The sequence below is a fragment of the Amycolatopsis sp. cmx-4-83 genome (assembly GCF_046548815.1).
Lineage (GTDB): Bacteria > Actinomycetota > Actinomycetes > Mycobacteriales > Pseudonocardiaceae > Amycolatopsis > Amycolatopsis pretoriensis_A.
Genome location: NZ_JAEBEF010000003.1, coordinates 678,384 through 736,054 on the forward strand (window position 1 = coordinate 678,384; position 57,671 = coordinate 736,054).

49 protein-coding genes (2 of these 49 cut by a window edge) are annotated in these 57,671 nt (G+C 72.8%); 27 read left to right on the top strand and 22 right to left on the bottom strand.

Features of this window, described 5'->3' with window-relative positions:
- From ACLJQM_RS12560 to ACLJQM_RS12580, 5 genes are all read left to right on the top strand, one after another.
- Positions 1-1,084: the 3' portion of a CaiB/BaiF CoA transferase family protein gene (locus ACLJQM_RS12560; protein ID WP_410631318.1), read on the top strand. The gene continues 155 nt to the left of window position 1, outside the view; 1,084 of the gene's 1,239 nt are visible here — the last part of the coding sequence; its start codon lies beyond the left edge, outside the window; the stop codon is at positions 1,082-1,084.
- Positions 1,081-2,085 (top strand): 2-hydroxyacyl-CoA dehydratase family protein, encoded by a 1,005-nt coding sequence (locus ACLJQM_RS12565; RefSeq protein ID WP_360781570.1) that lies wholly within the window; start codon positions 1,081-1,083, stop codon positions 2,083-2,085. The genes ACLJQM_RS12560 and ACLJQM_RS12565 overlap by 4 nt, the downstream gene beginning before the upstream one ends.
- On the top strand, positions 2,082-3,305 hold the full coding sequence (locus tag ACLJQM_RS12570; protein WP_410631319.1) for a 2-hydroxyacyl-CoA dehydratase: 1,224 nt from the start codon (positions 2,082-2,084) through the stop codon (positions 3,303-3,305). Before ACLJQM_RS12565 ends, ACLJQM_RS12570 begins: the two co-directional genes overlap by 4 nt.
- A 27-nt stretch (positions 3,306-3,332) precedes the next feature.
- Positions 3,333-4,679 (top strand): DUF6351 family protein, encoded by a 1,347-nt coding sequence (locus ACLJQM_RS12575; RefSeq protein ID WP_410631320.1) that lies wholly within the window; start codon positions 3,333-3,335, stop codon positions 4,677-4,679.
- A gap of 138 nt (positions 4,680-4,817) precedes the next feature.
- Positions 4,818-5,339 carry a hypothetical protein gene (locus ACLJQM_RS12580; protein ID WP_410631321.1) on the top strand — a complete coding sequence of 174 codons (522 nt, stop codon included), beginning with the start codon at positions 4,818-4,820 and terminating at the stop codon, positions 5,337-5,339.
- 230 nt (positions 5,340-5,569) lie between these two features.
- On the opposite strand, the gene ACLJQM_RS12585 is transcribed toward ACLJQM_RS12580, so the two are convergent.
- The 3 genes from ACLJQM_RS12585 to ACLJQM_RS12595 form a co-directional block, all read right to left on the bottom strand.
- Entirely contained in the window at positions 5,570-7,012 is a 1,443-nt protein-coding gene (locus tag ACLJQM_RS12585; RefSeq protein WP_360781562.1) for a non-reducing end alpha-L-arabinofuranosidase family hydrolase, read from the bottom strand.
- Between the two features lie 330 nt (positions 7,013-7,342).
- Complete coding sequence (locus tag ACLJQM_RS12590) at positions 7,343-8,653, bottom strand: glycoside hydrolase family 6 protein (protein ID WP_410631377.1); 1,311 nt, start codon at positions 8,651-8,653, stop codon at positions 7,343-7,345.
- A gap of 136 nt (positions 8,654-8,789) precedes the next feature.
- Complete coding sequence (locus ACLJQM_RS12595) at positions 8,790-11,066, bottom strand: ATP-binding protein (protein ID WP_410631322.1); 2,277 nt, start codon at positions 11,064-11,066, stop codon at positions 8,790-8,792.
- Between the two features lie 127 nt (positions 11,067-11,193).
- Here ACLJQM_RS12595 and ACLJQM_RS12600 point away from each other — a divergent pair, with 127 nt between their 5' ends.
- The 6 genes from ACLJQM_RS12600 (at position 11,194) to ACLJQM_RS12625 (ending at position 16,544) form a co-directional block, all read left to right on the top strand.
- Positions 11,194-12,249 (top strand): helix-turn-helix domain-containing protein, encoded by a 1,056-nt coding sequence (locus ACLJQM_RS12600; protein WP_410631323.1) that lies wholly within the window; start codon positions 11,194-11,196, stop codon positions 12,247-12,249.
- A 246-nt stretch (positions 12,250-12,495) separates the two neighbouring features.
- Positions 12,496-13,860 carry a sensor histidine kinase gene (locus ACLJQM_RS12605; protein ID WP_410631324.1) on the top strand — a complete coding sequence of 455 codons (1,365 nt, stop codon included), beginning with the start codon at positions 12,496-12,498 and terminating at the stop codon, positions 13,858-13,860.
- A 63-nt stretch (positions 13,861-13,923) separates the two neighbouring features.
- Complete coding sequence (locus tag ACLJQM_RS12610; protein WP_247022552.1) at positions 13,924-14,343, top strand: roadblock/LC7 domain-containing protein; 420 nt, start codon at positions 13,924-13,926, stop codon at positions 14,341-14,343.
- Positions 14,340-14,699, top strand: a complete 360-nt coding sequence (locus ACLJQM_RS12615; RefSeq protein ID WP_247022554.1) for a DUF742 domain-containing protein — start codon at positions 14,340-14,342, stop codon at positions 14,697-14,699. Before ACLJQM_RS12610 ends, ACLJQM_RS12615 begins: the two co-directional genes overlap by 4 nt.
- The gene (locus ACLJQM_RS12620; RefSeq protein WP_247022555.1) at positions 14,680-15,288 is read left to right on the top strand and encodes a GTP-binding protein; all 609 of its coding nucleotides are present in this window, start codon (positions 14,680-14,682) and stop codon (positions 15,286-15,288) included. The genes ACLJQM_RS12615 and ACLJQM_RS12620 overlap by 20 nt, the downstream gene beginning before the upstream one ends.
- Complete coding sequence (locus ACLJQM_RS12625; protein ID WP_247022557.1) at positions 15,285-16,544, top strand: cytochrome P450; 1,260 nt, start codon at positions 15,285-15,287, stop codon at positions 16,542-16,544. The genes ACLJQM_RS12620 and ACLJQM_RS12625 overlap by 4 nt, the downstream gene beginning before the upstream one ends.
- A 13-nt stretch (positions 16,545-16,557) precedes the next feature.
- Here the strand turns inward: ACLJQM_RS12625 and ACLJQM_RS12630 are convergent, their stop codons facing one another.
- From ACLJQM_RS12630 to ACLJQM_RS12645, 4 genes are all read right to left on the bottom strand, one after another.
- Positions 16,558-17,772 (bottom strand): cytochrome P450, encoded by a 1,215-nt coding sequence (locus tag ACLJQM_RS12630; RefSeq protein ID WP_410631325.1) that lies wholly within the window; start codon positions 17,770-17,772, stop codon positions 16,558-16,560.
- Between the two features lie 67 nt (positions 17,773-17,839).
- Positions 17,840-19,219: a dipeptidase gene (locus ACLJQM_RS12635; RefSeq protein WP_410631378.1), complete on the bottom strand. Its 1,380-nt coding sequence runs from the start codon at positions 19,217-19,219 to the stop codon at positions 17,840-17,842.
- 5 nt (positions 19,220-19,224) lie between these two features.
- Positions 19,225-19,671, bottom strand: a complete 447-nt coding sequence (locus ACLJQM_RS12640; RefSeq protein ID WP_247022560.1) for a hypothetical protein — start codon at positions 19,669-19,671, stop codon at positions 19,225-19,227.
- A complete protein-coding gene (locus ACLJQM_RS12645) occupies positions 19,668-21,143 on the bottom strand; it encodes an APC family permease (protein ID WP_281506273.1) in 1,476 nt (491 codons plus the stop codon). Before ACLJQM_RS12645 ends, ACLJQM_RS12640 begins: the two co-directional genes overlap by 4 nt.
- A 371-nt stretch (positions 21,144-21,514) precedes the next feature.
- Here ACLJQM_RS12645 and ACLJQM_RS12650 point away from each other — a divergent pair, with 371 nt between their 5' ends.
- Entirely contained in the window at positions 21,515-23,044 is a 1,530-nt protein-coding gene (locus ACLJQM_RS12650) for a LuxR C-terminal-related transcriptional regulator (RefSeq protein WP_410631326.1), read from the top strand.
- A 9-nt stretch (positions 23,045-23,053) separates the two neighbouring features.
- Here ACLJQM_RS12650 and ACLJQM_RS12655 read toward each other — a convergent pair whose 3' ends face one another.
- Complete coding sequence (locus tag ACLJQM_RS12655) at positions 23,054-24,277, bottom strand: AI-2E family transporter (RefSeq protein WP_360781532.1); 1,224 nt, start codon at positions 24,275-24,277, stop codon at positions 23,054-23,056.
- A gap of 349 nt (positions 24,278-24,626) precedes the next feature.
- Here ACLJQM_RS12655 and ACLJQM_RS12660 point away from each other — a divergent pair, with 349 nt between their 5' ends.
- A complete protein-coding gene (locus tag ACLJQM_RS12660; protein WP_410631327.1) occupies positions 24,627-24,992 on the top strand; it encodes a hypothetical protein in 366 nt (121 codons plus the stop codon).
- Positions 24,993-25,354: 362 nt separating this feature from the next.
- Positions 25,355-27,517, top strand: coding sequence for a DUF6351 family protein (locus tag ACLJQM_RS12665; protein WP_410631328.1), 2,163 nt, complete (start codon positions 25,355-25,357; stop codon positions 27,515-27,517).
- Positions 27,518-27,524: 7 nt separating this feature from the next.
- Here the strand turns inward: ACLJQM_RS12665 and ACLJQM_RS12670 are convergent, their stop codons facing one another.
- From ACLJQM_RS12670 to ACLJQM_RS12695, 6 genes are all read right to left on the bottom strand, one after another.
- On the bottom strand, positions 27,525-27,893 hold the full coding sequence (locus ACLJQM_RS12670; RefSeq protein WP_247022581.1) for a VOC family protein: 369 nt from the start codon (positions 27,891-27,893) through the stop codon (positions 27,525-27,527).
- 93 nt (positions 27,894-27,986) lie between these two features.
- A complete protein-coding gene (locus ACLJQM_RS12675) occupies positions 27,987-28,757 on the bottom strand; it encodes an isocitrate lyase/phosphoenolpyruvate mutase family protein (protein WP_410631329.1) in 771 nt (256 codons plus the stop codon).
- Positions 28,758-28,799: 42 nt separating this feature from the next.
- Positions 28,800-29,729, bottom strand: a complete 930-nt coding sequence (locus tag ACLJQM_RS12680) for a 2,3-dihydroxyphenylpropionate 1,2-dioxygenase (RefSeq protein ID WP_410631330.1) — start codon at positions 29,727-29,729, stop codon at positions 28,800-28,802.
- Positions 29,729-30,640 (bottom strand): alpha/beta fold hydrolase, encoded by a 912-nt coding sequence (locus ACLJQM_RS12685; RefSeq protein WP_360781521.1) that lies wholly within the window; start codon positions 30,638-30,640, stop codon positions 29,729-29,731. Before ACLJQM_RS12685 ends, ACLJQM_RS12680 begins: the two co-directional genes overlap by 1 nt.
- Positions 30,637-31,137: a cupin domain-containing protein gene (locus ACLJQM_RS12690; RefSeq protein ID WP_360781519.1), complete on the bottom strand. Its 501-nt coding sequence runs from the start codon at positions 31,135-31,137 to the stop codon at positions 30,637-30,639. The genes ACLJQM_RS12685 and ACLJQM_RS12690 overlap by 4 nt, the downstream gene beginning before the upstream one ends.
- Positions 31,138-31,148: 11 nt before the next feature.
- Positions 31,149-31,940, bottom strand: a complete 792-nt coding sequence (locus ACLJQM_RS12695; protein WP_410631331.1) for an SDR family oxidoreductase — start codon at positions 31,938-31,940, stop codon at positions 31,149-31,151.
- 41 nt (positions 31,941-31,981) lie between these two features.
- Between ACLJQM_RS12695 and ACLJQM_RS12700 the strand changes: the two genes are divergently transcribed.
- The 4 genes from ACLJQM_RS12700 (at position 31,982) to ACLJQM_RS12715 (ending at position 35,173) form a co-directional block, all read left to right on the top strand.
- Positions 31,982-32,767 carry an IclR family transcriptional regulator gene (locus ACLJQM_RS12700; RefSeq protein ID WP_410631332.1) on the top strand — a complete coding sequence of 262 codons (786 nt, stop codon included), beginning with the start codon at positions 31,982-31,984 and terminating at the stop codon, positions 32,765-32,767.
- Positions 32,768-32,866: 99 nt separating this feature from the next.
- Complete coding sequence (locus ACLJQM_RS12705) at positions 32,867-34,357, top strand: flavin-containing monooxygenase (RefSeq protein ID WP_410631333.1); 1,491 nt, start codon at positions 32,867-32,869, stop codon at positions 34,355-34,357.
- Positions 34,358-34,370: 13 nt separating this feature from the next.
- Positions 34,371-34,817 (top strand): cupin domain-containing protein, encoded by a 447-nt coding sequence (locus ACLJQM_RS12710; RefSeq protein WP_360781512.1) that lies wholly within the window; start codon positions 34,371-34,373, stop codon positions 34,815-34,817.
- Positions 34,814-35,173 (top strand): SgcJ/EcaC family oxidoreductase, encoded by a 360-nt coding sequence (locus tag ACLJQM_RS12715; RefSeq protein ID WP_410631334.1) that lies wholly within the window; start codon positions 34,814-34,816, stop codon positions 35,171-35,173. The genes ACLJQM_RS12710 and ACLJQM_RS12715 overlap by 4 nt, the downstream gene beginning before the upstream one ends.
- Here the strand turns inward: ACLJQM_RS12715 and ACLJQM_RS12720 are convergent.
- On the bottom strand, positions 35,157-36,014 hold the full coding sequence (locus ACLJQM_RS12720; protein WP_410631335.1) for an EamA family transporter: 858 nt from the start codon (positions 36,012-36,014) through the stop codon (positions 35,157-35,159). The two genes, ACLJQM_RS12715 and ACLJQM_RS12720, sit on opposite strands and share 17 nt — an antisense overlap.
- Positions 36,015-36,097: 83 nt before the next feature.
- Here ACLJQM_RS12720 and ACLJQM_RS12725 point away from each other — a divergent pair, with 83 nt between their 5' ends.
- The gene (locus ACLJQM_RS12725) at positions 36,098-36,988 is read left to right on the top strand and encodes a LysR family transcriptional regulator (protein ID WP_410631336.1); all 891 of its coding nucleotides are present in this window, start codon (positions 36,098-36,100) and stop codon (positions 36,986-36,988) included.
- A 71-nt stretch (positions 36,989-37,059) separates the two neighbouring features.
- On the opposite strand, the gene ACLJQM_RS12730 is transcribed toward ACLJQM_RS12725, so the two are convergent.
- Together ACLJQM_RS12730 and ACLJQM_RS12735 are read right to left on the bottom strand one after the other, a co-directional pair.
- Entirely contained in the window at positions 37,060-40,197 is a 3,138-nt protein-coding gene (locus tag ACLJQM_RS12730; RefSeq protein ID WP_410631337.1) for an RHS repeat-associated core domain-containing protein, read from the bottom strand.
- Positions 40,198-40,327: 130 nt separating this feature from the next.
- On the bottom strand, positions 40,328-41,437 hold the full coding sequence (locus ACLJQM_RS12735; protein ID WP_247022590.1) for an ROK family transcriptional regulator: 1,110 nt from the start codon (positions 41,435-41,437) through the stop codon (positions 40,328-40,330).
- Positions 41,438-41,493: 56 nt separating this feature from the next.
- Between ACLJQM_RS12735 and ACLJQM_RS12740 the strand changes: the two genes are divergently transcribed.
- A complete protein-coding gene (locus ACLJQM_RS12740) occupies positions 41,494-42,708 on the top strand; it encodes an MFS transporter (protein ID WP_410631338.1) in 1,215 nt (404 codons plus the stop codon).
- Here ACLJQM_RS12740 and ACLJQM_RS12745 read toward each other — a convergent pair whose 3' ends face one another.
- Entirely contained in the window at positions 42,709-47,049 is a 4,341-nt protein-coding gene (locus ACLJQM_RS12745; protein ID WP_410631339.1) for an Hsp70 family protein, read from the bottom strand.
- 338 nt (positions 47,050-47,387) lie between these two features.
- Here ACLJQM_RS12745 and ACLJQM_RS12750 point away from each other — a divergent pair, with 338 nt between their 5' ends.
- The 5 genes from ACLJQM_RS12750 to ACLJQM_RS12770 all read left to right on the top strand — a co-directional run bounded on the left by ACLJQM_RS12750 (position 47,388) and on the right by ACLJQM_RS12770 (position 52,194).
- A complete protein-coding gene (locus ACLJQM_RS12750) occupies positions 47,388-48,113 on the top strand; it encodes an ArsR family transcriptional regulator (RefSeq protein ID WP_410631340.1) in 726 nt (241 codons plus the stop codon).
- Positions 48,110-48,496: a VOC family protein gene (locus ACLJQM_RS12755; RefSeq protein WP_410631341.1), complete on the top strand. Its 387-nt coding sequence runs from the start codon at positions 48,110-48,112 to the stop codon at positions 48,494-48,496. The genes ACLJQM_RS12750 and ACLJQM_RS12755 overlap by 4 nt, the downstream gene beginning before the upstream one ends.
- 71 nt (positions 48,497-48,567) lie before the next feature.
- Positions 48,568-49,770 (top strand): APC family permease, encoded by a 1,203-nt coding sequence (locus ACLJQM_RS12760; protein ID WP_410631379.1) that lies wholly within the window; start codon positions 48,568-48,570, stop codon positions 49,768-49,770.
- Positions 49,771-50,224: 454 nt separating this feature from the next.
- Entirely contained in the window at positions 50,225-51,211 is a 987-nt protein-coding gene (locus tag ACLJQM_RS12765; RefSeq protein WP_410631342.1) for a zinc-binding dehydrogenase, read from the top strand.
- A gap of 5 nt (positions 51,212-51,216) precedes the next feature.
- Positions 51,217-52,194 (top strand): RNA polymerase subunit sigma-70, encoded by a 978-nt coding sequence (locus ACLJQM_RS12770; protein WP_410631343.1) that lies wholly within the window; start codon positions 51,217-51,219, stop codon positions 52,192-52,194.
- On the opposite strand, the gene ACLJQM_RS12775 is transcribed toward ACLJQM_RS12770, so the two are convergent.
- Positions 52,191-52,334, bottom strand: a complete 144-nt coding sequence (locus tag ACLJQM_RS12775; protein ID WP_360781493.1) for a hypothetical protein — start codon at positions 52,332-52,334, stop codon at positions 52,191-52,193. The genes ACLJQM_RS12770 and ACLJQM_RS12775 overlap by 4 nt on opposite strands.
- Before the next feature lie 154 nt (positions 52,335-52,488).
- Between ACLJQM_RS12775 and ACLJQM_RS12780 the strand changes: the two genes are divergently transcribed.
- Both ACLJQM_RS12780 and ACLJQM_RS12785 read left to right on the top strand, forming a co-directional pair.
- Positions 52,489-53,640, top strand: a complete 1,152-nt coding sequence (locus ACLJQM_RS12780) for a N(5)-(carboxyethyl)ornithine synthase (RefSeq protein ID WP_360781492.1) — start codon at positions 52,489-52,491, stop codon at positions 53,638-53,640.
- 315 nt (positions 53,641-53,955) lie between these two features.
- Positions 53,956-54,906: a LuxR C-terminal-related transcriptional regulator gene (locus ACLJQM_RS12785; protein WP_360781490.1), complete on the top strand. Its 951-nt coding sequence runs from the start codon at positions 53,956-53,958 to the stop codon at positions 54,904-54,906.
- Positions 54,907-54,996: 90 nt separating this feature from the next.
- Here ACLJQM_RS12785 and ACLJQM_RS12790 read toward each other — a convergent pair whose 3' ends face one another.
- The 3 genes from ACLJQM_RS12790 to ACLJQM_RS12800 form a co-directional block, all read right to left on the bottom strand.
- Positions 54,997-55,152: a hypothetical protein gene (locus tag ACLJQM_RS12790; RefSeq protein WP_410631344.1), complete on the bottom strand. Its 156-nt coding sequence runs from the start codon at positions 55,150-55,152 to the stop codon at positions 54,997-54,999.
- A 277-nt stretch (positions 55,153-55,429) separates the two neighbouring features.
- Positions 55,430-56,755 carry a tachylectin-related carbohydrate-binding protein gene (locus ACLJQM_RS12795; protein ID WP_360776637.1) on the bottom strand — a complete coding sequence of 442 codons (1,326 nt, stop codon included), beginning with the start codon at positions 56,753-56,755 and terminating at the stop codon, positions 55,430-55,432.
- Between the two features lie 67 nt (positions 56,756-56,822).
- Positions 56,823-57,671, bottom strand: the 3' portion of a protein-coding gene (locus ACLJQM_RS12800; protein WP_410631345.1) for a tachylectin-related carbohydrate-binding protein. 465 nt of this gene lie beyond the right edge of the window; the window shows 849 of its 1,314 coding nt (coding positions 466-1,314); its start codon lies beyond the right edge, outside the window; the stop codon is at positions 56,823-56,825.

Sequence of the window (57,671 nt, forward strand, 5' to 3'; positions counted from 1 at the left end):
CTACGTCGGCCGGGACGGGCTCAACCTCGCCCGGCGGCACGACGACGACCTGTCGGTGTCGATGCTGCTGCGCGGCCGCAACAAACTCAGCGTCACCCTCGACCTGAAGAACCCGCGGTCGCACGCGGTGTTCACCGACCTCGTCCGCGACGCCGACGTCCTGGTCGAGAACTACAGCCCGGGCGTCACCGACCGGCTCGGCATCTCCTACGCCCACGTCCGGGAGGTCAACCCCCGGCTCGTCTACACCTCGATCAGCGGGTTCGGCGCCCAGGGCGGCCCGGGCTCCGGCAAGGCGATGGACTCGATCATCCAGGCGCTGAGCGGCGTGATGATGACCGCGGGCGAGCCCGACGAAGGCCCGGTCCGGTTCGGCCTGCCGATCGGCGACCTGCTGGCGCCGCTGTTCGCCGTCGTCGGCACGGTGTCGGCGCTGCTGCAGGCCGAACACACCGGCGAGGGTCAGCATGTCGACGTGTCGATGCTCGGCGCGCTGACCTCGCTGGTCGCGTGCGAGCCGTTCGACGCTTTCGAGGCGGTCGGCCTGCCCCAGCGCACCGGCTCGATGGTGCCGCGGCTGGCGCCGTTCGGGATCCTGCCGGCGCTGGACGGCCACCTCGCGCTGTGCGCGCCGACCGACGCGTTCGCCCACGGCGTCCTCCGCGCGATCGGCCGGCCCGAGCTGGCCGGGGACGACCGCTACCGCACGCGCGACCAGCGCGTCGGCGCCGCCGACGAGCTCCACGACCTCATCCGCGAGTGGTGCCGGGTGCGGCCGCTGGCCGAGATCCTCGCCGCGTTCACCGCCGAAGGCGTGCCGGCCGCCGAGGTCCGCGAGCCGCGCGACGCCGTCCGCGACCCGCTGGTGCTGGCGCGCGAGGAGGTCGTGCCGCTGCGGCACCCGCGCCACGGGGACGTCGCCGACCTGGCCGGGACCGGCGTGCCGATCCGGTTCTCCGCCGCCCGCGTTTCGCTGGACCGGCCGGCGCCGGGGCTGGGGGAGCACAACGAGCACGTCTACCGCGAGCTGCTCGGCTACACCGAACAGCAGCTGGCGGACCTGGCCGCGGAGGCCGTGATTTGAGCGCCGTCGGGTACGTCGGCGCCGACGTACCGGTCGAGCTGATCACCGCGGCCGGCCTGCGGCCGCTGCGGCTGACCGGGAAGCCGGGCGAAGACAGCGCGGTCGGCGACCGCTACCTCGGCCGCGGCGTGGACCCGGTCGCCCGGTCGATCCTGACGCGGATCCTCGGCGGGGACTACGGGCCGCTCGAAGCCATCGTCGTCTCCCGCGACTGCGAAGCGTCGTTGCGCCTGTTCTACGCCTTGCGGGAGCTGCACCGGATCGAGCCGGCGCTGGGGCTGCCGCCGGTGCGCCTGGTCGACGTGCTGCACCTGCCGCACCACACGACCACCCGGTACGTCCACGCGAAGATCGCGCAGCTGCGCGAGTGGCTGGGCCGCTGGCGGCCGATCGGCGACGACGACCTCGCCGCGGCCATCACCGCGCACGACACCCTGCGCCGGTCGCTCGGCCGGCTCGCCGCCCACCGCCGGGCGAACCGCCTGAGCGGCACCCGGTTCCTCGAGATCGTCGCGGCGACCACCGCGGTGCCGGTCGCCGAGGCCATCGCGCTCGTCGAACGCGAGCCGGCCGTCGAAGGGCCCGAGGCCGAGGGGGTGCGGGTGTTCCTCACCGGCAGCTCCCACGACAGCCCTGCCGTTTACGAAACGGTCGAGCGCAACGGATTTCTCGTCGTGGGGGAGGACCACGACTGGGGCGAGCTGCTCTTCGCCCGGACCTGCGCGGCGCCGACGGAACTCGCGCTGGCCGAGCGCTACCAGCACAACGGCCCCGCCGCCCCGCGCGCGTCCATCCGGCAGCGGGCGGCGCACACCGCCGCGGCCGCACGCGCTTGCGGTGCGGAGGTGCTGTTTTCCTACGCGCGCGTGCACGACGACGCACCGCCGTGGGACTTCCCGGAACAGCGGGCCGCGACGGGACTGCCCGCGGTCCTGGCCGAGCGTCAGCCCTACGGCGAACTGACCGGCGAAGCGCTGGCGGCGCTGGGTGCGGCGGCATGAGCGCCCGGCTGACGTCAGCGACCACCGCGACCGCCCACCAGCGCGAGTGGTTCGCCCGGGTGCGCGCCGCCGAGGGGCCCCTGGCCCTGGTCAACGCGGACGCGCCGCAGGAGATCTTCCGCGCGATGGGCATCCCGTACGTGGTCAACCAGTGGTGGGCCTCGATCGTCGCGGCGAAACGCCAGACCCAGCGCTACCTCGGCCTGCTGCGCGAGCGCGGCTACCCCGACTACATCGAGCAGTACAGCGCCACGTCGCTGGCGTCGGCGTTCGAGACCGATCCCGGCCAGGCGCCGTGGGGCGGGCTGCCGAAGCCGTCGATCGTGCTCGGCGAGACGACCGGGGACGCGTCCCGCAAGATCTTCGACGTCTGGGACGCGCAACCCGGGGTCACCTACTACGCCCTGGAAAGCGCGGCGGAGAACGAGGTCCCGCAGCGGTGGTGGGAGCTGATGCCGCACCGCTGGGAGGAGGCGATCGGCAGCGACCGCCTCGACCTGCTGACCGGCGAGCTGACCGGGCTGATCTGTTTCTTGGAACAGACCACCGGACGGGTGTTCTCCGAGACGCGGTTCCGCGAAGTCCTGGCGCTGGTGAACGAGCAGCAGGAGTGGAACCGCCGCACCCGTGACCTCATCGCGGCCGCCCGGCCGTGCCCGATCGCCGTCACCGACGGCATCCCGAGCGTCATGGTGCCCCAGTGGCACCGCGGCACGGAGTGGGCGCGCGACGCCGCACGGGCGTTCCACGACGAGGTGCGCGACCGGATCGACGCCGGGGTCGCGGCGTGCCCGGACGAGCGGCTGCGGCTGATGTGGGTCGGCCGCGGGCTGTGGTTCGACCTCGACTTCTACCGGCGGTTCCAGGAGTCGCACGGCGCGGTCTTCGTGTGGTCGATGTACCTGGCCATCGCCGCGGACGGCTACCTGCGCTACGGCGACGACCCGCTGCGCGCGCTGGCCGCCCGGTTCGCCGCCTTCGGCGACCAGCTCTACACCCCGCCGTGGTCGGCGGAGTGGTACGTCAAGGAAGCCCGCCACCACGGCGTCGACGGCGTGGTCCACCTGGTCTCCGACGACGCCCGTGGCAGCTACTTCACGACCCGGGCGCTGCGGGCGGCGGGCATCCCGGTGCTCGAACTGCCCGCGGACAACGTCGACGCCCGCACCGGAGCCGAGCTGACCGCGCGGATGACCGCGTGGCTCGACGGACTGACCTGACCGTCCGAAAAGGACAGGAGTGTTTTCATGGGCACCAGGATCACCCTGCTGGCCGCGGCCGTGGTCGCCGCCGCCGCACTTCCTGCCACCGCCCACGCGGCGGAACTCTGCGTGGGCTCGGCGACGTGCGTCGGCGGGCAGCTGAGCGACGGCACGCCGTACAGCTTCGCCAAACCCGCGCGGTGGAACGGCGCCGTGCTGGTCGACCTGGACTTCGCCGCGGGCGGGCTGTCGAGCGCGCTCACCGCGAGCCTCCTGGGACGCGGCTACGCCGTGGGCGGCACCACCCGCACGGTCACCGGCTGGAACATCGCGCGGGCCATCGACAACCAGGCGGCGGCGCTCGGCCGCTTCGAGACCGCGTTCGGCCCCGCCCGGTACGCGATCGCCGAAGGCCGCTCGATGGGCGGGATGGTCGCCGCCGGCGTCGCGCAGGTGTACCCCGGCCGGTTCGACGCGGCCGTGCCGATGTGCGGCGGCCTCGGCGGCGCGGTGGGGCAGTGGAACCAGAAGCTGGACACCGTCTTCACGCTCAAGACCCTGCTGTTCCGGAACACGGCCCTCCCGGTGACCGGCATCCCCGCCGACGTCCCCGGCACCCAGCAGCAGTGGATCTCGGCGGTGACCGCGGCGCAGGCGACCCCGGCGGGCAAGGCGCGCATCGCGCTCGCGGCGGCGATCGGCCAGCTGCCGGGCTGGGGCCTGGCGCCCGACGGCACGACGACCCCGGTGCCGACCACCGCCGACGGCGTCGAGGAGGGGATGTTCCTGGCGCTGGCGGGCGGGCCGCTGCCCTACGTCGGGCAGGCGGTGAGCAGCCGCCGGGCGATCGAGCAGCTGGCGGGCGGGAACCCGTCGTGGAACACGGGGGTCGACTACGCGCGTCAGCTCACGACGGCGGCCCCGGAGCAGCGGGACACCGTGCGGCGGCTGTACGAACGCGCGGGGCTCGACCTGCGCGCCGACCTCGGCCGGCTCGCCGCCGAACCCCGCGTGTCCGCCGACCCGGTGGCGGTCCGCTACCTCGAGCGGGGCATCGTGTTCACCGGCGACCTGCGGATCCCGGTCCTCACCGTGAACGGCACCGGCGACCAGATCTCGACGGTGGCCCAGCAGGAGTCCTACGGCGCCTTGGCCCGCCGGCCGTCCCTGCTCCGCCAGACGTACGTCCGGACGGCCGGCCACTGCACGTACACGACCGGCGAGCAGCAGGCGGCGATCGACCGGACGCTGACCCGGCTGCGCACGGGCCACTGGCCCGACACGGCACCCCGGACGATGAACGAGCTGGCGACCGCCGCGGACGGCGTGCCAGGGCGTTACCTGCCCTACACGCCGCCGCGGTTCAACCGGATGTACCCCGCGGCCGGCTAGCGCCGCTTGCCACAGGTCGTCCGACAGCCGGACCCGAACAACCCCAATGGGGTTGTTTCATCTTGGTTGTGGCTGGTGGCAGTGGTTTGGTGGGCGTGTCTGGGTTGTGTGGCATGAAGCCCTCGGCAAGATCGAGATGTGAGTCAATCACCCGCCGAGGGCTTCGGCCCGATTTCTTACCAGGTCACCCTGCCGTTGTCGCGGCAGACCCTGGGCATGGTCGCCGACTTGATCCGTGCCCGGCGGCGTCGGTTGCGTTCCCGTTGGCGCAAAGCCGGCCCGGGCGGGCAGGCGCTGGTGGTGCTGCAACACGACCCGCGCCTGGCCGATCTGGGCGGCGGCATGAGCGTGTCGGCCTCGACGGTGCGGCGCTGGGTGCTGGAAGCCATCGCCTTGCTCGCCGCCCGCGCATCCCGGCTGGAGCGGGTGCTGCGGCGATTGGCCGCCGGTAAGGCGGGGGTGGTGCTGGTGGACGGGACTGTGAACCGGACCCGCCGCCGCACCGGCCAGGCGAACCGGGCCAACTACAGCGGCAAAGCGGACAAGGAGTTCCAGGGCCGGCACAAAGACGTTCGTGCCACCGTGACTGCACAGTCTGCGGCGGGGTATGCGAGCAGATCGTGCTGGCTCCCCACAAGGCCGAGGCCAACCGGCCGTTGACCAAGGCTCAGCAGCAGGCGTTCGCGGCGATGCGCTGGGCGGTTGAGGGCGGCTTCGCCGTCCTCAAACCTGGCGCATCCTCGACAAAGCGTCCGGCCCGCCCACACCTGAGCCATTACCAAACCCGATCAACCCACCCTGACCGGCTCGAACCACGATGAAACAACCCCGATGTGGCGTTGGGTGCGTCAGACGCACCCAACGCCACATCGGGGCGCTTGCCCGGGACGCTAGCGCTGCAGCGTCAGGAGGCCCGGCCGCCACGGGAGCTGGTCGTACGGGCCGCTCGCGTTGGGGGACTTGCCCTGGTAGAGGAGCTGGAGGTTGCAGGGGTCGATGGTCTTGGTCTGGTCGGGGTTGGTGCGGACGAGGTCACCGTGGCTGATGTCGTTGGTCCAGGAGGCGCCGCTGTTGGCCTTGCCGGCGAACGGGTTGCTCTCGCTCGCGGCCTGCGGGGTCCACGAACCGCCGAGGCTGCTGGCGGTGAAGGAACGGAAGTAGCGGCCGTTCGCCCCGATCGCCTCGACGATCATCAGGTACTGGTTCTGGCCCTGGACCTTGTAGACCTCGACCGCTTCGAAGAGGTTGTTCGTCGAGTCGCTCATGACGGTCGTGTAGTTCGCGCCGAAGCTGCCGGGGAAGTTGCCGATCGGCATGCTGGCCCGGTAGATCTTGCCGTTGTCACCGGCGAAGAACAGGTACATGTTCGAGCCGTCGGCGATCAGGGTCTGGTCGATCGGGCCGGTGCCGGAGCCGGAGATGCTGCCGGTGAACAGCGGTTGCGGCGACGACCAGCCGTTGGGGTTGGTGGGGTCGCTCGACGTCCGGTAGATGAACGGCCAGGCACCCCACTGGTAGGCGAGCACCCAGATGTTCTTCGGCGCGAAGTAGAACAGCGTGGGTGCCACGGTGCTCTGGTTCATCCCGGTCTGGCCGGCCGAAGCCATGTCGGACCAGTTCGTGAACGGCGTGAAGGCCATCGAGCCGTAGGTCGAGCCCGAGACGTTCGACGCGTAGACGAGGTGCTTGCCGTTGTAGACGACGTTGGTGAAGTCCTTCAGCGAGACCCACCCGTTCTTGGGTGTCGCCAGCACGCCGGACGAGGACCAGCGGTAGGTCGACGGGAGCGAGCAGGTGCCGCCGGGCGTGGTCGAGGTCGTCGGGGTCGTCGGGGTGGTCGAGAGGCCCGTCCACTTCTGGTTGCTGCCGCCGTGGCACGTCCACACCGTGACCGCGGTGCCGTTGGCCGTGCCGGCCCCCGTGACGTCCAGGCAGAGCCCGGACTGCACGCCGACGATCGTGCCGTCGGAGTTCAGCCGCCACTGCTGGTTGGCGCCGCCGTGGCACGTCCAGATCTGCACGCGGGTGCCGGCGGTCGCGCCGCCGGGGACGTCGAGGCACTTGGAGCCGAACACCGTCAGCAGGCCGGCGGCCGTCGACGTCCACTGCTGGCCCGCGCCGCCCGAGCAGTCGTAGATCTGCAGGGTGGTGCCGTCGGTCTGGTTGGCGTTGGGGACGTCCAGGCACCGGCCGGAACCGACGCCGTGCAGGGCGCCGGTGGAGTCGGCCAAGGCCGGCCCCGCCCCCAGCGTCACCGCGGTCACCACCGCCGCCGTGACCGTCGCCGCGGCGGCGAGCGCAGCGATCCTGCGGCTCGTGCTTCGTCTGTTCATGTCGACCTTCTCCCGGTCAGCTGCCTGACTGTTATCGCTAACATCCGCGGGACAGCCTGAGCTTCCGCGTCGACGGTTGTCAATCGGTGCGGCCGGGGTTCCGGGAAGCCGGCCGCCGGTCCGGGTGGCGGCGCACCTCAGGGGCGCGATCTTGTGTCCACAAAGGACGAAACCGTCGTGAAAGTTACATGCGCGCGGGGCCCGGATGTCCTTTTGTCGAGCTAGATTCCGAAAGTTTCGCGAGAATACCGGAGACCGCGCCCGGGCGCTACGGCGCGCGAGAACCCCCTCCGGGACGATCGGCCCCGGAGGGGGTTCGAGCGGGGGAACTCAGGCGCAGGAGGCGCCGTTCAACGTCGGCGACCCGAAGGGCGGTGCGCTGCCGGTGTAGTTCGCGTTGTAGCCGATCGTGGCGGTGGCGCCCGTGCCCAGCGTTCCGTTCCACGCCGCGTTGGCGACCTGGACGACGTCGCCGGTGTCGGTCCAGGTTCCGTTCCAGCCTTGGCTGACGGTCACGCCCGGGGCGGAGAAGGTGAGCGTCCAGTGATCGACCGACGTCCCGCGGTTCTCGATGACGATCTCGCCGGTGTACCCCGTCGACCACGTGCTGACCACCCGGTGCGTGACCTTGCAGCCGCCCGAGGGCTGCGGGGTCGTGGTGGTGGGCGTCGTCGGAGTGGTGGGGGTGGTGGTCGGCACCGGGCCGGCCGCGACGGCGAGGTCGTAGGCCCGCTGCGGGACGAACTGGCCGGCCGTGGCGAGGCAGCCGTCCGCCTCACCCGGCGGCTTGACCCAGAGGAAGGCGGCGATCCGGCTGTCGCCGGTCTGGTCGGTGCTCGGGGTGCCGATCGCGCGGCCGGCGGGGTCGCACCACTCGCTGCCCTGCGGCCCGTTGCCGTTGCGGCTCGTGTCGACCACCGCCTTCAGCCGCGAGTCGCCGACCTGGTCGAGGACCGCCTTGTCGTAGGCGACCTCGTCGCCGGTCGCGCGGTAGTTGGACACGTTGGTCGAGATGCCGTCGGCGCTGTTGGACACGTCCGCGGCCCGCAGCCGCGCCGCGGCGTCGCCGGGGGAGAGCCAGGCGGAGTGGCCGATGTCGAAGTACACCTTCGCCTGGGACGAGCCGGCCTTGAGCCGCTTGCCCGCGTACGCGATCGACGCGGTCGTCTGGCTCTGCTGGTCGCCGCTCTGGCAGCTGGTCATGAGCGCGAGCACGTCGGGTTCGAGCACGATCGCCGCGGGGCGCCCGGCCAGGCCGGCCGCCACCTGGTCGATCCACGCCCGGTAGGCGTCGTGCGACGGCGCGCCGCCGCCGCTGGCGCCGCCGCAGTCGCGGTTGGGGATGTCGTAGACGACCAGGATCGGGATCTTCCCGGCGGCGGCCGCGGCCCCGGTGTAGGCGTCGACCTCGCCGCGCACCGCCGAGGTGTTCGTGGTGGTGAACCACCTCGCCTGCGGCACCGCGGCCACGCGGTCGCGGATGACCGCGGCGCGCGAGTCGCCGGGGTTGGCCGCGACCCACTTGGCCGCGTTGGTGCCGGGGTCGGTGTAGAACGCGGAGCCCGCCGCCTGCGCACCCGCCCACGTGGTCGTGGCGACGACCCCGGTCACGGCCAGCGCGGCGAGCGCGCCGGCTGTCACTGTCCTGCTTCGCATGCACTTTCTCCTTCGAACGGATCGCCGGAACGAAAGTGCTGGGAGCGCTCCCATCAGTCCAGCACTGTAGCCGGACGGGCTGAATCGGGAAAGAGGCAGCCGGGTGCCTGCGGTCGTCGTCCTACTGTCCACTTCGGAGGTCGTCGTCGTGGCGGAGCTGCTCGTTCACCCAGATCGCGACCTGGGTCCGGTTGCCCAGCCGCAGCTTGGTGAAGATGTGCTCGAGGTGGGTTTCCGCGGTCCGCCGCGAGATGACCAGGTGCACGGCGATCTCCCGGTTGGTCAGTCCGTTCGCGACGAGCCCGGCGATCTCGGACTCCCGCCGGGTCAACGGCGGCAGCACCACGACACCGCCGGTCGGCGGGCGCTCGGTGGCCAGCACGTCGTGCAGGTTCGCCCGGTGCCCTTCGCCGGACAGCTCCTCGAACCGCGCGTCACCGAGCGCACCGCGGGCGGCCTTCACCGCTTCCCGGTGCGGCAGGGCGACGGCCACGTCGGGCTCGGATCCGCACTGGTCCCACAACGCCGCCGCCGCGCCGAACAGCCGGGCCGCCCGCCGCCAGTCCTCGCGCCGGGCCGAGACCCACGCCAAGCCGTCCACCCGGTACGCCGCGGAGAGCAGGTCGGGACCGCGCAGATCGATGTCCAGCGCGTCGCGGATCGCGCGTTCCCCGGTGCCGAGGTCACCGCCGTAGCAGACTTCCACCACGCCGAGGCCGAACAACGCCATCGAGCGGTAGGAATCGTCCTGCGCCGCTTCGCACAATCGCCGCATGCCTTCGAGCAGCAGTCGCGCACCCGCGAGGTCGCCGCGGTAGGCCATCGACACGCCTTGGATGAACATCGGGTGCAGCTGCTGCCGGACCTGGCCGCGCGCCTCGAACAGCCGGACGGCTTCGGCCGCGTGCTCGATGGCGTGCGGCTCGACCGCGAGCATCGCGACGAACGCCCGTGCGTGGCAGAGGTAGGGCGCCGCGTCTTCGTCACGGACGGCCTCGGCCCGCGCCAGCCGCTGTCGCGCTCCGGGCAGGTCCGCGTGCAACGCCGAGCACAGCGCGGCTACGGCTTGCCCCCGGGAGCGGCCCGCGGCCTCGGCGGGCATGGCCGCGAGCGCCCGGTCCGTCCACTCCCGGACCTCCCACACGGCACCGCGGGCCAGCCAGTATTCGAGCACGCTCGTCGCCATCCGCAACGCGATCACGGCTTCCCCGCCGGTACGCAGTGACCACGACAGCGCCGCGCGGATGTCGGCGTGGCCGGCGGACAGCCGCGCGAACCAGTCGTCGCGCCGGGGACCCAGCCACTCGGCGCCCGCTTGCTCCAGGAGCCGGGCGTGGTAGTCGCGGTGCCGCCGGGCCGCGACGTCCGCGGCGCCGGTCTCGGCCAGCCGTTCCTGACCGAACTCACGCAGGGCGTTCAGCATCTTGTAGCGGACGCCGGCCGCGCCCTCGACGCGCAGCAGCACCGACTTGTCGACCAGACCGTCCACCGCGTCCAGGACGTCGGCGGGCCCGTCGACGGCCGGCAGCTCGAACGGACCGGCGAACACCGAACAACGCTCCCAGACCTCCCGCTCGAGGTCGGTGCACAGGGCGTAGCTGCCCTCGACGGTCGCCCGCAAGGTGCGGTGCCGCTCGGGCAGCGACCTCGCCCCGGTGGTCAGCAACGTCAAGCTCGCGCTCACCCGGTCGGCGATCTGCCGCGGCGACAAGGCCCGGATGCGGGCGGCGGCCAGCTCGACGGCGAGCGGCAGCCCGTCCAGCTGCCGGCACACCTCCGTCACCGGGCCGACGTTGTCCCCGGTGAGCCGGAACGACGGCAGCACCGCCGCCGCCCGGTCGGCGAAGAGCCGGACGCTGCCGTAGGCCATCGCCAGCTCCGGGGTCCCGGCGGTCTCCGGCGGCACCGCCAGCGGCGCGACCGGCAGGACGTGCTCCCCGGCGACGCCGAGCGAGCTGCGGCTGGTCGCCAGGACGCGGACGCCGGGGCAGCGCCGGAGCAGGGACAGGACGAGGCCGGCGCAGCTGTCGACGAGGTGCTCGCAGTTGTCCAGCAGCAGCAGGACGTGCCGGTCCCGCAGGTGCGCGACCACGGCGTCGCGGACCGGCCGGCCGGCGGTGTCGTGCAGGCCGAGGCAGTCGGCCAGCGTGCGGGTGAGCAGGCTCGCTTCGCTCAGTTCGGCGAGGCTGACCACGACCACGCCGTCCGGGAAGGCGTGGGTCATCGAGCTGGCGACACGGCCGGCGAGCCGGGTCTTGCCCACTCCGCCGGGGCCGGTGAGGGTGACCAGGCGGGCCGTTTCGAGCAGGCCGCGCACGTCGTTCTCGTCGCCGGTGCGGCCGACGTAGCTCGTCAGCTGCCCCAGCTCCACCGCGCCGTGGTCGTCCACCGCACACATCGTGATCGAATCCGATGCGGGTGTCCACTTGGGTTGACGAATACGTAGTTCTCCCGACGCGTCGGGCGGGGTCCGCCGAGCAGACTCGGCGCGCCCGGCGATGCCCGCTCCGCTCCGGAGGTCGACGATGACCACGTCCCAGCCGATTCCCGGCCCCGCCGCGGCGGCGATCGCCCGGGCGATCGTGGCCGGCGTCCGGCACGCGGTGCCCGAGCACGCGCCGCTGTTCGACGCGGACGCCACGGCGTTCGCCGGCACCCTGGTGGCGAATCCCCGCGCGGGCACGTCGTCCGGGGCGGGCGCCTTCCGCCGGGCCGGCGTCGCCGAGCACGCGGCGGGCGGCGAACTCGACCGGCTCGTCCGCGCCTACCAGGCCGGTGGCCGGTGCGCCCTGCCGGTCGTGGCCGCGTTGAGCCACCGCGCCGGTGCCGGCGTCGTCGGGTCCGGTGTGGAGGCGGTGCTGCGCTGCGTCGACGTCCTGATCGGACTCTCGACCGAGGCCTACCGGGCGGCGCAGCGCGCGGCGGTCACCGACGTGCGCGCGGACCTGCTGCACGCGCTCCTCGCCGGTCAGGGGTGGGCCGACCTGGCCGGGCGCGCGAACTGGCCGGTGCCGGAGCGCGTCGTCGCCGTCGTCGTGGCGCCCGGTGCGTGCGTCGGCCCGTTCGGCGCCGAGGTGCTGGCCGACCTGAGCGCCGCGAGCCCGTACCTGGTGCTGCCCGCGGACACCGACCCCGGCCGGGTCGTGGGCGGCACGCCCGCGGCGACCGGCCCGGCCGTGCCACCGGCCCAGGCGGCGACGTCGCTGCACTGGGCCCGGCGGACGTGGAACCTGCGCCGCCGCGGCCTGGCGGCCCGCGACCCGGTCGTCCACTGGACGGACCACGTGGTGACCCATTGCCTGCTCGCCGACGAATCGCTCACCGGCGCCCTCGCCGCGCGCAGCCTCGCGCCACTGTCCGGGCTGCCACCGAAAACGCGCGACAAGCTCGTCGTGACGCTCCACGCCATGCTCGACGCCCGGGGCGGCGCACCGGAGATCGCCGCGCGGCTGGGGGTGCACCCGCAGACGGCCCGCAACCGCACGCGCCGGCTGCAGGCCCTGTTCGGCAGTCGCCTGGAGGACCCCGAGGAGCGGTTGAGCCTGCGCATTGCGGTGCGCGCGGACCGCGTCGGTATATAGCACTGCCTTTGCGGAAAGCACAAGGACATCCCCGGACGTGAATCGTGTCCGGGCACGAAATCGCCTCTTGATCTTCGTGCCCGGAGACCGGAACGAGTATTTCCCCGCGAAGCGAAACCGGCCCGTGATCTTCCCCGGCGTACGGAGTACTGTTCGGGCACCAATCGGACTCGGGGAAGTGGAGCGATGTCGGAACGATCGCCTGCACAGCATCGGGAAGAACGTGAGTCGGTCGGCCGGGCCGTGATGGGAGTGCTGGTCACCGCCGTTGTCGCCGGGGCGATCTGGACCACCGTGTCCTTGCTGGTTTCGGGCGGGCAGGCGATCTTCGTCGCCGTGGCGGGTGCGGTCACCGGGATCGCCACCTGCGTCGCCGTGTTCTTCGCCCTGCGCCGGGGTGACCAGGTCGCGCGGGCGGCAGCGCAGGCCGAGGCTGCGCGCGACGAAGCCGGGCAGGTGCGCGAATCCGCGCAGTCGGGCAGCCGTGAACTGGCCTGGCTGCTCGATCGGACGGTGCCCGAGGCGGTCCGGCGGCTGCGCAGCGGCTCGGCCGCGGACAGCGTGCTCGCCGAAATCCCGCGTCCCGCCGACGAATTGCACGAGCGCACCCTCCGGCTGCTGATCGACGAGATCGCCACCGGTGAACGCCGCCGCGCCGCCGCGACCGCCGCCTGCGCGAACGCCGCGGGCCGGCTGCAGGCGCTGGCGACCAGCACCCTCGCGGACCTGCGCGAAATGGAGAACCGGTCCTCCGACGCGATGCTCGGGGATCTGCTGAAGGTGGACCACACCACCGCGCAGGCCGGCCGGCTCGCCGACAGCATCGCCGTGCTCACCGGCGCGCGCTCGGGCCGCCGCTGGACGAAACCGATCCGGATGGAGAGCATCCTGCGCGGTGCGCTCGGCCGCATCGGCGCATATCAGCGGGTTCGCGTGCATTCCGCGAGCGGGGTCGCCGTCGTCGGTTACGCCGCGGAAGACGTCATGCACGCGCTCGCCGAACTGATGGACAATGCCACGAAGTTCTCGGCGCCGTCCGAAGAAGTGCACGTTTATGTCGAAGATCTGCACAACGGGGCAGTCATCACCATCGAAGACGGTGGCCTCGGGATGAAGGCGCAGGCCCTCGTCCGCGCCGAGCGCGCGGTGTCCCTCGACGAGCCGCTCGACCTGACCGCGATGTCGGGGACGCGGCTCGGGCTCGCCGTTGTCGGCTGCCTGGCGCGCAAGCACCAGCTGCACGTCTTCTTCCGCCCGTCCTCGCGCGGCGGGATCGGGGTCGTCATGCGGATCCCGACCCAGCTGATCACGCAGCCGCGCCCGGATGTCCTGCCGGAGAAGGAAGAGCAGCCCGCCGCCGTCGCGTGGCCGGGGCCCGACACGAGCCACGAAATCACCGGTGACCTCATCGAGCCGTCGGAACTGCCGAAGCGCTCGCGCGGGCAGACGCTGACCGCCGCGTCGCGCCGGCCGCCGTCGCCCACGCCGAGCACGGCCCGGGCCGAGCGGGACACCGGTTCCCGGTTCGGTGCCTTCCAGCAGCGGCGCAGCGGCGGTCCCACGCCGTCGCACCGCGCCGCCACCTCGGCGGAGACCGGCGAAGACGCGTGACCTCCCACACCCGACCCCGCCAGATTGGAGCGAGGGGACCCGCCTGCCCGGTCCCCGGATTCGATGACTGATTCGGACAAGAGCCTCGAATGGCTCCTCGAGAACCTCGTCGGCAACACCGCCGGCGCGTGTCACGCCCTCGTGCTGTCGCGTGACGGCCTGAAGCTCTGCCACACGCAGGGACTCACCGTCGACCGCGCCGACCAGCTGGCCGCGATCGCGGCCGGGGTCCAGGCGCTGGCGCACGGCGCGTCGGTCGAGTTCGGCGACGGCACCGGCGGCGTGCGCAACTCGATGACCGAGTTCCACGGCGGGATCCTCTTCATCGTCGAGGCCGGGGTCGGCTCGCACCTGGCCGTGATCGCCACCGAGGACGCCGACGTCGGCCTGATCGGGCACAACATGGACGAGCTGGTGGAGCAGATCGGCTCGGTGTTCACCGCTCCGCCGCGGTTCGCGGCGGCCGACCAACCGGCTTCGTGACGCGTTCGGCGCTCGACGGAGAAGACCCGGACCGGCTCTACACGGTCACGGGGGGACGCAGCAGCGCGGACGACATCGACCTCGACCTCGTCACGTTGATCGTCAGCGAATCGGAGCCGTCCGCGGGGATGCAGTCCGAGCACGTGCGGATCCTGCGGATCGCCGAGAAGCCGACGTCCGTCGTCGAGCTGTCGTCCTACCTGGCGCTGCCGGTGAGTGTGCTCAAGATTCTGCTCGCGGACCTGCTGGCCACGGGCAAGGTGTCCGCCCGACATCCGTCGTCGGCCCAGGCCGCGGGACGGACCTCCGACTCGGAATTCCTCAAGAAGGTGCTCGTTGGACTCCGCAATCTCTGAAGTAGAAGAACGGCAGCCACTGGCCGACAGCGCGAGTGACGGCCTGAAGATCGTCGTCGTCGGCGGCTTCGGCGTCGGGAAGACGACGATGGTCCGGTCGGTCAGCGAGATCCGGCCGCTGAGCACCGAAGAGACGATGACGCAGGCCGGCATCGGCGTCGACCACACCCGCGGGGTGCAGGGCAAGACGACGACCACGGTCGCGTTCGACTTCGGCCGGATCAGCCTCGACGAGCAGATGGTGCTCTACCTGTTCGGGGCGCCCGGCCAGGAACGGTTCTGGTTCCTCTGGGACAGCCTCTTCGCCGGCACCCTCGGTGCGGTCGTCCTGGTCGACGCCCGGCGGCTGGCCGACTCGTGGTACGCGATCGACCGGCTCGAGCACCACGGGACGCCGTTCATCGTGGCCCGCAACAACTTCGGCCCGCCGAAGCACAGCCTCGACGACGTCCGCGCGGCGCTCGACCTGGCCGAGGAGGTCCCGCTCGTCGACTGCGACGCCCGCGACCGGGACTCGTCCAAGCAGGTGCTGATCTCGCTCGTCGACCACCTCTACACCCTGTCCAAAGTCCGGGAGGGCGCATCGTGACCGGTTTCCAGACCAGCACCCCGCCGGAGACGGTCCCCGCCGCGGACCGGGTCCGGTTGTACGGACCGGAGTTCCAGAAGGATCCCGCGGCGTTGTACGCCCGGATCCGGCGGGAGTACGGCGGCGTCGTCCCGGTCCTGCTCGACGGCGACATCCCCGCGTGGCTGCTCACCGGCTACCGCGAGATCCACCAGGTGTGCCAGGACTCGCAGCTGTTCGCCCGCGACAGCCGCCGGTGGAACCAGTGGGACAACGTCCCCGACGACTGGCCGCTGCTGCCCTACGTCATGCACAACCCGTCGGTGATGTTCACCGAAGCCGCGGAGCACCGCCGGCGGGCGGGCGCGATCGGCGACGCGTTGTCCGCGGTCGACCAGTTCGACCTCGGCTCGCACTGCGAACGGATCGCGGACAGCCTGATCGACGAATTCGCGGGTAGCGGCGAAGCCGACCTGATCGCCCAGTTCGCGCAGCGCGCGCCGCTGCTGGCGATCGCGAAGATGTACGGCATGCCCGACTCGGAGGCCCCGGCCCTGGTGCGGGACGTCGCCCTGTCCCTCGACGTCGGCCCCGAGGCGCTGCCCGCGTACGTCCGGGTGCAGGAGGCGATGGCGCGGCTGGTGGGCGTGAAGCACGAGCGGCCGGGCGCCGACGTCCCCACGACCATGATGCGGCACCCGGCGGACCTGACCGACGACGAGGTCGTCCAGGACCTGCTGGTGGTGACCGCCGCGGCCCAGCAGCCGACGGCGAACTGGATCGGAAACACGATCCGGCTCATGCTGACCGACAGCCGCTTCGCGATGACGCTGTCGGGCGGCCGGGGCAGCGTCGGGCAGGCCCTCAACGAGGTGCTGTGGCACGACACGCCCACGCAGAACTTCATCGGCCGGTTCGCGTCCCGCGACACCGTGCTCAGCGGCGTCCGCGTGCGCCAGGGCGACCTGCTCGTGCTGGGCCTGGCGGCCGGCAACGCGGACCCGCACGCCCGCCCGGACGCGGCATACGGCGCCCTCGGCAACCACGCCCACATGTCGTTCGGCCACGGCGAGCACGGGTGTCCCTATCCGGCACCGGAAGTGGCCGAGGTGATCGCCCGGACCACGGTCGAGGTCCTGCTGGACCGCCTGCCCGACCTGGAACTCGCTGTTCCGGCGGGCGAGCTGGTGTGGCGGCCGTCGGTGTGGATGCGCGGACTGGAGAGCTTGCCGGTGACCTTCACCCCGGTCCACGTCGGTGGACCGGGGGCGTGGTGACCTGTCTCGGTGGCTAGGCGGGGGTGAACGTCACCGGCAGGGAAGCCGGGCCGCGGGTGAACACCCCTCGCTCGGCCGGCGCCGCGCCGTCGGCCAGGCGCAGGTCCGGCATCGCGTCGAGCAGCTGGTTGACGCCCACCTCGATCTCCGTCTTCGCCAGCAGCGCTCCCACGCAGAAGTGGCGGCCCAGTGCGAAGGACAAGTGGCTGGCCGCCGCGGAAAAGGCCGTGTCGGTCGGGAGGTCCGTGCGGAAGATGTCGAACGCGCCGGGGTTGGCGAAGCGGCGCGGGTCGCGGTTCGCGGCGCCGATCAGGCACGTCACCGTGCTGCCCGCCGGGATCGTCTCGCCGGCGATCTCGACGTCTTCCGCGGGCTGGCGCATGATCATGTGCACCGGCGGCGTGTAACGCAGGGTTTCGGCGAAGGCCTTCGGGATCAGCTCGCGGTCGGCGCGCACGGCGGCCAGTTGCTCGGGGTGCTCCAGCAGGTTGCGGAACAGCGAGGCGATCGCCTTGTCGGTGGTCTCGCCGCCCGCGGCCAGCAGCAGGCTGCAGAACGCCTTGATGTCCTCGTCGCTCATGGTGGTGCCGTCCACCTCGGTGGCGCACAACGTCGAAAGCAGGTCGTCGCCGAGGTTCGCCCGGCGGTCGCGGATGATCGGCAGCATGTACGCGGCCAGCTCGTCGTGGGTTTCGAGCCCGGCGGCGGTCACCGCCTCGTCCTGGCTGAGGTTGCCGAGGAACGCGATGATCGCGGTGTACCACCGCTGGAACCGCTCGTGATCGCTCGGGTCGAGGCCCAGCATGTCCACGATGACGTTGATCGGGAAGTGCCGGGCGTAGTCCCCGACGAGGTCGGCCGAGCCGCGGCCGCGGAAGGTGTCGATGAGCTGGGCGGAATTGCGTTCGATCACCGGGCGGAACTTCTGCTCCAGTTCGTTGCCCCGGAACGCCGGCGCCACCAGCGCGCGGCGGATCGAGTGTTCGCGGCCGCTCATCTGCAGGATGGTCCGGCCGTGCACCGGTTCCAGTTGCCACCCGTAGTTTTCGGTGGTGAACGTGCCTTCCTTGAAGGCGCGTGACACGTCGTCGAAGCGCGAAACGATGTAGCTCTGCATTTCCTCGTGCCAGATCACCGGTGAGTGCTCGAGCATCAGGTCGTAGGCGGTGTACGGATCGGCGGCGAACTCCGGAGAGAGGATGTCCGGTGCGTGCCCTGCTGAAGTCACGTGACTCCTTCGCTCAGTGGTCAAGCCGCCAGGTTAACGGGAATAGTTGCTACTGCGAAAGACTTGGTCACTGTGCGTAAAATCGGCCGTTGCCCCATGGAGCAACTCGGGAAGCCGCGTAGTTCTGCAGGAACAGCGCTTCGGTCAGTGCCATCGCCGAGATTTCCGATGGTGCGACGCTTTCGTTGGGCGCGTGGATCAGAGCCTGCGGCTCCTCCACCCCGATGAGCAGCAGCTCGGCGCCGGGACAGGTTTCGGCGAACACGGTGCACAGCGGAATCGAGCCGCCCTGGCCGAGCAGGCTCATCGGGCGGCCGTAGGCGGCCTGCATCGCGTCGGCCATCGCCCGGTGGGCCGGGCCGTCGATGGCGGGGCGGAACGGGTGGCCCACCGCCTCGATCTCCACCGACAGGCGCACGCTCCGCGGTGCGGCCGCGCGCAGGTGCTCGGTCAGCGCGTCCGCGGCTTCGTCCGGCTCGACGCCCGGCGGGATGCGCAGGTTCAGCCTCGCCCGTGCGCGGGGGGTGATGGCCGCGGCGGAGCCGACGACCGGCGGGCAGTCGATGCCGAGGACCGTCACCGCCGGACGCGCCCAGAGCAGGTCCGCGATCTCGCCGTCGCCGGGCAGGACGGCGTCCGGGGCCAGGCCGATGTCCGCGCGGAACCGCGCCGCCGGGTAGGGCGCGCCGGGCCAGGTGCCGTCGTGGGCGAGCCCGTCCACCGTGGTGTTGCCCTCGCTGTCCCGGAGGGACGCGAGCACGGTCACCAGCGCGGCCAGCGCGTCCGGGGCGGGGCCGCCGAACATGCCGGAGTGCAGCGCGGACGGCAGCGCTTCGACCGAGACGACCGCGTTCACCATGCCGCGCAGGCTCACCGTGACCGCCGGTTGCCCCACCGCCGCGTTCCCGGTGTCGCACACCAGGATCGCGTCGGCCCGCAAGAGCTCGGCGTGCTCGGGGACGAACGCCTCCAGCCCGCCGGTGCCCTGCTCCTCGGAGCCCTCGACCACCAGCTTGAGGTGGACGGGCAGGTCGTCGCCGAGCGCGCGCAACGCCGTGAGGTGCATGAGGGTGTTGCCCTTGCAGTCGGCGGCACCGCGCCCGTACCAGCGTCCGTCCACTTCGGTCAGCCGGAAGGGCGGCGTCCGCCAGGCGTCGTCGTCCAGCGGCGGCTGGACGTCGTAGTGGGCGTAGAGCAGCACGGTCGGCGCGTTTTCCGCGGCGCAGCGGCGGGAACCGAGCACGGCCTGGCTGCCGTCCGGCGTGTCGACCAGCCGGGCGTCGGCGAACCCGGTCTCGGCGAACGCGTCGGCGACCCAGGTCGCGGCGCGCCGGCACTCCTCGGGCGGGAACTGGCGCGGGTCCGCGACGGACCGCATCGCGACGAGGTGCGCGAGTTCCTCGCGTGCTCGCGGCATGAGCGCGTTCACCCGGTCGCGCAGATCCATCGCGTTCACCGGTTCACCGCCCCGGCGAAGGCCAGTCCGCGGACGTAGTCCTGGAACGCCCCGAGCTTGCCGGGGCAGTAGATCTCGACGACGAACGTCTCCCCGCGCACGACGGTGGCGGGGGAGCGGACGGGCCGGGCGCCGGGCCCGCCCGCTCCGTTGGAGATCCCGCTGTCACTGGTCGCCCGCGTCAGCGCGGACGCCGGGTCGACGCAGATGGCGCCGCCGTCGGTGCCGAGCAGCCGGACGACCTGGTCGTGCGCCGGTACCCGGGCGCCCGCCTGGCCGAGCCGGGCGATCAGCTGGTCGGCTTTCGCGCCGGCTTCGGCGTCCGACCGGGCGGAGTGGTACAGCAGCGATCCGGCCACCAGCAGCGCACCCGTCACGACTCCCGCGACGAGGTAGCCGAGCACCCGGTGCCGCCGGGACGATCGTTCGTCCACTGTGGTCACGACTGACTCCCTTCGGGCTGGGCTGGCTGCCGCCAAGACGGCTTTCGCAGCCGGTAGAACAGGTACGGCACCAGCAGGCCCAGCCCGAGCGCGCCGCCCGCGACGATGCCGAGGTACACCCACGGGCTGCCGGAGCCGAACTGCGAAGGCGGGACGAAGCCGACCAGCAGCGCGGCCAGTGACGCGCAGAAGCCGATTCCGCACAGGCCGAGCAGCATCGGGGCGCGGTAGCCGCGGGGGTGGTCGGGGAACTTGCGCCGCAGCCGCACCGCCGCGATGAACATCAGCAGGTACATGATCAGGTACACCTGGGTGGTGATCACCGAGAAGATCCAGTACGCGCTGGACACGTCCGGGATGAACGCGTAGAGCAGGGCGATGAGGGTCGTGATCGCGCCCTGGGTGACCAGGATGTTGCGCTGCACGCCCTGTTTGTTCAGCCGCTGCAGGAACGGCGGCAGGTAGCCCTCCTGCCGGGAGATCAGCAGCAACCCCTTCGACGGGCCCGCCAGCCACGTCAGCATCCCGCCGAGCGACGCCATGACGAGCAGGACGCCGATCACCGGGGTGAGCCACTGGATGCCGAAGTTGGCGAACACCGCGTCGAAGGCCTGCATCACCCCGGCGGTGAGGGAAAGCTGGTCGGCCGGGATGACCCAGCTGATCGCCAGCGCGGGCAGGACGAAGATCAGCAGGACGAGTCCCATCGAGAGGAACATCGAGCGCGGGAACTCCTTGGCGGGCTTGCGCAGCGACGACACGTGCACCGCGTTCATCTCCATGCCCGAGTAGGACAGGAAGTTGTTCACGATCAGCACGAGGCTCGCCAGCCCGGCCCACGCGGGCAGCAGGTTGCCCGCCGACATCGGCGCCGCGGACGGGTGCCCCTGCCCGAGGAAGACGAGGCCGAGCACCACCAGCAGCGCCCCGGGGACGAGCGTCCCGATGATCAGCCCGCCGCCGGCGAGCCCGGCCACGCCTTTCGTTCCCCGCGCGGAGATCCACACCCCCGACCAGTACGCGACGACGATCACCGCGGCGGTCCACAGGCCGCTGGAGGCCAGCTCCGGGTCGAAGACGTACGCGAGCGTGCTCGCGACGTACCCGAGCAGGCTCGGGTAGTAGAAGATCGTCATCGCGAACTGGCACCAGACCGCGAGGAAGCCCATCGGCTTCGAGATCCCGAGCGCCACCCAGTTGTAGACCCCGCCCGGCCAGCCCGAGGCGAGCTCGGCCGAGACGAGCGACGTCGGCAGCAGGAACACGATCGCCGGGACCACGTAGAGGAAAACGGCCGCGAGACCGTAGACCGCCATCGTCGGGGACGGGCGCAGGCTCGCGACGGAACTGGTCGTCATGAGCGCCAGCGCGATCCAGGAGATCCACGCGGCGGACCGCGGCCGGGCGCGGCCGGCGTTCGGGGCGGGCGGCGGCGGTGAAGCGGTCCCGACCGGGACGTCCGGGCTGTTCACGACGCCGGTCCGGCCGGGTCGGGCAGGGCTCGGCTGGGGTTCGCGGTGGTCATGGCTGTCGGCCTCCCGAGGCTCGTCCGCGGTGTGTGGTGGTCAATCGTGTGGGGTGCCCGGCCCGGCCGGGTCACCCGTTGCGGGCGAGACCGGGGCGGCTCGGCGGGCGGTGGGCCCGCGCCGCGCACCGCCCCGTCTCACCCGGAGCGGAGGAGCCCGGCGGTGCCCGGACGTGCTTCCGTGACGCCGTCGAGCGGAAGATCACGGAGGGCACCATGACCGGAGAAACCCGGCCCAGGATCGCGACGGGCCGCCTGTGAGCGGGCGGCGGCGCGACGGCGCTGCGGGCCGAACTGGCCCGGCGCGGCCCGGAGCGGGTGCGGCGGCTGCACGCCGTCGCCGCGCGGTGGTACGCGGACGAAGGGCGGTTCGGGGACGCGCTCCGGCACGCCGTTGCGGGCCGTGACCGGCAGCGCGTCCTGACCCTGGTCCGGGACCACGGCGTCCGCCAGGTGCTCACCGGGGACGGGGATCCCGTCCGGACCGCCCTCACCCACCTCGGCCCGGAGACCGTCGCCGCGAGCCCGCCGTTGCGCCTGACTTCGGCGTTGGACCACATCCAGCGCGGGGACCTCGCCGCCGCCGGTGCCGACCTCGGCGAGGTCCCGCCCGGCGGCGAACCGGGCTTGCTGGCCGTCCGGCACCTCGCCCGCGTGACCGGGAACCGGCCGCCGGCGACCGAAGTGCCCGCGACGGCGGGAACCCCGGAGCTCGACGCGTGGGCGAAGCTCGAACTCGCCTGGTGTTCGCTGCACCGGGGTGCCCGCCGGTACGCCGTCAGCCGGGCCGAAGAGGCGCTTCGCCTGGCCCACGCCGGGCACCTCGACCACCTCGTGCTCCACAGCAGACTGGCGCTCGGGGTGGCCACCGCCCTGCGCGGGGACCACGCGGAGATGCGGCGCGCGTGCATCGGCGCGCTCGCGATCGCGCGGCGCCGCGGCCGGCACCGGACTCCGGGCGTCGCCGAATGCCACCTGATGCTGGGCTACGACGACCTCATGCGCAGCGAGCCGGTCGCCGCGGCCAGGGAACTGGCCCAGGCGGCGCGGGCGGAGGTGCCGGGGTGCGCGCCGCTGCTGGGGCCGCTCCGGAAGTTCTTCGAGGGCGTGGTCCGGTTCGACGAGGCCGACCGGGCGGCGGGCTCCCAGGCCATGCGCGCGGCCCGCCACCTCCTCGCCGACCTCGAACTGCCCCGCGAGATCGCCGCGATGTGCGCGGTCGCGGAGCACCACGCGGCGCTCGCCCTCGGCGAGGGCCTGCACGCGGCGGAAGTGCTGGCCTGGGCCCAGGAACGGTTGCGCGGCAGTGCCGAGCCCGCGCTGCTGCAGGTGCGGGCCCACCTGGCCGCCGACGAGACCGAGCCGGCCGAGGCGGTACTGGGCCAGGCCTGGTCGGCGACCGCGTTGCTGCCGGCCACCCCCGTCGACCTGTGCCTGGTCGAGACCGCGCTCGCCCTGCGCGCGCACCGGCGGACCAAAGCACTGCACGCCCTCGACCGCGCGCTCGCCCTCGCCCGGCCGAACGGGCTGGTGCGCCCGTTCGCCCTCGCCGAGCCGGCCGTCGGGCACCTGCTGATCGACCACTCGGGCGGGTTCGGCTCCCTGGACCGCTTCGCCCAGTCGGTCCGCGGCCGGCTCGTCCCGCACACCCCGTCCAGCGGGCTGACCGACCGCGAGCAGGTGGTGCTGAACCGCCTGCCGTCGCAGTGTTCGCTGGACGAGATCGCGTCGGACCTCACCGTTTCGGTGAACACCGTGAAGACCCTCGTGCGAGCCATCTACGGCAAGCTCGGGGTGAACAACCGGCGCTCGGCCGTGGTGGTCGCGCGCCACCACGGCCTCACGTGACCCGGCTGCTCAGCGCTGGTCCCGGCGCGGTGCCGAGAGCAGCGCGTCGGCCCAGCGGGCCCGCGGGTCGACGTCCACGAGCAAGGCCTTGGCCAGCAGGGTGGCCGGCACGGCGAGGACCGCGCCGAGCGGGCCCAGCAGCCAGGTCCAGAACACCAGCGCCAGCACGGTGACCAAAGTGGACAGACCGACCGAGCCGGCCACGAACCGAGGCTGGATCAGCGACTGCACCACGAAGTTCAGCCCCGTGTAGAGGACCAGCACGACGAGCAGGTCGCCCCAGCCGCCGTCGAGGAGCGCGATGAACGCCGGCGGCGCCACGCCGATCACGAACCCGACGTTGGGGATGTAGTTGGTGACGAAGGCGAGCAGGCCCCACAGCACGGCTCCGGGGATGCCGAGCAGGGCGAGGGCGACGGTGTCGAGCGCGGCCACCAGCCCGCCGAACACGGTCGTCACGACGAGGTAGATCCGGGTGCCGGAGGCGAAGCTCCGCAACGCCGCGGAAATCCACGGCCGGTCGTGCGCGATCCGGCCGAGCCGCTGCCCCGCCCACGCCGATTCGCTGCTCAGGAACAGCAGCAGGGCGAACAGGAACGCCAGGTTCGTCACCAGGCCGCCGACGCCGGCGAGCAGGGATCCGGCCAGGCCGACCAGCTTCCCGGCGTCCACGCCGGACAGCATGTCCCGCAGTTGCTGTTCGCCGACCCCGAGCCGGCCGAGCACTTCCCAGCCGTCGCGCAGGAGGTCGTTCAGGCGCCCGGTGTACTGGGGGAGCAGCGCCGAAAGCTGGGCCGCGGACACCACGACCACGAGGAAGAACGCGAGCAGGACCGCGTAGACGGTCACCACCAGCACGGAGACGGTCAGCCAGCGCGGCAGGCCCTTGCGGCGCAACCAGGTCCGGACCGGATCGAGGGTGATCACGACGACGGCGGCGAGGAACACCGGCCCGGCGAGCCAGGCGACGGCGCGCAGCCCGGCCAGCACCACCACCCCGGCCGCGGCCCCGAGCAGCACGACGAGCGCGCGCGGGAGCGGGCTGCCGCCGAAGCCGGGCGTGTCCTCCGGCGGCCACGGGATCGGCGGGACGTGCCCGCGGGCGGTGAACCGGCCGGCGAGCCCGCGGAACGGGTGCCACCGGGCCCGGGCGGCGGTGGCGGCGGTGCTTGCGCCCCGCCGCCGGATCCGGAACCGGTTCGCGGGGAATTCGGTGAGCGAAATTCGCACCATGCGGCACTCTCCGGGGCAGGGGGGCGGTCGGCCGTGCCACGGTGGCAGCGTCCGGCCGCCGGGTGACCACCCGGCGCGGGTGAAAGCCCGGAGTCGCGGTGCCCCATCTCGGCTGGGTGAGTGCCGAGGTCCGGGGCGTCGTCTGGACTTCGGCCGCCTCAAGCCGTCACGAACGGAGGAACCACCCGGCCGGTGCTTGCCCGCGCCCCGTGATCCCCGCGTAGGCTGGGTCCCGCCCCAGACCCCGGCGAAGCGGCTGTCGACCCGCCGATCGCATCGGTGGTGCGTGGGGAATCGCTCCCACCCGTGGTCGGCGTCCGAACCGACTTCGAGTGAGCGGGGTGACGTCGTGGGCGAGGCCGGTGGCACCGAACCCGGCACGGACCGGAGCTGGCCGGCGCGCCACGGCGGCGGCTACCCGAGGGGCTGGCAGGTCCGCTACCGCGGCCGCCGCCCCGGGCGGGGATCGCCGCCGCCTCCGGAACTCATCGGCACCATCGCCGGCCCCAGCCTGCGGGACGAGCACACCAGCACGACCTGGGTGCCGGTCCGCCCCTACCGCGCGGCCCCGGACACCCCGCTGAAACTGGTGCGGGCCGCCGACATCCTCGACGCCCGCCCGCCGGGCGGCGGCCCCGCACCGGCCGCGGCGGACGAGGACCGCGAGCGCGTCGAGCCGCCCGGGACGGATCCCGGCGCCGGCCCGGCGGGGTAGGCGGTGGTGCTCACCGACGGCCTGCTGGTGGCGAGCCTCGGCTTGCCGCGAGCACGGGCGCGCGACCGGCGCCCGGCCGACGTGACTTCCGAGGGGGAGCCACGTCGGCCGAGCGCCGGTCCGGCGCGCGCGAACCACCCCGGCGACGAACCCACGCCCCGCGCAAGCACAGCGGCCGGCACCGAGGCGCTCTAAGAGGCCGGTTCTTCCGGCGGGCCCCAAACCCGGGCGCGGTCGGCGGACCTCCGCCGTCCTCGTGGTGGATGAACCGGGGAAAGGGTGTTCCGGCCCGTCCGCAGGTGCTATACCGGCAGCTGCCCGGTGTCGCGACGACGCGATGCCAAGAGCGAGCGGAGTGTCTGGTGGCGAACCGTGCTTTGCGCTCATCCACCGTGGTGGCGGCCCTGACCGCGCCGGTCCTCCTGCTGGGGACCGCGGCCGCGGTGGCCGCTCCCGGCGCCCCGCCCGGACGGCAGCTGACGATCGAGACGGTGTCGAACCCGCGGCCCGCGCTCGTCAGCGGCGGACAGGTCCTGGTCAAGGTCGTGCCGCCGGAGCGGCCGCACGCCGGGCGGGTCGACGTCAGCGCCAACGGCCACGACGTCACCCCGGGGTTCCGCGCGCAGCCGGACGGTAGCCTGCTCGGCCTGGTCAGCGGCCTGCGCGACGGCACCAACGACCTGACCGCGAGGACGCGCGGCCCCGGCCCGGACCAGCGGGCGAGCCTGCGCGTCACCAACCACCCGATCACCGGGCCGGTCTTCTCCGGCGCGCAGCAGCACCCGTTCTACTGCGAGACCCAGGCGTTCGGCCTGCCCCCGGCGGCGCAGCCGCTCTGCAGCGCGCCGACCCAGGTCAGCTACCAGTACAAGACCACCGCCGGGGCGTTCGCGCCGCTGGCGGACCCGTCGACCCGGCCCGCGGACCTCGCGACGGCGACGGTCGGCGGGCGCGCGGTGCCGTACGTGGTCCGCGTCGAACGCGGCACGATCGACCGCGCCGTCTACGAGATCGCGGCGCTCTACGCCGGTGCGCCGTCGCCCGTCGCGCCGGACGCCGGCTGGAACGGGAAGCTGGTCTACACCTTCGGCGGCGGCTGCAACGCCGGCTACCACCAGGGCAGCTCGACCGGCGGGGTCGTCAACGATCTGTTCCTGGCGCAGGGGTACGCGGTCGCGTCGTCGAGCCTGAACGTGCTCGACAACAACTGCAGCCCGATCATCTCGGCCGAGGCGGCGATGATGGTCAAGGAGCACTTCGTCGAGACCTACGGCCCGGTCGCCCACACCATCGGCTGGGGCGGCTCGGGCGGGGCGATCCAGCAGTACGACATCGCGGAGAACTACCCCGGCATCGTCGACGGGATCATCCCCGGCGTCTCGTTCCCGGACCCGCTGACCACCGGCGGCCCGGTGTCGGACTGCCGCTTGCTGGAGCAGTACTTCGCCGGGGCGGGCGCGTCGTTCACCGCGGCGCAGAAGCAGGCCGTCGCGGGCTTCGCCAGCTACGACACGTGCGTCTCCTGGACCCTGACCTTCGCCAGCCGCGCCACCGCGACCGGCAGCTGCAACGCGGCCATCCCGGTCGCGGCGCGGTGGGATCCGGTGACCAACCCGGGTGGGGTGAAGTGCAACTCCAACGAGCAGCTGGTCAACCAGATCGGGCGCGACCCGAAGACCGGGTTCGTGCGCAGCCCGCTGGACACCACCGGCGTGCAGTACGGCTTGGGCGCGCTGAAGGCCGGCACGATCACCGCGGCGCAGTTCGCCGACCTCAACGCGACCATCGGCGGCCTCGATCACACCGGAAAGCCCGTGCCCCAGCGGATCGCGGCCGACCCGAAGGCGCTCGACGCGGTGTACGCCGACGACATCGTGAACTCCGGGTCGCAGGGTCTGCGGGAGACGCCGATCATCGACCAGCGGACCGACCTCGACCTGGCCGGGTTCGGCAACGACATCCACACCACCGAGTGGTCTTACGTGATGCGGCAACGGCTTCTGCGCGCCAACGGCACCGCGGGCAACCAGGTCATCATCGAAAACCACGCCACCGCCGCCGAAGCGGCAGCGGCGAGCATCTACGAGCTGAACGCGATGGACCGCTGGCTGACCGCGATCGACGCCGACGGTTCGCACCGGAGCCGCCAGCAGAAGGTGCTGGCGAACCGGCCGGGCGACCTCGGCGACGGGTGCTACCTCTCCGCGGCTTCGCGGATCACCGAGAAGCTGACGTACCCGGCGAGCGGCCAGTGCGGCCTGCAATACCCGGTGGCGGCCAACACCCGGCTGGTCGCGGGGGAGAGCCTGGCCCTCGACGTGCTGAAGTGCCGGCTCAAGCCGCTGGACTTCCGCGACTACCCGGTCACCTTCACCGCGGCGGACCGCACGCGGCTGCGTGCGACGTTCCCCGGCGGCGTGTGCGACTACCGCCGCCCGGGCGTCGGGCAGCGTCCCCCGCTCGGGACCTGGCTGAGCTACGGCGACGAACGGACCGGCACCACCCCGCCGACGAAGCCGCGGTGACGGCCGGTCACGAGCGGTCGTGGAGGGTGATCCGGTAACCGTCGGGGTCGGCGAAGGTGAAGGTCCGGCCGAAGGGGCCGTCGACCGGCGCGGCGGCGATGGTGTGCCCGTCGGCGGCGAGCGCGTCGTGGATGGCCTGGACGTCGGTGGCGTGCAGCCAGATCGCGGCCCCGATGCCGGGCTGCTCGACGGCCGCGAGATCGGTCCCGGGAACGATGTCGCGGAGCGCGAAGGCGATCGGCTTCGTCTCGAAGACGACGGCGTGCGGCGGTCCGGCGGGTGAGCGGACGAGGCCGAGGTACTTCTCGTAGAACGCCTGGGACGCGTCGAGGTCGCGCGCTTGGAGGGAGATGAAGTCGGGTCCGGTGGCGGGCATGGGGTGCTCCTTGTCTTCGTGTCAGGTTCCTGACATGAACCACCGTATGTCAGGAACCTGACACGAGTCAAGCCGGGTCGGTCCCGGTGCCCGTCAGTTGAGCTTGCGGGTGTCGGCGGGCAGGCCGCCGCCCGCGTAGACGTCCTCCGCCAGCTTCGCCAGCGCGGTCAGCGCCACGTTCTGGCTCCACGGGCCGTACGACACGCGGGACACGCCGAGTTCCTGCGCCCGGGCCAGCGGGATCGAGCCCGGGATGCCGATGAGGTTGACCTTGCGCTCGCCGAGCTCGGCGACGAGGCGGGCCACCTGGTCCTCGTCCAGTTTGCCGGGCACGAAGAAGTTGGACGCGCCCGCTTCGAGGTAGGCGCGGCCGCGGGTGATCGCTTCGGCCAGGGCGGTTTCGGGGTCGGTCTTGAGGAAGGCGTCGGTGCGGGCGTTGAGGACGAAGCCGACGCCCGCGGACTCCGCGGCCGCGACGGCGGCTTCGACGGCCTTCACGGCTTCGGCCAGCGGCTTCATCTGGTCTTCGAGGTTGGCGCCGACCGCGCCCACCTCGATCGCCCTGGCCACCGTGCCGCCCGGGTCGCCGTAGCCCGCTTCGAGGTCGGCGGTGACCGGCAGGTCGCCCGCGGTCCGGACGATCAGGGCGACCTCGGCGATCATTTCGTCGCGCGGGATCTTTTCGCCGTCCGGGTAGCCGCGCGAGGCCGCGATGCCGTGGCTGGGGGTCGCGAGCGCCTTCGTACCGGGGGGCTCGGCGACGACCTTGGCGGTGATCGCGTCCCAGACGTTGACGACGAGCAGCAGTTCGGGTGCGGCGTGCAGCTCTTGCAGGAGGGTGGCCTTGTCGGCGGTCGAGGTCATGCTGCCCAATCTAGGCGCGGGCACCGCAGCCGCGCCGGGGGTTCAGCCGACCGGGAACGTCGTGCCGATGCCCATCCCGGTGATCCACTCGGGCACCGGCTCGTAGCCGGTCCACGCCAGCGGGGCGCCGGCCGCGGCCTGGCCGATCAGCCAGCAGCGGATCTCATGGCCGCCGCTGCCCGCGAGGTCCTCCAGCTTCTCGTGGCCGAGCGCGGCGACCGACTCGGCGTCGCCCGCGGACAGCCGCTCGAGGAACCAGTTGTCCCACTCCGCGTTGACCCGGGCGCCGGGGTCGCCGCCCATGGCGCGGACGCGGGGTTCGCGGGCCGCCGCGAAGGCGTGGACGTCCGCGCGGCCGTGGATCAGGGACTCGCGGCGCTCGCCGGCCACCTCGCGCGGGTCGTTCGACGGCAGCCAGTGCGACAGCCCGCCGCTCGCCGCCACCAGGACGCGGCCGGGGAACTCCGCCGAGCGCAGCGCCGCGCCCAGTGCCCGGCCCAGCGCGACGCACCGCCGCAGCGACGGCAGCGGGGGCGCCGCGGTGTTGACGACCAGCGGGACCAGCGGTAGCGCGGTGCCGCCGGTCAGCATCTCGTAGGTCTGCACGATGCCGTGGTCGACGGTGAGCGAGTAGGACAGCGAAACGTCGAAGCCCGCGTCGGTCAGTCCGTTGTGGACCGACCACGCGAGCGGGCCGGCCACCGGCAGCGGGCCTTCGGTGCTGCCGAAGTCCCCGAAGCCGGCCGCGTGCTCGACGCCGAGGACGAACGGCGGCATCACGTCGTAGAAGTTGCCGTGGAAGTGGTCGGGCCCGATCACGACGATCGCGTCCGGCGCCAGCGCTTCCACCGCGCGCCGCGCGCGGTCGGCGTCGGCGAGGAACTTCGCGCCCGGACCGCCCTCGGCCGGCGGTGGCAGCAGGGTCGCGAACGGGCTGTGGGACATGCCGGCGAACCCGGCGATCGCGGCCATCAGGACGGGTCCTGACCGGTCAGCAGCCAGGTGCGGTGGACGTCGAGGAACTCGCCGACCTTCTCCCACTGCGGCCAGTGCCCGGCGTCGTCGATGACGTGCAGCAGCGCGTCCGGCAGCCAGCCCAGCAGCAGCTCGGCCTCGTCGAGCCCGCCGGTGGGGTCGTGGCTGGTCCACAGCAGCAACGTCGGCGCGGTCACCCGCGACACCCAGGCCGGGTCCCACGCGAAGTCCCTGCGCACCTCGGGGTCCTGCAGCACAAGCGTGTTGCCGATGGCCCGCACGAACCCGGGCCGGGAGTACACCCGGCGGCGCAGGTTCACCAGCTCGTCGGTGACCATTTCCTTGTGGTGGAACAGGAATTCGACGCGGCGGCGGACCGTTTCGTCGCTCGGGTCGAGCACCGCGGCCATAGTGCTGTCCCGCATCCGGGCCATCACCTCGGGCTTGTTCGCGATGTTGCCGGGCGTGTTGAGCACCAGCCGGTCGACGCGGTCCGGGTGGTGCGCGGCGGTCCACGCGACCACCCAGCCGCCGAGCGACTCGCCGGACAGGTGCGCCCGCCCGATGCCGAGGGTGTCCAAAAGGGACACCAGGTGCGCGGAGAGGACGTCGATCGTGTACGGCCGGTCCGGCAGGTCGGACCAGCCGTGGCCGACCATGTCGTAGACGGTGACGCGGAAGTCGCGCGCCAGGCCGGCCAGGTCGCGGGCATAGGCCTCGAGGTGCCCGCCGGTGCCGTGCAGCAGGACCAGGTCCGGGCCGGCGCCCGCCTGCAGGACGCGCGTGCGCACCGGCCGCCCGTCCAGCGGCACGTCGACGTAGCGCAGGGTGTGCTCGAGTTCGCCCAGCTCGCCCCAGATCCCGACGTGGTCGGGGATCGGCGGGGCGGCGCGCTCGGTGGTCGTCATGCGTCCTCCCGGTGCTCGGCGCGGGCTTCGGCCATCGTCGCCAGGCCCGCGCTCTGGCGGCGGCCGAGCCCGAACAGGCCCAGCAGCCGCGAGTTTTCGATGGTCAGGAACTCGACCGGCCGCGAAGCCGAGTCGTTGTAGTGGCGGTGCCACGTCCACGGCGGGGTGTAGACGAACGAACCCGTCGTCCACGTGACGGTTTCGTCCTCGATTTCGCTGTGCCCGTCGCCCGCCAGGACGAAGTGGACGGTCTCGTGGTGGTGGCGCTGCATGTCCGAGCTCTCGCCGGCCGGGATGACCTGGCGGAAGAGCTCGAACGTCGTGGTCGGCAGCTTCCCGGCGATCCGCAGTGACGTCGGGTTCGGGACGGCGCCGGGCGGGAGCTCCTCGAGCTCGCCGTCGTGCACGACGAGCGGGCGCTGCCCGCCGGGGCGGACGGCGTGGCCGATGCTCGCGAGGAAGTCGGCCATCGCGAAGCCGGGTCCGGACGTGGTCATGGGCGCACCTTTCAGGCTGGGCATTCCGTGCGGCCGCCGTCGACCGTCAGCACCGTCCCGTTGACGTACCCCGCTTCGGGGGACGCGAGGAACGCCACCGCGGCCGCGACCTCGCGGGGTGCCGCGGCCCGGCCGGCGGGGATGGCCGCGAGCTCCTCGGCCATCGCCGTCGAGACGTCGACCCCGGCCGCGCCGGCCCGGCTGCGCACCACTTCGAGGCGCCGCGCGGTGAGCGTCGCACCGACCGCGACGCAGTTGACGGTGACACCCCGGTCGGCGTACTCCAGCGCCGCCAGCTTCGCCGCCGACGTCGTCGCCGAGCGCAGCACGGTCGACGCGGCGAGACCCGGCTGCGGCTGGCGCACCGCCGTCGAGGTGAGCACGACGACGCGGCCGAAGCCCCGCTCGGCCATGGCGGGCAGCGCGGCCCGCAGCAGCGCGAGCGGACCGAGGACCAGCAGGTCGAGGTCGTGGTGCCACTGCCCGGCGGGGACTTCGAACACCGTGCCCGGCGCCGGTCCGCCCGCGTTGGCCACGACGACGTCGAGCGAACCGTGCCGCTCGCGCACGCGGTCCACGGCGGCCGCCGCCGCGGCCGGGTCCGCGAGGTCGCAGACGACGTAGCCGGCGCCGGGGCCGAGTTCGAGCGCGGTCTCGGCGAGGGTGGTTTCGGTGCGCCCGGCGAGGACCACGCGGTGGCCGCTCGCGTGCAGCGCGGCCGCGCAGGCCGAGCCGATGCCGCCGGCGCCGCCGCCGACGAGGGCGACGCGGTGCCGCTTCGGATGAGACTGGTTGCTCTCCATGATGTGCCCTACATTCGGCCCATGACCCCCGGTGACCAAGGATGAGTCCCACTGCCCGGGACTCCGGCGCGCTCGAACGGGCCGCCGCGCTGCTGGACGCGTTCGACGTGACCCACCGCGAGCTGACCCTCGCCCGGCTCGTCGAACGCTCGGGCCTGCCGCGCTCGACCGTGCACCGCACCGCGGCCCGGATGATCGAGCTCGGCTGGCTGGACAAGCCGGGGGAGAAGTACCGGATCGGCACCCGCCTGTTCGAGCTGTCCGGCCTGGTGCCGGTGCGCCACGAGCTGCGCGAGGCGGTGCTGCCCTACCTGCAGGACCTCTACGCCGCGGCCAAGACGACCGTGCAGCTCGGCGTGCTCGAGGGCACCCGGATCCTGGTCGTCGAGAAGATCAGCGGGCACCGCCCGCTGCCGATGCTCGACCAGGTCGGCGGCTTCATCCCGGCGCACTGCTCGGGCATCGGCCGGGCCATCCTCGCCTGGGCCGACCCGGAGACGGTCGGAGCGGTGGTGGCGGCCGGGCTCACCCGGCGCACTCCGCGCACGATCACCACCGCGGACGCGCTGGAGCGCGAGCTCGCCGTCGTCCACGAGCAGGGCTGGGCCTACGACCGCGAAGAGGGCAACCCCGGCATCAGCTGCGTCGCGGCGCCGATCTTCGACTTCACCGGCGGCGTCGCGGCCGCGCTGTCGGTCACCGGGCCGAGTGCCGCGGTGCAGCCCGACCGGATCGGGCCGGCCGTGCGGATGGCGGCCGCGGCGGCGAGCCGGGCCTACTCCGCCCGGCGCTGGGCGGTGCCCCGGCCGGAGCTGCCGTCCCAGTGAGCAGGACTCCCGGTTGGTTCGCGGCGCCCGGCTGGTGAACGCTGTGCGCACACCGAGCCCGGGCACCCGCCCCGGCGGCCTCGACGAGGAGGAGCAGGCATGCGCGTCGCGATCATCGGGGCCGGGCTGGCCGGGCTGACCACCGCCAAGGTGCTGCTGCAGGCCGGCCACGACGTCGAGGTCCTCGACAAGGCACCCGACGTCGGCGGGGTGTGGAGCCGGACCCGGCGCTACCCGGGGCTGACGACGCAAAGCCCGAAGGCGCAGTACTCCTTTTCGGACTTCCCGATGCCGCGGGAGTTCCCGGAATGGCCGTCGGGCGCGCAGATCCAGCAGTACCTGGCCGCCTACGCCGACGAATACGGCGTCACGCCGCACCTGCGCCTCGGCACCGAGGTGACGTCGGTGGCGCCCGACGGCGGCCGCTGGGTGGTGACCACCGCGGCGCAGGGGGCCGCGGGGTTCGACCGGGTCGTCGTCGCGAACGGCGTGTTCTGCGAGCCGGCGCTCCCGGACTACCCCGGCCGCGCGGAGTTCGAGGCGGCCGGCGGGCGCCTGCTGGCCGGCTCGGACTTCCACGACGTCGAGGACGCGCGCGGCGAAAACGTGCTCGTCGTCGGCTACGGCAAGTCCGCCTGCGACGTGACCGTGGCGATCAGCGGCGTCGCCGCGAGCACCGACGTCATCGCCCGGCAGCTGCTGTGGAAGGTGCCGCGCAAGATCGCCGGCGTGCTCAACTTCAAGATGCTGCTGCTGACCCGGCTGGGCGAGGCGCTGTTCCGCTACCGGCGGCTGCGCGGCTTCGAGAAGTTCCTGCACGGCCCGGGAAACCGGCTGCGGCGGGCGATGCTCAACTCCATCGGGTCGGTGTCGGTGCGCCAGTTCGGGCTCGCCCGCAACGACCTGGTGCCGCGCGGGCGGATGGAGGACATCGTCAAGAACGCGATCGGCCTGGCCACCGAAGGCTTCTTCGAAGGCGTGGCCGACGGGTCGATCCGCGTCCACCGCGACCAGGTGATCAAGCGGCTCTTCGCTTTCCACGGCCGGCCGCACGCCGAACTGGCCGACGGCACGGAGCTGCCGGCCGGCCTCGTCGTCTGCGCCACCGGCTTCACCCAGGGCGTGCCGTTCCTGCCCGCGCCCGTGCAGGAGCGGCTGTTCGACGAGCGCCGGAACTTCCTGCTGTACCGGCAGATCCAGCCGATCGGTGTGCCTGGGCTGTACTTCAACGGCTACAACTCGTCGTTCTTCAGCCCGCTCAACGCCGAGGTGGCGGCGTTGTGGATCGCGGCCGACCTCGCGGGCGCGCTCACCCTGCCGGACGAGGCAGCGCGGCGCGAAGACGTCGTCGGCCAGCTCGCCTTCCTCGACGTCGCGACCGGCGCGCACCACTGCCGCGGCACGAAGATCATCCCGTTCTCCATCCACAACGTCGACGAGGTGCTCGGCGACCTCGGCGTCCAGCTCGGCCGGTTCACCCGCTTCACGCACTGGCTGAACCCGGTCGCGCCCGCGGCCTACCGCGCGCTGACGCCGAAGCTGCTGGCGCGCCTGGACAACGCGCCCGAACCCGCGAAAGCCCCGCTGTAGAAAGGAGTCCGAAATGGACACCGTGACGACCGGCGTGCTCCACCCCGGCGACGGGACGAACCTCGGCGCGATCGGGCTGGGCATCCACGCCCGGCTCACCGGCGCCGACACCCACGGCGCGTACTCGCTGTTCGAATACGTCGTGCCGCCGGGCCTGGGCGGCCCGCCGACCCACGTCCACAGCCGCGAGGACGAGCTGTTCACCTGCGTCCAGGGCCGCGTCGAGGTCGAGCTCGACGGCGTCCGGCACGTCCTCGGCCAGGGCGACTCTTTGCTGCTGCCGCGCGGGGTGCCGCACGTGTTCCGCAACCCGTTCGACGAGGAGACCCGCATCATCGCGGTGGTTTCGCCGCCGGGGCTGGAGAACTACTACAAGGAGCTGTCGGAGTTGCCGCCCGGGCGCGACATGAAGCTGGTCGCGGAAGTGATGACCCGCTACGGCCTGAGCCTGCGGAAGTGAACCACGAGCGGATGGTCCGCGAGATGTGCGCGGCGGTCGACGCGGGCGACGCGGCGGCGTTCGCGTCGTGGTTCGCCGACGACGCGAGGTACGTGTTCGGCAACGCCGAGCCGCTGACCGGCCGGGCCGCGATCACCGCGGCGACGGCCGGGGCGGCCGGCGCACTGCCGTGGGTCCGCCACGTCGTCGACCAGGTGGCGGTGGTGGGCGAGGACCAGCTGTTCTGCCGCTTCACGATCGAAACCGAGTCCCCGGCCGGGAAACCGCTGGCCCTGCCGTGCGTGACGGTGATGTGGCTGGCGGGGGAGCGGATCGTCGACTACCGCGTGCACCTGGACCTCACGCCGGCGTTGTGACCGCAGGTTCGCGTGCTCCGCTGCGTTCGGCGCCGACCCCGGCCGCGACCACGAACAGGATCCCGGCCACCGCGCCGGCGTTCGGGACCTGGTGCAGCACGAGGAACCCGATCGTCAGTGCGATGGCCGGCTCCAGGCTCATCAGCGTGCCGAACGAGGAGGCGTTCAGTCGCCGCAGGGCGAGCATCTCCAGGCTGAAGGGGATCACCGGCAGCAGCACGGCGAGCCCGAGGCCGGCCAGCAGCAGGTCCCAGGTCAGCTGCCCGAACACGCCCGGCCCGGAGACGAGCGTCGCCACGATGCCCGCCACCGGCATCGACACGGCGAGCCCGCGCACGCCCGCCACCTCGTCGCCGACCCGTAGCGTCAGCAGGATGTAGGCCGCCCAGCACACCGCGGACGCGAGCGCGTAGCCGACGCCGAGCAGGTCCGCGCCACCCCGCCACGGTTCGGTCAGCAGGAGCACGCCGACCGCGGCGAGGACCGGCCACAGCTTCTTGCCGCCGCGCCCGCGCGTGACGGCGACCGTGAGCGGCCCGAGGAACTCCAGCGCGCTCGCCGTGCCCAGCGGCAGCAGGGCGACCGCCTTCATGAACAGCATGGTCATCCCGGCCGTGACCACGCCGAGGCCGCAGCAGGCGAGGAACGTGGCGCGCCGGAAGGCCGACGGCCGCGGCCGGACCAGCACCAGCAGCAGGACCCCGGCCCACGCGAGGCGGAGCCAGGCCGCGCCTTCGGGGCCGACGCGGTCGAAGAGGCCGACGGACACGGCGAGGCCGAGCTGGACGCAGAGCATGGCGGCGACCGCGAAGGCCGCGCCGGTACGGGTGGAGGACAGCACGCGCCGAGCAAAGCCGATCCGCACCGTTCGTGTCCACGTGGTGATCGTGGACGTACCGTTCGAGGATCGTGGACAATCGGGAGATGGACACCCGCAGGCTGCAGTTCCTCCTCGAGCTGTCCCGCCACGGCTCGATGCGCGCCGTGGCGGATGTGCTCGGCACCACGACGTCCACGGTCTCGCAGCAGATCGCGACGCTGGCGAAGGAAACCGGCGCGCCACTGCTCGAACCGGACGGCCGCCGCGTCCGGCTGACCCCCGCGGGACGGCGGCTGGCCGAGCACGCGGTGACGATCCTCGCCGCGGTGGAGGCCGCCCGCGCCGCCCTCGACCCGGGCGCCGAACCGGCCGGAACCGTGCGCGTCGCCGGGTTCGCGACGGCGGTCCGGCGCTCCGTCCTGCCGGCGGCGACCGCGCTCGCCGCGCACCACACGCGGGTCGAGCTGCGGATCAGCGAGTACGAGCCGGCCGAGGCCTTGACGGCGTTGCTGGCCGACGACATCGACCTCGCCCTCACCTACGACTACGACCTCGCCCCCGCGAGCACGGACCCCGCGATCACGGTGAGTCCACTGTGGACAGCGCGGTGGTCGCTCGCGGTCCCGGCGCCCGACGCGGCCGGTGTCCGGAGCGGGGACACGGTGGCGGTGTTCGAGGCGTTCCGCGACCACGACTGGATCGTCAACTCCCGCAACACCGCCGACGAGGACGTGGTCCGCAGGCTGGCGTCGATGGCCCGGTTCACCCCGCGCGTGACGCACCGCGCGGACAGCCTGGAACTGGTGGAGGACCTGATCACCACGGGCCCGGCCCCGGCGGTCGGCCTGCTGCCGGCCGGGCGCGCGGTGAAGGCCGGCGTCGCACTCCTCCCGCTGACCGGCCCGGAGGTGCGGCAGCGCGCGTTCGCGTGCACCCGCCGCGGCCGGGAGGTGTGGCCACCGCTGGCGCTGGTGCTGGGGTTGCTGGCCCGCTGACGCCTCGGCACCGCGGCGGCGGAGGAACAACTCCGCCGCCGCCGGCCGCTGATTACACGTATTCCCTGTTTCTAGTCATCGCACGAGTCCACCGCGTCGTTGATCGAAAACGGCAAGCTGAATCCACTGGTGAACAAACCGCCGATGGCGACACCGGCACCGACGCCGCCCGTCGTGGCGGCCAGGCCCGCGACGGCCAGGCCGAATCCGATCCCGCTGACCGCGGCGAGGCCCACCGAGCCCGCGCACGAATAGCGTCCGGTGGGGTCCAGGCGGTTGGGCGGATTGCCGCCGACGTACGCGTACCGGCTGGCCGCGTCGGGCTCCAGGACCGGGCTGACCGGGTCGATCGAAGTCCAGTTGGCGGTGGTGGTGTCGTGCCAGCGGATGCCGTGTTTGAGCCAGCCCGTGTTGTCGTCGAGCAGGCCCTGGGTGTAGCGGATCGGGTTGGCCGCGGCGGTGGTTCCGGTAGCGGTGAGCTGCTTGCCGGAAGGGTCGTAGCCGTAGCTGGCTGACACGGTTCCGGTGCTGGTGACGAGGTTCACCGGACTGCCCTGGTTGTCCAAGGCGTAGTAGTGGACCTCGCCGGCGGTCTGGATTGCGATGGGTGTGCCACTGGGATCGCTGTCGAGGTAACTGGTCTGGCCGTTCTTGGTGAACGACTGCAGTACGGGGACACCGTGGACGTCGTTGCGTCCGTAGACGTAGCTGGCGGTGTTCGTCCCGGTGATGGTGGAGACGAGTTCGTTCTGGTCGCCGCCGGCCCAGGTGTAGGTGGTCGACGACGAGCCCTGGGTGCGGTTCGTGGTTTGCCCGGCGGCGTTGTGGGCGAAGGTGCCTTGCGTGGGGTCACCGGTCCGGTTCCCGGCGGCGTCGTGCTGGTAACCGGTGTTCGAGATCTCGTTCGCCGCGTTGTAGGTCAGGGTCTGCGTGGTGGTGCCGTCGACCTTCGCGGTGAGCCTGTTGCCGGCCTTGTCGTAGGTGTAGGCGTAGTCGTGACCGCCGTAGTTCGACACCGCGGTGAGCCGGTTGGCGGTGTCGTAGCTGTAGAGCGACACCGCGCCGCTGAGGTTGTCGGTCGACCACTTGATCAACCCGGTGTCGGAGGTGGCCGACGCAGACGGGCACGCCTGCCCGGCGACACGAGGCGAGTAGCAGAACCCGGTGTCGAACACCTTGGTCGCGTCGTTGGACGCGCGTGAGGTCCAGGTCCGCGAGATGCGGCCACTCTTGTCGAAGGTGGTTTTCGTGTGGGCGGCGAACGTCGTGTGGGCGGGGTTGGTGGCGAACCAGGTGTCGGTGCGCTTGCCGTCGTCGTCGTAAGCGAACCCGGTCTTCTGCCCGTTCGGGGTGGTCATTTCGGTGACCTGGTTCGCCGCGTCGTAGAGGTAGGTGGTGGCGCCGCGGGCGTCGGTCTTCGACGTCAGGTTTCCGGCCTTGTCGTAGCCGTAGGACAGGGTGCCGCCGCCGGAGGTCGCCGTCCGCGAAGTGACCCGGTTCTGGGCGTCGTAGGTGAAGGTCGTCGTGCCCGAAGAATCGGTACGGGTGAGCACGTTCCCGGCGCCGTCGTAGGTGTAGGCCACATCGGGGGTGCCGTCGGAGTACTGGATGGTCTTGACCCGGTCGCCGCGGTCGTAGGCGTAGGTGGTGCGCAGCCCGCGCCCGTCGCGGACGGCGTGCAGCCGGCCGAACCCGTCGTAGGAGACCGCGATCGGCGCCAGGCCCGAACCGGCCGGTGGGGTGATGTCGGTGATCTGGTGATCGGAGTTCGCGGTGTAGTCGGTGGTGTTGCCGCGCGGGTCGGTGGCGGTGTCGACGGTGCCGTCGGCGTTGTAATCGACCTTCGACGTCGCGGTCGCGGCCGTGTTGGCCGAGGTGAGGGGGTTGCCGGCGCCGTCGTAGGTGAACAGCTTGGCGTTGCCCTGGCCGTCGGTTCCGCCGGAGGGCAGATACTTCGCCGCGCCGGTGTTGGCGTACGTCGCGGTCGACTTCGCCCCGGTCGGCGCGGTGACGCCGGTGAGCGACTCGCCGGCGTTCACGGCCGGGTCGTGCCCGAAGGTGGTGACACCTCCGGTGCCGCTGGTCGAGGTCGCGGCGTCGTCGAACGGGGTGTAGGTCTTGGTGCGCCCGCGGCCGAGCGGGTCGGCCACGGACGTCACCAGCTCCCGGGCGTTGAGGAAGTAGTCGGTCTGCGGACCGGCGGACGGGACGGTCTCGGTGTTGTTCGGATCCGCGACCAGCGTCTCCCCGGCCGAGTAGTAGGTGAACCGGGTCGCCGCGCCGCCCGCCGGGTTCTCCTGGGTCACCTTCTTGACCCGGTGCGAGGCGTCGTACTGGACCGCGGTCTGCTTGCCCGCGCCGTTGGTGATCGTGGTCAGGTCGCCGGTGGTCGCGTCGTAGCCGAACTGGGTGGTCTTCGAGGTCGGGTCGGTGATCTTGGTCAGGCGGCCCGAGGTGTAGGTGTAGGCGACGCTGCGCGGGGTGCCGTCGTCACCGGTCTGGCCGATCGTGGCCAGGGTGCCGGACCAGGTGAGGGTCGCGGTCCGGGCACCCGCGCCGCCGCGGGTCGAGGAGACCTGGGACAGCTTCCCGGAGGTGTAGGTGAACGTGGTGGCCTGGGTGTTGCGATCCTTCACCGACACCAGCTGTCCGGTCGCGTTGAACGTCGACACCGAGTTGGTGTCGTGGTCGGTGATCGTCCAGCCCGACGCGGTCTTGACCATGGCGACCTTGAACCCGGCCGGTGCGGTGTACGCCGACCCGCCGGCGGGTTGGAACAGGCCTTCGCGGCCCTCAGGCGCCAAGTAGAGCACGGAGTTGTCGGAATTCAGGACCACCTTGGTGTCCTGACCCACCCGCATCGCCCAGCCGGCACCCGCCGATCCGGACGGCAGCGCGGTCCCGGCTCCGAGGCGCAGGCTGTTGTAGGTCAGACCGAGCTGCAGGTCGTCCCGGATCCCCGGCAACGCCAGATCCGAGGTGGTGACCAGCAGGTTGCCGGTGCCGACGTCGACCGAGGCGGACACCGTGTCGGAGATCGGGAACGGGATGCGGGTCGCCGACGGGCGAGGCCCGGTCAGGGTCGGTGTCAGCACCGCGGCCTGTCCGGCTTCGGCGGTCGTCGCCGCGATGGGAGTTCCGGATACCAGCAGCAACGCGGTCGTGGCCGCGACGGTCGAATGACGCCATGACGTTCTTCGCGTGGACAAGATCACTCCAGGGTGGGGATCGGCTTCCGGCGACAGGCAGGTCGGTGTCGCCGGAAGCCCACGCTCAGGCGGAGGTGGCGGTTGAGGCGCTCGCGAGCGGTTCACCCGGATGCGCCACAACAGCGCCGGCTCAGGGGCGTGCGGTGACGGCCTCCGCCGCGGGCAGCCGGGGCCGGGTCGGGTCCGGGAGGCCGTAGCGGGTGTTCAGGACCTGCATCGCCGCGCCCGCCGCGACGACGTCCGTCCCCAACGTCGTCAACGAGACCTCCACCGTCAGCCACTCGGCGCCCGGCAGCTGCGTGCGCACCGCGTGTTCGACCGCTGCCCGGTAGAGCTCGCCGTGGGGGAGGAGGTCCGCGCCGCCAAGGACGATGTGGCCCAGGTCCAGGGTCTGCAGGAGGTTGACCACGCCCGTCGCAAGGACCGCGGCCGCCGTGGCCGGGTCGCTCGCCTGTTCGTGGACGGCCTCCAGGCAGCCGTGGCGGCCGCAGGCGCAGCGGGGGCCGTCGAGCTGGACGACCGCGTGGCCGAACTCGCTGGCGTTCGTGTGCGCGCCGCGGTGGGCGGCGCCGCCGAGCCACAGGCCGGCGCCGACGCCGGCGTCGACCACGACCAGGGCCGCGTCGCGGAATTCCGTGCCGCGGCGCCAGGCTTCCGCGGTGACTCCGGCCGTGACGTCCTTGTCCACCACCACGGGCAGGCCCAGCCGCTTCTCGGCGAGTTCCGCCAGCGGGACGTCGCGCCAGTGCCGCAGCCGGTGGGCGCCGCGGACGGTGCCGGTCGACTGGTCGAGCGGGCCGATCATGCCGATGCCGACGCCGGCGAGTTCCGGGGTGGCCAGGCCGTGCTCGGCGATCATCGCCTCGACGCCGGCGGCCAGCTCGCCCAGCAGGTGTTCCGGCGTGAAGTCGGGCGGCAGCGGCGTCGCGGTCGACGCGCGGACGGTGCCGGCCAGGTCGGCGAGGACCAGGCGCAGCTCACGGCGGGTGACGTGCGCGCCGATCGCCCGGCGGCTGCCCGGGACCAGGCGGTAGACCGCGGCCGGTTTGCCGCGCGGTGGGCGCCGCACGCCCGCCGGTTCGAGCAGGCCTTCCTCGACCAGGCGGGCGAGCACCTTCGACACGGCCTGCGGCGTCAGCCCGGTGACCTCGGCGACCGTGCCGCGCTCGAGCGTGGGCACGGTCCGGGCCAGCGCGATCACCAGCGCCTCGTGGTAGTCCCGCAGGAAAGCCAGGTGCACGGCTTCACTGTATCGGCCCCTGGTACTAACGCAACAGCGTTGCTAAAGTCGCTGGGATGGACGACCTCACCCGACGACGTCGCTGGGCGGCCCTGCTCGCACTGGCCCTCGGTTCGGTCGGGATCGGCCTGACCGAGTTCGTGCCGGCCGGGCTGCTGCCCGACATCGCCCGCAGCGTGCTCGGCAACGCCGAACCGGATTCGGTCGCGCGGGCGGGGTGGATGATCACCGCGTACGCGCTGGGCGTCGTCGTGGGCGCGCCGGTCTCCGCCGTGGTCAGCGCCCGGATGCGGCGCAAGCGGCTGGTGCTCGGGCTGCTGGTGCTGTTCGTGCTCGGCACCGTCGCCTCCGCGGTGGCCTCGTCGTTCGGCCTGGTGCTGGCCGCCCGGTTCGCCGCGGGCCTGCCGCACGGCGCCTACTTCGGGGCCGCCGGCCTGCTGGCCGCGACGCTGATGGGGCCGGGCAGCGAGGGGCGCGGGTTCGCCGTGGTGCTCAGCGGGCTGACCGTCGCCAACGTGGCCGGTGTCCCGGTGATCACCCGGCTCGGGCAGGCCGCGGGCTGGCGGACGGCGTACCTGGTCATCGCCGGGGTCTTCCTGCTCGCGCTCGCGGCGGTGGCGGCCACCGTGCCGGACGCGCCGGCCACGGGCGGGTCGCCGGCCGACGAACTGCGCGCGCTGCGCCGGCCGCAGGTGTGGCTGGTCGCGGTGACCGCCTCGATCGGGATCGCCGGGTTCTTCGCCGTCGACAGCTACCTCGCGCCGATCACCACCTCGGTCACCGGGCTGTCGCCGGGCGCGGTGCCCTGGGTGCTGGTCGCCGTCGGGCTCGGCATGACCGTCGGCAACTTCCTGGGCGGCTGGCAGGCCGACCGGAACCTCCGGCGGGCCATGGTGGCAGGCTTCGCCGCGGTGATCGCCGCGAACGTCTACTTCGGACTGTTCGTCGGTTCGCCGTTCGGCCTGTACACCGGCGCGTTCCTGATCGGCGGGACGATCCTGTTCCTCGGCCCGGTGCTGCAGGCGCGCCTGATCGCGGTGGCGCCGGGCGCCCAGCTGATGGGCGCGGCGCTGAACCAGTCGGCGTTCAACACGGCCAACAGCCTCGGTGCGGCGCTGGGCAGCGTGGTCATCGCCGCCGGGCTCGGCTACCGCGCCACGGCGTGGGCCGGGGTGGTGGTGAGCGCGATCGGGCTCGTGCTGGCCGTGGCCGGCTTCGCCGTCGACCGCCGCCGCGCCGTCAAGGCACCGGCGGACGCCCTCGTGCGGTGATCAGCCCGCCTCCAGGAGCGCGTCCAGAGCGGTCAGGCTGAGCACCTGGCCGTATTCGCCGGGAAGGGCCACGCCGATCACTTCGCCGAGTTCGTCGAGGACCGGCGCGCCGGCGCAGGCGGCCGGGAGAGCCACGCTCGTGCGGAACAGCCGCTCGCCGTCTTCGTTCGACTCGAACCGGTTGACCACCCCGCTCAGCAGCGTGCGAGTGCCGTCCTCGGCCGGGCCGGGCAACCACAGCTGGTCGCCGATCCGGACGAGCTCCGGGCGGCCGAGCGGTAGCGGCGCCACCCCCAGCGGCTCGGCCAGTTCCAGCACCACGACGTCGTGCCCGGCCGTGTGCACCTTCTCGACTTCGCCGCCTGTGACGGCGATCGGTGCCTCGTCCTCCGGCCGGTGCGCGACGACGAACCGGTCGCCGATCGCGAAACTCATTGCGCCGCAAGAGGTTTCGACCAGCCCGGCCGGCGGCCCCGACGGTCGCCTCGCGCCCGCACGCCGTCGCAGCGCGCGGTAGCCCTCGGCGTCGCCGGTGCCCGCGAGGCACTCTTCGTGCCGCCGGACGTCGGCGGGGTCGGCCGGCGGTTCGGGCAGCTCGCCCAGTGCGGCGAGCGCCTCCCGGTACGACCCGGCCGCGTGGTGGTCGCGGAAGCGGCGCAGCGGATCGGGTTCGTTCAGCGCCAGCCGGGCGAGCACGGCGCTCCAGCGCGCGACCTTCACGGCCAGCTCCCGGAGCCGCTCGGCTCGGGCGCGCGCGGTGTCGAGCAGGTGCGCGGTCTGGGCGACGGTGGCTTCGAGGTCCTCGTCGGCGGGCGCCGGCTGGGCGGCGCAGGCTTCGGCCGCGGCGGCGGTCTTGACCGCCGCCGTCCGCGCGGAGGCCAGGTCGAGCTCGGTCTGGACGTCCTCGTTGAACATCTCCACCAGTGCTTGCCGCGTTTCGGGCGGCAGCGCGGTGGCCGGCGGGCGGTGGGTGGCCTGCCGCTGCCGGAACTCCCGCCAAGCCCCCTCGGTGCCGTCGTCGGCGAGCGCGGCGGCGAGGTCCCGCAGCTCCGCCCGCAGGTCGGCGAGCTCACCGCGGTGCCGTTCGCGCTCGCGCTGCTGCTCGTAGCGGCGGGTCAGGTCGCCGATCTCCCGGGGCGACAGCAGGGTGGTGTCGGTCACCCGGATCCCGTTGGCCAGCTTCGTCCTCAGATCGCGTGCGGTCACCTCGAGCACGCAGTCGGCGTCGATGTCGAAGGTGACCTCGATCTGGGGTTCGCCCTTCGGCGCGGGCGGGATCCCGGTGAGCACGAACTCGCCGATCTTCGACTCGCGGTCGAGGGTGCCGTTGTAGATCTCGATGCGCACTTCGGTCTGGTTGTCGTCGTGGGTGGTGTAGATCTCGGAGCGGCGGGTCGGGATCGTGGTGGCCCGGCTGATCAGTTCGGAGAAGACCTTCCGCGCGGCCTCGCCGGTGCCCTCGGTGACCTGGATGCCGAGGGCGAGCGGCGTGACGTCGAGAAGCAGGAACTTGGTCAGCGCTCCGCTGCGCGTGGCGCCCAGCAGCGCGGCCCCGCTGGCGACCGCGGTCCGCGGATCGGTGATGACGATCCCCTTGGCAGCGAAGACCTGTTCCACGGTCTGGCGGACGAGAGGGGACAGCATCGGCCGGCCGACCAGCACGACGTGGTCCGGCCGCTCGGGCGCGGACTCCAGGAACGCGGTGGTCACCCGGCGCAGCGTGGCCAGCCGGTCGGCCAGCACCTCCGCCAGCTCGGCCCGGGTCAGTTCCACGGGGACGTGGCCGTGCGAGCCGAAGGAGAGCAGGGTGTCGGACGCCCGGTCCTGGGCGGAGAGGGCGACCTTCAGCTTCTCCGCGACGATTCCCAGCCGGCGGCGCAGCGGGTCCGTCGCCGGGACGTCGATGCCCTTCAGCCGCAGCTGGGCGGCGAGCGCCTCCGTGACGGCGGCGTCGAAGTCCTTGCCGCCGAAGCGGGGGTCACCGCCGACGTCCCGGACCTCGTAGACGCCTTCGCCCACTTCCAGCAGGCTCAGGTCGAGCGTGCCGGCGCCGAGGTCGACCACGGCGACCGTCGCCCCGAGCTTCCGTTCGTACGCGGTCGCGATGCACGCGGCGGTCGGTTCGTGCAGCAGCCGGACCACGTCGACCTCGGCGATCTCGCAGGCCGACCGGGTGGCGGCGTTCTGGTTGTTGGTGAAGTACGCGGGAACCGTGACGACCACCCGCGGCCGGTCGATCCGGAGGGCGTGGTGGCGTTCGGTCCAGGACAGCCACTCGTCCCGCACCTGACCGAGTTCGGCCTGGGCCAGCTCCCCGACGCGTTCGCGGACCCGCTCGGCCAGGAACGTCTCGACCAGGCCCCGGGCGTGCCGGATGATCCGGGCGGCCACCTCTTCCGGCCGGTAGGTGCGGTCGCGGATCTTGAACCGGGTGGCGGTGCCCATCCGCCGCTTGGCGGCGTCGATGTGCCCGGCCAGCCACGGCGCCAGCGTCTCTTCGCCGGTCAGGCCGACCAGTTCGGTGCCCTGCCGGTCGAGGCTCAGCGTCGAGGCGAACTGGAGGTGCCCCTTCCACGGGCAGAAGACCGGCCGCTGCGCCTCGCGGTCGTAGATCGCCGCGGCGGACGTGGTCGTGCCCAGGTCCAGGCCCCAGATCTCGCTGTAGCGGCGGCCGACGTCCGCACGGGCCCGCGTCACCCACGACTGCGCCCGTTCCTGGAACCGGCGCAGGTCTTCCGCGCCCAGCGCCTCCAGGCAGGCCGTGACGTCGGCGACGAGGTGGGGCGGGACCAGCTCGTCTTCGGTCAGCCGGCGCAGCGCCGAGGCCGCCTGCGAATGCTCGCCGCGGGCCTCGACCGCGGTGAGGCAGTGCCGGACGAGCTTGTCGTACTCGCCGGTCCGGCGCAGGCACTCGGCCAGCCGCGGGTCCTCCGCCGCTTCCGCGCCGAGCCAGCCGAGCAGGACGTGCGCCGCGCCGGCGAAGTCACCGGCGCGCAGGTACAGCGTGACCGCCTGCTCGGGCTGCCCGACGCGCTGCCGCAGCCGGGCGGCACCGGCGAAGTCGCCGCCGGCCTCGTAGGAGGCGGCACGGGCGTCCAGCGCCTCCGGGGAGTCGTCGCCCTGCAGCACCCGCGCCGCTTCGCCGAACTGCCCGGTCCGGTTGAACAACTGGTTGGCGCGGAAGAACTCGCGCCCCTCCTCGGCCCGCCACGCCGCGAGGGCGAGCTCGCCGGCGGCTTCTTCGAACCGGCTCCAGGCCCGGTAGGCGTCCTGGGTCCCGCCGGCGTCCCCGGCCAGCCGGATCAGCGCGCCGAAGTGGAGCCGGGTGGCCGTGACGAGGTCCGTGCGCAGCCGGTCGACCCGCTGACGGCGGTCCAGCACGGCCGCGGTCGGCACGCCGGCGCGGTCCAGGTGCGTCAGCACGTCCTGGAGCCGTCCGGCCGCGGCGGCGAACTCCTGCCGCTCGGCGAGTTCGCCGACTTCCGGCAGGACGCGGTCGGCGAGCGCGGCCAGCCGGTCCGGCCGGTCGGCCGGGCACGTGGCCAGCGCGTCGGAGAACTGGCGTAGCTCCTCGTGGCACCGGCTCACCTGGTCGAGGCGGCCGAGGTCGCGGTAGACGGGGAGCGCGTCGGCGAACCGGCCGGCGTCGACCAGCAGACCGCCGTAGCGCTCGGCCAGCGCGTCGTTCAGCTCGGTGATCGGGCGGGCGCGGGCCAGGTCCAGGCCCGCGCCGACGTCCTCGGCCGTCCGTGACCGCAGGCAGCAGGCGAGGGCCCGGCGCACGTCGTTGTCGGACTTCGCCAGCCGGACCGCGTCGGCGCCGTGCCCCAGCAGGCAGTGGACGTCGAGGACGTCCGGCCGCAGTGCCTCGGTGAGGTCCGCGAAGAAGCGCTGCCACAGCTCGGCGTCGCGCTCGAGGGGGATCCGGGCCGCGTGCTGCGTCACGACCTTCGCCACCACCTCCTGGGTGAGCACCCGCCGCTTTCCCCAGCGGAGGAGGTGGTGGATCGCGAAGTCGGCGTCGTCCAGTTCCGCCAGCAGCCGGACCATCCGGTCGCGGGCCACCCCCTGCAGCTCCGGCAGGTTCAGCCGCGAGGCGACGTCGAACACGACGGTGAGGACGTGCCGGTCCGGACGCGAGGTCAGGGCGGCCAGCCACGGCCGGTCGAGGGCGCCCAGCGGGTAGCGCTCCGGCGGGATGCGGTGATCGTGCGCGCCGAACACCTCGACGGCCCGGACGGGCTCGGCACGCAGCGTCAGCCGCAGGGCCCGGCGGTACGCGCGGGCGGCGCGCTCCCAGTCGGCGGGGGCGGGCGCCCCGGCGGGGAAAAGGGCGTTCACCCGCTCCACGGCCCTGGCCACCCGTTTCCCGGCGCCACCCGACAACCAGTCGAGAAAAGGCTCGTGAACGGGCACGCGGTACGGCGGGGGTTCGAATGCGGGTGGGGGTGCGCCCTGACCCGAAACGATCACGTTGTCGGCGCGCCCCACGAGGATGGCGTTCCGCGCGTCGCCCGTGAAATCGTTCTTGATCTGGCGCTCGCTCACATCACTCCCTGGTGCCCGGCTGCGGGGAAACGCTAGCACTGCGCCCCGATTTCGGTTTCGGGTTCCCGGGAAGTCAATTACGAGAATTGCGTAGCTTGATGTATCAATCGTGGTTGATGTACTCTGCTCGCGTGCCCGATGCCGACCTGCCCCCGCCGTTCGTGCGGCTGGCCGCGGATCCGCTGCGCTGGCGGATCCTGCGCGAGCTGGCCGTGAGCGACCGCCGCGTGCGGGAGCTGGTGGGCGCGGTCGGGCAGCCGCAGAACCTGGTCTCCTACCACCTGGGCAAGCTGCGCGCGGCCGAGCTGGTGACGGCGCGGCGGAGCAGTTTCGACGGCCGCGACACCTACTACCACCTCGACCTGCGCCGGTGCGCGGACGCGCTGGCCGAGACCGGTGCGTCGCTGCACCCGGGCCTGACCGTCGTGACCGCCGAGCCGGTGGCCCGGCCGAAGGTGCTGTTCGTGTGCACCGGGAACAGCGGCCGGTCGCCGATGGCCGCGGCGTTGCTGCGGCACCGGGGCGGGGATGCGGTCAGCGCGGGCAGCCACCCGAAGCCGCTGCACCCCGACGCCGTCCGCGCGCTGGCGGAGTACGGCATCGCGCTCGCGCACGAGCCGACGCACCTGGACGCGGTGCGGCGACGGCGGTTCGACTGGGTGGTCAGCCTGTGCGACAAGGTCCGTGAAGCCTGCCCGCCGTTGCCCGGCCGGCCGCGGACGATCCACTGGAGCATCCCGGACCCGGCCCGCGAACCGGACGGCCTCGCGGCGTTCCGGCGCGTGGCGGCCGACCTCGACGACCGGATCGGGTTCCTGGTCCGGCGGTTCACCACTCCACGAGACGAGGAAGCATGACCGATGAGCTGGTGAGTGTGCGCTACCTGGTCGACGACGTCGAGCGCGCCGTCGCGTTCTACACCGCCCGGCTCGGGTTCACCGAGCGGTTCAGCGTGCCGGCGTTCGCGGAGGTGACCCGCGGCCGGCTGCGGCTGCTGCTGAGCGGCCCGGACAGCTCCGCCGGGCGCGCGATGCCCGACGGCACGCGGCCCGGCCCCGGCGGCTGGAACCGGATCCACTTCGTCGTCGACGAGCTCGACGCCGAGGTCGAGCGGCTGCGGGCGGCCGGCGTGCCGTTCCGCAGCGACGTGGTCACCGGTCCGGGCGGGCGGCAGATCGTCTTGGACGACCCGGCGGGCAACCCCGTCGAGCTGTTCCAGCCGGCTTCGGCAACGGCGTGACAGCGAGTTCGCCGCCGGCGCTGGAACGCCGCCTCGGCACGAAGGACGCCGTGGTGATCGGCCTCGGGTCGATGATCGGGGCGGGGATCTTCGCCGCGTTCGGGCCGGCCGCGAAGGCGGCGGGCACGGGCCTGCTGGTGGGCTTGGCGCTGGCCGCGGTGATCGCGTACTGCAACGCGGTCGCGTCGGCCCAGCTCGCCGCGCAGTACCCGGTGTCCGGCGGGACGTACGTCTACGGGCGCGAACGCCTCGGGCCGTGGTGGGGGTTCACCGCCGGCTGGGGGTTCGTGGTCGGCAAGACCGCGTCGTGCGCGGCGATGGCGCTGACCTTCGCCACCTACGCGGTGCCCGGCCCGGTCTGGGTGCAACGGCTGGTCGCCGTCGCGGGGGTGCTCGGCCTGGCCGCGCTGAACTACCGCGGGATCACCAAGACCGTGGCGCTGACCCGGATCCTGGTCGGCACCAGCCTGCTCGCGCTGGCGGTGGTGGTGGCCGGGATCGCGGCCGGCGGCGGCGCCACGACGGCGAACCTCGGCGGCTTCTCGTCGCTGGCGTCGGGCGGCTTCTACGGGATCCTCCAGTCCGCCGGCCTGCTGTTCTTCGCGTTCGCCGGGTACGCGCGGATCGCGACGCTGGGGGAGGAGGTCCGCGACCCGCGGCGGACCATCCCCCGCGCGATCCCGATCGCGCTGGCCCTGGCGGTGGTGGTCTACCTCGTCGTGGCGGTCGCGGCCCTGCTCGCCGCGGGGCCGGACGGCCTGGCGAACGCGGCCGCCCCGCTCGTCGCCGCCCTCGACGGCGCCGGAGCCGGGGCACTGACCCCCGCGGTCCGCGTCGGCGGCGCACTGGCCGCCCTCGGCGCACTGCTCGCCCTGATCGCCGGCATCGGCCGCACCGGCCTGGCGATGGCCCGCGAGCGCGACCTGCCCACCTGGCTGGCGGCGGTTCACCCGAAGTACCGGGTACCGCACCACGCCGAACTCGCGCTGGCCGCGATCGTGTCGGCGCTCGTGCTGACGGTGGACCTGCGCGGGGTGATCGGCTTCAGCTCGTTCGGCGTCCTGGTCTACTACGCGGTCGCCAACGCGTCGGCGTTCACGCAGGAGCCGGCGAACCGGCGGTGGCCGCGGTGGCTGAACGTCGTGGGCCTGCTCGGCTGCGTGCTGCTCGTGGCCACGTTGCCGTGGGTGTCGGTCTGTGCGGGGGTGGCGGTGTTCGTGGTGGGGGTGGCCGGCCGTGCGGTGGTCCGGCGACGTCTGGCGGATCCTGGCTGAGCAGGCGATCGGGTGCGTGCTGCTCGTCGCGACGTTGCCGTGGGTGTCGGTCTGCGCGGGCGTGGTGGGGTGGTCGATCGGTTGGTGGTCCGGCGGCGCTCAGCCGATCCTGGCTGAGCAGGCGATCGGGTGCGTGCTGCTCGTGGCGACGTTGCGTGGGTGTCGGTCTGCGCGGGCGTGGTGGGGTGGTCGATCGGTTGGTGGTCCGGCGGCGCTCAGCCGACCCTGGCTGAGCAGGCGATCGGGTGCTTGCTGCTCGTCGCGACCTCGCGTGGGTGTCGGTCTGCGCAGGAGTGGCGGTGTTCGTGGTGGGGATGGCCGGCCGTGCGGTGGTCCGGCGGCGCTCAGTCGGCCCGCGCTGACCAGGCGATCGATTCCCTTTCCCGCTCGCCGGAGTCTTCCTCTCGACGGTGCGGCCCGCCGGAGTGGCCGTCCGAGAAGGAGAGCGACAGCCGTGAGTCTTCCCGCCACCATGCGTGCCCTGCTGCAGACCTCGCTGGACGGACCGCAGGACCTGCACCTGGTCGCCGACGCCCCGGTGCCGGCACCCGGCCGGGGCGAGGTCCTGATCCGGGTCGCCGCCGCCGGGGTCAACTTCGCCGACCTCTCGAAGGCCCGCGGCACCTTCCGGGACGGTCCGCGGCCGCCCTACGCGGCGGGCTTCGAGGCGGCGGGCGAGGTCGTGGCGCTGGGGGAGGCGGTGACCGGCCCGCCGCCCGGAACGTGCGTCGCCGGGGTCGGAGCCGGGGCCTTCGCCGAGTACATGGTCCTGCCCGCGGCGGCGGCGCTGCCGGTGCCGGCCGGCTGGAGCGCCGGACAGGCGCTGGGCCTGGTCGTGAACTGGCCGACCGCGATCGCCGCGCTCAAGCCGCTCGGGCGGGTCGCGGCCGGCGAGACCGTCCTCGTCCACGCCGCGGCCGGCGCCACCGGCCAAGCCGCGGTGATCGTGGCCAAGCACCTCGGCGCGACCGTCGTCGCCTCCGCGTCGCCGGGCAAGCACGAGACCGTGCTGGCGCTGGGAGCCGACCACGTCCTGGACTCCCGGGCGGGCGATCTCGCCGCCGAGGTGCGGCGCCTGACCGGCGGTGCCGACCTGGTGCTGGAATCGGCGGGCGGAGCCACGTTCGCCGCGAGCCTGGCCGCGGCGAAGCCGGTCACCGGCCGGGTGGTCGTCTACGGTCTGGCGGGCGGCGAAGCCGTGCTCACCAACTGGGACCTGGTGTACCGGTACCCCGTGCACGTCATCGGCCTCAACATCGGCACGCTGAGCCAGGCCGCGCCCCGGATCTTCGCGGAGGTCGTGGACGAGGTGGTGACGCTCGTCGAATCCGGCGTCCTCACCCCCGGGCGGCCCACCACCTACGCACTGGCCGACGGCCCGGACGCGCTCGCGGACCTCGAGGCCCGGGCGACCGTCGGCAAGCTCGCCCTGGTGCCGTGAGCCGGGTGAGGACGTCGACCGGGCGGGACGAGGAGCGGTTCACCGCCGAAACCGCGCGTTTCCGCCGGGAGCTGCTGGCGCACTGCTACCGCATGACCGGCTCGGCGCACGACGCCGAGGACCTGGTGCAGGAGACCTACCTGCGGGCGTGGCGGTCCCGCGGCGGCTTCGAGGGCCGGGCGTCGATCCGGTCGTGGCTCTACGCGATCGCGACCAACGTCTGCCTGACCGCGCTGGAGCCGCGCCGGAACCGGGTGCTGCCCTCGGGCTTGAGCGACCCCTACGACGGCCCCACCCGCCCGCCGGCGCAGGTCCCGCCGGGCGAAGTCTCCTGGCTGGAACCGCTGGCGGAGTACCTGGTCGCCGACCCGGCGGCAGTGGCGGCCGGGCGCGAATCCCTGCGGCTCGCGCTCGTCGTCAGCCTGCAGCACCTGCCCGCACGCCAGCGCGCGATCCTGATCCTGCGTGAAGTGCTCGCGTTCACCGCGCCCGAAACGGCCCGGATCCTCGGCACCACCACGGCGGCGGTGAAGAGCGGCCTGCAGCGCGCGCGAGCCCGGCTGGACGAACTGGCGGCACCGCCCGAGGACCTGCTCGAACCGACCGACCGGCGGGCGCGCGCACTGCTGGAGGGCTACGTCACCGCGTTCGAACGCAGCGACGTCGGCCTGCTGGAACAAGTGCTGCGCGTGGACGCCACGCTGGAGGCGACCCCGTTCCGCGACTGGTACGCCGGGCGGGTCAGCTGTCTGCGGGTACTCGGTACCCACGTGCTGGGCGCACCGGGCGACTGGCGGATGAGCGCCACGACCGCCAACGGCCAGCCGGCCGCCGCGGTCTACCGCCGCGACCCCGCGGGGGTGCACCGGGCGCACGGCATCGTGGTGCTGGCGCCGACGAGCGGCGGGATTTCGCGCGTGGTCGAGTTCCACGACCCGGCGCTGGTCGCCGCGTTCGGCTTGGCTCGCGCTTTGCCGGGCTAGCGAGCCCGGCGCGGTTCGACGGGTTCCGGGGTGTACTCCGGCTGGCGGAAGAGGTTCCCGTACCGGTCGTCCTGGGGCGCGGTGCGCGCTTCGGGGCGGGGCTCTTCGGTGACGGGGTGGCTGAACAGCGAACTGTCCACTGTGGAAGCAGTGATCAGGGGATCCTTTCGTGGGTGCCCGCGGCGGCCGTCCCGGACCTGCGGTGCGGTCTCGGGGAATGCCCTCGGGCACCACCCAACGTACACGACGTCCTCGCGGAGTGTGTTAAGACTGGCTTCTAGCAAAGGGGCCACCGTGCACCAGCTCAGTCTCGGCGTCGTCGCGCGTTCACGGAAAGAGAACGAACGGCGGTTGCCGATCCACCCGCACCACCTCGACCGGATCGACCCCGATCTCCGGAAATCCCTCTACCTCGAACACGGCTACGGCGAACCCTTCGGCGTACCCGACGACCGGCTGGCGGCCACCGTCGCGGGGCTGCGCACGCGGGAGCAGATCATCGCCGAGTGCGACGTCGTCCTGCTGGCCAAGCCGCTGCGCGAAGACGTCGCCGAACTGCGCCCCGGCCAGGTCCTGTGGGGCTGGCCGCACTGCGTGCAGGACGTCGAGCTGACCCAGCTGGCCGTCGACCGGCGGCTGACCGTCATCGCCTTCGAAGCGATGAACCACTGGCGCCGCGACGGCTCGTTCGGCCTGCACGTCTTCCACAAGAACAACGAACTGGCCGGCTACTGCTCGGTCCTGCACGCGCTGCAGCTGGCCGGGTCGACCGGCGACTACGGCCGCCGCCTGCGGGCGGTGGTGATCGGCTTCGGCGCGACCGCGCGCGGGTCGGTGACGGCGCTGAACGCCCACGGAATCCACGACGTCGACGTCCTCACCGCCCGCGGCCTCAGCGCGGTCGGCTCGCCGATCCACTCCGCGACGATGGTCCACATCGACCACGACGCGAACAGCCCGGGCGATCTGCGCCGCAGCCACGCGCTGACCGACCACGGGCGGGTCCCGCTGGCCGGGTTCCTCGCCGAGCACGACGTCGTCGTCAACTGCGTCCTGCAGGACACCGCCGCGCCGCTGACGTTCCTGATCGAGGACGACCTCGCCGCGTTCGCGCCCGGGAGCCTCATCGTCGACGTCTCCTGCGACGAGGGCATGGGCTTCAGCTGGGCCAAGCCCACGACGTTCACCCACCCGACCTTCCCGATCGGCGACGGTGTCACGTACTACGGCGTCGACCACAGCCCGTCCTACCTGTGGAACTCGGCCACGTGGGAGATCAGCGAAGCCCTGCTGCCGCACCTGCGAGCCGTCCTTTCCGGACAGTCCACATGGGACGAGCACGAGACCGTCCGGCGGGCCGTGGAGATCCAGGACGGCACGATCCGCAACCCCGCGATCCTGTCCTTCCAGAACCGCGCGCCGGACTACCCGCACCAGCGCCGCTGATCCCCGCGCACCTCATGTCATGTCGTGGCGGATCCACTGGGGCAGCGTGGGGTTGCAGGCGGGCGATGGCCGGTCGTGGAGCGCGCTCGGTCACACGATGGACCCGGTTGAAGAGGAAGCAGGCGTCCGGTCGGCCCGTCGGCCCCGAAGATCGTGATGCGGACGACGGCGGTCCTTCCTGGCGGAGGAGAAGGGACGACCACCAGATGTCGGCGCGCCCGTTCGCGTGACAGTTCGGCTGGGCATTCATCGTCGCTCGGACGGGGGACCGAAGTGGACTAGCATGGGCCGCGGTGAGCACCGGGGGGTGTGGGAATGCTGGAAGGGCTGCTCTCGGCCGATGCGGGAGCGTTGTACGACGCCATGGTGCGGTCCGGGCCGGTGGCGCTGGACGATCCGCGGGCCGCGAGCCCCGAGATGCAGGAGCTGCTCGACCGCGGCTTCGTGCGGCGCGACTACCGCGACGACCCGGTGCTGGCGCCGATGGAACCGGTTCGCGCGGTCGACCACGCGATCCTCGGCGCGCAGCAGCGGCTGGTCGAGCAGCAACGCCAGATCGTCGCGGCGCGCCAGCAGCTGGACCTGCTCCAGACCGTCTACCGGGCGACGTACGGCGGCGGCAGCGACGCGGCCGTCGAGGTGCTGTCCGACCCGCAGCGGATCGGGGCGCTGTCACTCGAGCTGTGCCTGTCGGCGAAGGAGGAGTTCCTCACCTTCACCACGCGCCACTTCAAGCGCAAACCGGACGCGAACACGGCGATGGCCCTGCCCGACGCCGTGACCGAACGCGGTGTCCGGCTGCGCAACGTCTACGAGCGCGCCGCGCTGGAGTTCGAGGGCGCGAAGGGTGTCGTCGAGGCCAGCATCGCCGCGGGCTGGACCATGCGGGTGGCGTCCGAGCTGCCGATGAAGATGGTGATCGCCGACCAGCACTCGGCGCTGCTGCCGCTCGACCCCAGCGGCATGGCGGGCGCGGTGTTCGTCCGCAGCCCGACCATCGTCGCCGGCCTGCGGATGCTGTTCGAGCTGGTGTGGACCCAGGCCGTCCCCCTCGGCGACGGCCAGCAGCGCCACGGCCTGACGCCGACCCAGGCCAAGGTGCTCGACCTGCTGGCGACCGGCATGACCGACGGCGCGATCGCGCGGCACCTCGACGTGAGCGAGCGGACGGTCCGCCGCCACGTCCAGGGCCTGCTCGACGCCCTCCAAGCGGACAACCGGGTGGCCGCGGTCCACGCGGCCACCCGGCTGGGCTGGCTCGACTAGCGTCGCAGGTCGCCTGGGCCGCGGTCGACGAACCTCGGTCGCGAGGCACCGGCTGTCCTGCCGGGCGGCGCACCCCGGGCGAACGGCGGTTCAGCTCAAGTGGCACCACGATTCGCCCTCGGTCCAGATCCACACGCACTTCGGCTGCGGCTTGCCCGTCGCGGACGCCTCCGGCGCCACCACCGCACCGAACGCCAGCACCGTCAGCGCCGCCGCGACCACTCCGGTCACCATTCTCTTGATCATGTCGTCCTCCCCGCGAAAGCGATCTCTCTGCTACGTGACAAGTTAGGCGGCGATGTCTTACGCCGGGAGAGCAAGTCCGGCCACTGTCCGGATCCGGTCACGCGGGGCGCGGCGGGTGCGGACGGTGGCCGGTCGGTGGCTCCTCCGCCGGCTCCGGGCTCCCCACCCAGTGCAGGTTGTCCGGTTCGGGCCACCAGCCCGGCGGGGCGGGACGGGCGCCGCCCGTCTCGCCCCACCAGCGTGGTGCCGGTTCGTCTGCCATGCCGGAAGCGCTCGGCTAGGCGCCGAACGGCTGGGCCGACAGCAGCGTCTGCGTCCAGCCCTTCGTGTCGACCGGGTCGGTGCCGAACCCCTGGATGTCCGAGCCGTCGAAGTCGAACGGGTTGTGGTCGTGGTAGCGGTACAGCGCGCCGTCGCGGGTCTGGCCGTAGTACAGGCCGTAGCCCGGGGACACGATCTGGTCGAACGTGCTCCAGCGGTCCGCCAGCGTCGTGCCGGTCCAGGTGTTGTCGGCCGCGATGTGGTACGAGCGCAGGACGCCGGTCGTGCTGATGCCGATGAGCCAGTCGTCGCCGGTGGCGGCGATGGTGCGCATGGTGAACCCGGTGCCGATCACGGCCCGCTGGCCGATCTGGTTGCTCGCGGGCTTGGGCCGGGAAACCACGTAGGACATCAGGGTGCTGCCGGCGATGCCGTAGAGGTGGCCGTGGCCGTCGTAGGTCAGCATGTCGTGCGTCCAGCCGCTGCCGAGCGCGACGGGCGTGCCGAGCTGCAGCGAGTTGTTGTTCGTGATGACGTCGACGCGGTAGAGCACGCCGGCCGGCGAGGTCGCGAGCACGGTGTTGAAGTTCAGCGTGGCCAGCGCCTTGGGCGTGAACCCGAGGTTGTCGCTCGAGACGAGGGTCTTGGTGCGGTCGCCGGTCTGGGAGTTGATGGTGCTGTAGGTCAGCCGCCCGTCGGACAGCGCGCCGTAGACCGACACCGTGGTCGCGGCCGGGCTGCTCAGCTCGTCGACGATGCGCTGCGCGTCCGCGGCCTGCGGCTGGTAGCGGTCGGGGAAGGCGGAGCGCTGGACCCGCTGGCAGACGTCGCCGATCGCGGCCGTGCGCCAGCTGCCGTTCGGGTAGAAGCCTTCCATCACGTCGAGGAACGCGTTGGTGGCCCAGGCCGGGTTGAGCCGCTGCGACTCGGTGCCCCAGGAGTCGAGCTGCTGGAACAGGCCGAGGCTGCTGTGGTCGACCTTCTCGCTGATGTTCTCGACCAGTGATTCGACGATCGTGGTGGTGATCGCGATGACGGCGGCGCGCTCGTCCAGCCCGCGTGCCTGCACGGCGTCGATGACCGCACGGGCGCAGGACACCCGGTACGGCGTCATGTGGCCTTTCAGCGCGCCGGTCAGGACGCTGTTGAGCCGGGTGGCCGACGCGGTGTCGGCGGCGGTCGGGCCGCCGGTGACGCAGGCCGCCGTCGCGTAGGCCGCCAGCTGCTGCATCCGGACGGCCATGGCGTCGGACTCGGTGGTGGCGCTCGCGGCGGTGGCGCCCGCGGTCAGGATGGACAGTGCGGCGAGGCCCGCCGCGATCGCTCTCGTGCTGAGGCGCATCGGAACTCCAGGGTCGGTGGGGCGGTGCCGCGGCCGAGGCCGCGGCACCGCCGGTGAAGGGGGAAGGTCAGGCGCCGGGCGGGGAGACGTAGCCGGAGATCAGCTGCTCTTGCAGGCCGGAACGCGCGGTGTCGGGGTCGATCACCCGGCGCGTCACCTTGTCGCTGACGTTGCCGCCGACGACGGTGAGCGTGCCGTCGGGGTGCACCGCGGTGATCACGTCGACGTGCCCGCCCGTGGTGCCGTTCGGCGGGCCGTAGATGACCCAGTCACCGATCTTCGGGCTGCCGTGCGAGCTGCCGGTCCGCGACTTGAACAGGCCGTGGTCGACACCCCACGAGCCGAGGCCGCGGGCCACCCACGTGCCGCGCGGTACGTCCGCGACGCCGGCCGCCGCCCACGTCCAGGTGGCGAACATCGCGCACCAGTCGTTCGCGCCGTGGTTGCAGCCGTCGTTGTACTTGTCGCAGTTCGCTTCGGTGGTGCCGACCTCACCGGTGGCGAGCGAGGCGATCTTCGAGCGCAGCGGATTGACCGGGGTGCTGCTGGTGCAGCCGGCCGGGTCGGCCGAGAGCAGGTACTGCGTCCAGCCGCGCGAGGCGACCGGGTCGTTCAGGTGGTAGGCGATGTCCGTGCCGGACCCGTCGGTGGGGTCGTCGTCCTCGTACCAGTACATGGCGCCGTCGGGGTTCTTGCCGTAGTACAGGCCGCCGCCGGGGGAGACGAGGTTTTCGAAGCTCTGCCAGCCGGCGTCGTCGAGCTGCCCGCGGGTGTAGGTGGTGCCGGTCGGCGAAACGGCGTAGCTGATCAGTTGCCCGTCGGACGCGGTCGCGATGAGCCGGTCGTCCCCGGCCGCCGAAAGCGTCTTGAGCGCGAAGCCGCCGCTGCCGATCTCACGGCGCTGCCCGATCTGGTT

Bases quoted from the DNA above. Each gene is read 5' to 3' on its own strand.
- ACLJQM_RS12570 (WP_410631319.1), top strand. From the start codon at position 2,082: ATGAGCGCCCGGCTGACGTCAGCGACCACCGCGACCGCCCACCAGCGC.
- ACLJQM_RS12575 (WP_410631320.1), top strand. From the start codon at position 3,333: ATGGGCACCAGGATCACCCTGCTGGCCGCGGCCGTGGTCGCCGCCGCC.
- ACLJQM_RS12585 (WP_360781562.1), bottom strand. From the start codon at position 7,012: ATGAACAGACGAAGCACGAGCCGCAGGATCGCTGCGCTCGCCGCCGCG.
- ACLJQM_RS12595 (WP_410631322.1), bottom strand. From the start codon at position 11,066: ATGTGTGCGGTGGACGACCACGGCGCGGTGGAGCTGGGGCAGCTGACG.
- ACLJQM_RS12600 (WP_410631323.1), top strand. From the start codon at position 11,194: ATGACCACGTCCCAGCCGATTCCCGGCCCCGCCGCGGCGGCGATCGCC.
- ACLJQM_RS12605 (WP_410631324.1), top strand. From the start codon at position 12,496: ATGGGAGTGCTGGTCACCGCCGTTGTCGCCGGGGCGATCTGGACCACC.
- ACLJQM_RS12610 (WP_247022552.1), top strand. From the start codon at position 13,924: ATGACTGATTCGGACAAGAGCCTCGAATGGCTCCTCGAGAACCTCGTC.
- ACLJQM_RS12635 (WP_410631378.1), bottom strand. From the start codon at position 19,219: ATGGATCTGCGCGACCGGGTGAACGCGCTCATGCCGCGAGCACGCGAG.
- ACLJQM_RS12655 (WP_360781532.1), bottom strand. From the start codon at position 24,277: ATGGTGCGAATTTCGCTCACCGAATTCCCCGCGAACCGGTTCCGGATC.
- ACLJQM_RS12670 (WP_247022581.1), bottom strand. From the start codon at position 27,893: ATGCCCGCCACCGGACCCGACTTCATCTCCCTCCAAGCGCGCGACCTC.
- ACLJQM_RS12675 (WP_410631329.1), bottom strand. From the start codon at position 28,757: ATGACCTCGACCGCCGACAAGGCCACCCTCCTGCAAGAGCTGCACGCC.
- ACLJQM_RS12680 (WP_410631330.1), bottom strand. From the start codon at position 29,729: ATGGCCGCGATCGCCGGGTTCGCCGGCATGTCCCACAGCCCGTTCGCG.
- ACLJQM_RS12685 (WP_360781521.1), bottom strand. From the start codon at position 30,640: ATGACGACCACCGAGCGCGCCGCCCCGCCGATCCCCGACCACGTCGGG.
- ACLJQM_RS12690 (WP_360781519.1), bottom strand. From the start codon at position 31,137: ATGACCACGTCCGGACCCGGCTTCGCGATGGCCGACTTCCTCGCGAGC.
- ACLJQM_RS12695 (WP_410631331.1), bottom strand. From the start codon at position 31,940: ATGGAGAGCAACCAGTCTCATCCGAAGCGGCACCGCGTCGCCCTCGTC.
- ACLJQM_RS12700 (WP_410631332.1), top strand. From the start codon at position 31,982: ATGAGTCCCACTGCCCGGGACTCCGGCGCGCTCGAACGGGCCGCCGCG.
- ACLJQM_RS12705 (WP_410631333.1), top strand. From the start codon at position 32,867: ATGCGCGTCGCGATCATCGGGGCCGGGCTGGCCGGGCTGACCACCGCC.
- ACLJQM_RS12710 (WP_360781512.1), top strand. From the start codon at position 34,371: ATGGACACCGTGACGACCGGCGTGCTCCACCCCGGCGACGGGACGAAC.
- ACLJQM_RS12725 (WP_410631336.1), top strand. From the start codon at position 36,098: ATGGACACCCGCAGGCTGCAGTTCCTCCTCGAGCTGTCCCGCCACGGC.
- ACLJQM_RS12740 (WP_410631338.1), top strand. From the start codon at position 41,494: ATGGACGACCTCACCCGACGACGTCGCTGGGCGGCCCTGCTCGCACTG.
- ACLJQM_RS12755 (WP_410631341.1), top strand. From the start codon at position 48,110: ATGACCGATGAGCTGGTGAGTGTGCGCTACCTGGTCGACGACGTCGAG.
- ACLJQM_RS12760 (WP_410631379.1), top strand. From the start codon at position 48,568: ATGATCGGGGCGGGGATCTTCGCCGCGTTCGGGCCGGCCGCGAAGGCG.
- ACLJQM_RS12785 (WP_360781490.1), top strand. From the start codon at position 53,956: ATGCTGGAAGGGCTGCTCTCGGCCGATGCGGGAGCGTTGTACGACGCC.
- ACLJQM_RS12790 (WP_410631344.1), bottom strand. From the start codon at position 55,152: ATGATCAAGAGAATGGTGACCGGAGTGGTCGCGGCGGCGCTGACGGTG.
- ACLJQM_RS12795 (WP_360776637.1), bottom strand. From the start codon at position 56,755: ATGCGCCTCAGCACGAGAGCGATCGCGGCGGGCCTCGCCGCACTGTCC.